Here is a 57,671-nt window from a genome sequence, read left to right as displayed (position 1 = left end):
CATGGCGTCCTTGTCCGTCGGATCGAACAACTTTCCGACCCGCGTTTATGAAAACCCACCTGATCTTGTCGAATGGCTGGCCAGCGAGATGGTGAAATACGATGTCAGGCCAGAGATCGAGGCGTTCGACCTGTCTCATATCTTTCAAGCGGCCAAAATGCATAAGGCAGGTCAAATCAGGGATGTGCCCTATGTCCAGTTTGTCATGGGCGTGAAAAACGCCATGCCCGTTGATCGTGAGGTTTTTGATTTCTACGTGCACACAGTGCGCCGCCTTTGGGGGGATGTGCCATGGTGTGCGGCGGGCGTCGGGGCAAATCAGATCGTGTTGAACGAGTGGTCCGTTGTTTCTGGCGGGCATGTTCGAACGGGGCTTGAAGACAATGTGCGCCTGGACAGAACCACGCTTGCCCCGTCGAATGCAGCCCTGGTTAGTCGAGCCGTCGAAATCTGCGAAACGCACGAACGCCCCGTCGCGACTGTCGCGCAGGCGCGCGCGATCCTTGGGTTGCGAGAGGTCGCCGCCTGATGCCGAGCTTCGCCAGACCCCGTGACGTAATCCTGCACTATGAAGTGGCAAACCACGGTGTCGGCAGAGTGCCTGTTGTCCTTCTGAACTCTTTGGGGACGGACTATCGCATCTGGCGGGAAGTCGCGGCAGGTCTGGGCAAAACAGAATGCCTTCTTTGGGACAAGCGCGGGCATGGCCTGTCGGATTGCGCCGCAACTTCAATTGATACGCTGGCCGAAGATGTTGCCGATCTGATGGACATGTTGGGTTGGCGTCATGCAATTCTGTGCGGTGTTTCGGTCGGTGGACTGATCGCTCAGCGCATTGCCCACCGACGCCCCGATCTTGTGGCCGGGCTTATCCTGAGCAATACCGGCACGAAAATTGGGGATGACGAGGTTTGGAATACGCGCATTCAGGCTGTGCGTGAATCCGGTATCGATGCCATCGCCGACACGGTAATGGAACGTTGGTTTTCCAACCGTTTCCGAGCCGAGCACCCCGATGCCGTGGCCGGTTACCGGAACATGCTGACACGCATACCTGCCGAAGGTTATATCGCGACCTGCGAGGCCATTCGGGATGCGGACCTTGCCGAAACAACCAGCCAGATCAGAGTACCCACCATCTGTATCGGTGGGCGTGAAGATCAGGCAACGCCGCCCGAACTTGTAGAGGCTTTGGCCGATCTCATAAAAGGCGCAGAGCGGCATATTTTGCCGGATGTCGGGCATTTGCCATGCGTCGAAGCGCCGGGATTTGTCGCGGGTCAGATCCGGGCACTATTGGGTCGTGTGGCATGAGTGACGTGTTCGATCACCCTTGGTTGTCGGGCCTCTTTGGCGATCAGGAAGCCGAGGTGATCTGGTCAGCTGAACGCACGCTGGCCCATATGCTTGCCTTCGAAGCCGCCTATTCCCGCGGGCTTGGCGCCATTGGCGTCGTGCCGGAGGACCAGGCCCGGGCCGCCGCCGAGTTGATTGAGCGCGCCAATCCGGACCTTCGGGATTTGCAGGCCGGAACCTTAAAAGACGGGATGCCAATTCCCGCATTTGTGCGTGGTCTGAAGGCCGAGGCCGGGCAATTGGACGGTGCGATCCATACCGGCACAACCTCACAGGATGTGATGGATACAGCGCTGGCAATGACAATGCGCGAAAACTCAGATCTGATCGCGGATCGCCTGTCGACCCTGACCGAGCGATTGGGTAATCTGGGCCGCCGGTTCGGCAGCAACAAGATGATGGGCCGCACACGGATGCAGGCGGCATTGCCGATTTCGGTCGGGCACCGGATCGAGAACTGGAAAGCGCCGTTGATCGAGCACGGCGATAGCATCGAACAGATGCGCAAGAGTGTCGAGCGCCTGCAATGGGGCGGGGCAGTCGGAGATGGACAGGCCATTGGCGAAAAGCATCCCGACCTGGCAGCCTTTGTTGCCGAAGCGTTGTCGCTGCGCCCACCCAGCCGCAACTGGCATTCAGATCGCGCAACCGTCACCGATTATGCAAATCTGTTGTCGCTGATTTCCGGTTCGATTGGGAAAATGGGCCAAGACATCTGCTTGATGGCGCAGCAAGGTGTCGACGAAATCAAGCTTTCGGGCGGCGGTGGGTCATCAGCCATGCCGCATAAACAGAACCCAATTCTTGCCGAATTGCTGGTGACGCTGGCGCGCTTCAATGCCACGCAAGTATCGGGGATGCATCAGGCGCTTGTGCATGAACAGGAACGTTCAGGAAGCGCCTGGTCGCTGGAATGGATGTTGTTGCCAAACATGGCCAGGTGCACGGCCAGATCGCTTTCGGCAGCAAATGCCCTTTGCGCGCAAATTGTTTCAATGGGGGTGCGGGAATAGGCGCGAGGCAGACATCGCGCCAACCGTCAGATACCGAACTGCGCCATCACGACACAACGGAGGAGGAGAAATCATGACCATAAGGAAATCCTTGCTGAGTTCACTGGCCGCCCTGGCCGTTTCAGCAACAGCCAGCCTGGCCCAGGAAGTGACGCTGACGATGCATCACTTCCTGCCGCCAGTCGCAGCGGCGCACAAAGGCATGCTGCAGCCATGGGCCGATAAGATCACTGCCGACAGCGATGGCAGGATTGCGATTGAAATCTTCCCGTCAATGTCGATGGGTGGCAAACCACCTGAACTGTACAGCCAAGTCCGTGATGGGTCTGCCGATATTGTCTGGACAGTCCTGGGATACACACCGGGTGTCTTTCCGCGCACCGAAGTATTCGAACTGCCGCTTGTGCATGCAGGCTCTGCGACGGATACAACGGTCGCCATGAACGCCTCGATGGAGATGCTGGCGGAGGACTTCGATGACGTCCACGTCATCTTTCTGCACACCCATGATGGGAATGTCATACATTCAGCGTCCGACCCGGTGCGCACCCTGGAAGACGCAAAGGGGATGAAGCTGCGGACCCCCAGCCGTACGGGCGCGTGGGTGATCGAAGGCATTGGTGCGGAACCCGTCGGCATGCCCGTGCCGGCCTTGCCCGAAGCCATGTCGAAAGGCGTTGTGGACGGCGCACTGATCCCGCTGGAAATCGTGCGGCCCCTGAAATTACAGGAACTGGACAAGTCCATAACGGAACTGCCGAACGGAGACCGCTTTGGCACCGCGACCTTCATGGTGGCGATGAACAAAGACGCCTACGAAGCGCTGCCGGATGACCTTAAGGCCGTTATCGACGCCAATTCAGGTGCCAATGTCGCGCGCGAGGTCGGGTCTAATTGGGAAGGTTTCGAAGAAAGCGGCACCGAGGCACTTGAAGCCGCAGGTGTAGAACGGGTCGTGTTGTCCGACGAAGAAGCGGCCAAGTTCAACGCCGTGAGCGAACAGATCGTCCAGCGTTGGATTGACGAGGTGAGCGAGAAGGGCATTGATGGTGCAGCCCTCGTCGACAAGGCCCGCGCGGCAATTGCCGCAGCCCAGTCTGGCAACTGATTGGAAACCGGCCGAGCGGTCCGATGGTCGCTCGGTCGTTTGTGAAGCCTCGGGAATATGAGAATGCGCGTGGTTCTGAAACGGCTGGCGGATGCTTTTGCATTGCTCGGCGGCGTCATCCTGCTTGCGATTGTCGCCGTCACCACTACGAATGCTTTTGCCTTCATACTCGACCGGTTTGCCGGGGCGTTTGGCGCGGATGTGTCGGGCCTGCCGGGCTATGAGGATTTTGTTCAGCTGGCAATCAGCTGCGCAGCCTTGATGTTCTTTCCCTACTGCCAGGCAAATCGAGGCCATGTGTCAGTGGATCTGCTGATGGACCATCTGCCGAAGGCCGTGCAGCGCGGCTTCGATCTTCTTTGGTTGGGGGTCACCATCATTGTCGCTGTGTTTTTAGGCTACTGGATGGTTTTCGGTATGCTCGAAGTACGCTCGGACGAGGTGGTGACCAGCGTTCTGGGGTGGCCGACCTGGCCATTCTATTTCCCCGGCCTGCTGTCGATGATCCTGTGGGCTTTGATCGCGGTGTCTCAGGCATTCGAGGGCGCCGCAGATGCTTGATCCCATTTCCATCGGCATTCTTGGCCTGATCGTTCTTTTCGTCCTGCTGCTGCTTCGGATGCCCGTCGGGATCGCGATGATCGTTGTGGGGATTGGCGGCACGTGGGTGTTGAGCCAATCTGTCAGTTACATCCGGTTCGTGCCCTACCTGAAGCAATTCAAAAGCCTGTTGTGGGAAAACGTGGCCAACTATGACCTTTCCGTCGTCCCGCTGTTTGTCCTGATGGGCTATGTTGCGGCCGAAGCGCGACTATCCACTGATCTCTTCAAAGGCCTCGAAGCGCTCATGTCGCGTTTGCGCGGTGGCGTTGCGATGGCTGCGGTCGCGGCTTGCGGTGGTTTCGGTGCAGTTTGCGGGTCTTCTCTGGCGACCGCAGCCACGATGGGGCGCGTTTCGTTGCCCGAACTGAAACGGCTGGGATATGCGCCCAGTCTTGCCTCAGGATCACTGGCCGCCGGAGGGACCTTGGGAATTCTGATCCCGCCATCGGTAGCCCTGGTGATCTATGCGATCATCGTGGAAGGCTCGATCCTGCGGATGTTTCAGGCCGCTATCGTGCCAGGGATATTGGCCGTTCTGGGTTTTATCGCCGTGATTGCCATTCAGGTGAGGATGAAACCATCGCTGGCGCCAGAGCCGACGCAGATGGATCCGGTTGAACGAAAACTGGCTATACGTCGCCTCTGGCCCGTTATTCTGATTTTCGGTGCCATCATACTGGGTCTGGGCTTTGGTCTGTTCACGCCAACACCCGCCGCCAGCATTGGGGTTTTTGTGATAACGGCCTACGGTTTTGCGCTGCGGGTTTTTACGGGCGAAGGATTGGCGTTTTCCGGGTTGTTGAAGGCCATTCGCGCCACGGCAATCACCAGTGGAATGATCTACCTGATCCTTTTTGGCGCCGAAGTTCTGAAGGGCTTTTTTGCCCGCACTCAGCTGCCGCAGGCCTTGTCCGACTGGGCCGCAACCAGTGGTATGGATCCGATGCTGATCCTTGTGATCATGCTGTGCCTCTTTGTCATTCTTGGCTGCTTCATGGAAAGCTTGGCAATGATCCTTGTGGTGGTCCCGTTTTTCTGGCCGACCCTGATTGCGTTGAATGGGGGCGAGTACGCCACGGCCGAGACGGCGGCGTTCGGAATGGACGCCGATAACCTCAAGATCTGGTTTGGAATACTGGCGCTGATCGTTGTGGAACTGGGGTTGATAACGCCCCCCGTCGGGTTGAACGTGTTCATCATTTCGTCGCTTGCAAGGGATACGTCCATGGGCACGGTGTTCCGGGGCGTCTTTCCCTTTCTTGGTGCCGAGGTCGTACGGGTTGCATTGATCCTGTCGATACCGGCCCTGACGCTAGCGGTGCCGGCACTCATCGGGGGCTAAGCGAGTTTTGATACCTGTTTTGGACGCTTGCGCAGTATCTCCGACCTAGATGCGCTGTGATTTTGAGGAAAACGGCACGGCACCAACTTCCTTTTCGCCGTTTACAAATTAAAATATTCATTTTAGTGATTGTGTATGAGTGAGAATGCATGGTCCCGACGCACTTTCTTGTTTAACGCCGCATGCCTGACGGCATTGGGTGCTCAATCCAGGATTGCACTCGCCGAGGTGCAGCTTGGTACTTCGGCACGGATATCAACGGTGTCAGACGGGCACCTGTCGTTGCCGTCGGAGATGGTGTTCGGATCCATGCCGAATGAAGAGCTGAAGCAGCTTCTGAACCGCAATAAGGTGAACACGACCAAGTACGAGCCGGAGTGCAACGTTGCACTTTACCGCGACAATGAAAACACGGTGTTGTTCGATGTTGGGGCGGGGTCTGATTTCATGCCGACGTCCGGCAAGCTTCTGGAAACTCTTGAAACAATCGGCCTGGCGCCTGAAGACATCACTCAGGTGATCTTTACCCATGCGCACCCGGATCACCTTTGGGGCGTTTTGGACGACTTCGACGATCTGCTTTTTCCCAACGCCACGCACCACTTTGGCCGCAAGGAATGGGACTATTGGTGGAACCCTTCAACGGTAGGGTCGATAGGGGAAGATCGCGCCGCGTTTGCCGTGGGCGCAAAGCGACGCATGGAGGCGATTGAGGATCAGGTCGCGTTCTTTGACGACGGTCAGGAGATCCTTCCCGGTATCGCCGCTCGGGCAAGTTATGGGCACACGCCCGGCCATATGGCATTTGAAATTCGCAATGGAACCGAGGCCGTCATGATCGTCGGCGATGCGCTCGGGAATCCGCATGTCGCGTTCGAACGTCCGGACTGGCACAGTGGTACTGATCAGGACCCTGAAGCTGCAGCAACTGCGCGCACATCACTGCTGGATCAGATTTCTCAGGAGCAAATGAAAATCATTGGCTTCCACCTGCCGAACGGTGGGATTGGCCGAGTCGAAAAGACCGGCTCCGCATATCGATTCATTGGAGAGCCTTCATGATGCGATCGTTCGTGATTGCCGTTGCCTTGGCCACACCAGCCTGGGCCAGCGAAGATATTGCGGATCAATACCCGCAAAGCGTGCTGTATTCCAAACCGGTCGAATACATTCCCGGCGTCTATTCTGCCATTGGCGCAACTGCTCCGCCCACCTATGAAAACTCCGGTCACAACAACAACCTCAGCTTCATCGTAACCGGTGAGGGCGTGGTCGTTGTAAACGGTGGTGCGGCCTATGTGCTTGCCGAAGCGCTTCACAAGGAAATCCAGGCGATCACGGATCAGCCGGTCAAACTGGTCTTTAACGAGAACGGTCAGGGGCACGCGATGCTTGGCAATGCCTACTGGTCAGAACTTGGCGTTCCAATCATCGCACACTCGGATGCAGCGGCAGAGTTTGAGGAATACGGCGCCCAGATCCTGCAAGGGATGCAAAACTACAATAAAGACAAATCCGAAGGGACGTTTCTGGCTGGCCCGACCGAAACATTCGACGACGAATATGTGGTCGAGCTGGGCGACTATCGCATTGAGGCGAAATACCTTGGGCCCGCACACAGTCCCGGCGATATCTCGATCTGGTTGCCCAACCAAAGCCTTATCATCGCAGGTGACATGGCCTTCCACGAGCGTATGCTGCCGATCTTTCAGGAGACCTATACGGCCGATTGGCTTGAGACCTGGGACAATGAGTTCGAAGCCTTGAATGCCACATATGTCATTCCCGGGCACGGCCACCCGACAAACATGGATCAGGTACGCCGCTATACGCGCGACTACCTGATTTACCTGCGCGGCAAGGTTCAGGAGCACATGGATGCCGGTGGCGATCTGGCCGAGGCCTACTACGTCGATCAGTCGCCTTATGCCCAACTGGATACGTTTGAAGAACTGGCAACAAAAAACGCCGGACGTGTTTTTGAGCAGATGGAATTCGAATAGTTCAGGACTGCTGTGGAACGGGCAACCGCATCAGCAATCTGTGCGTGCTGATCGCCCCAACCCACATGAAGAAGACGGCGAGCCATGCGGTCAACGACAAGGCTGATCCACCCGACAAACCGGCCCCAACGGCACAGCCGCCTGCCAGCATCGCTCCGAAACCCATAAGAACGGCCCCGACCAGGTAGCGTTCCATCGGTGTATCCGGGCCAAACCGTTCAATCTTCCACTCTCCGGCAAGTATGGCAGATCCCGCTGCACCGATGGCCACACCCGGAACAAGGCCGATACCAAAGGACAGCACGACATTACGCTCTGCAACCAATGCCATCAGTGTATCTGTGGAGGGGCCCGTGAAGGTGACCGAGGACACGGGCACAACTTCAAAAGACGCTTGCGCGATTGCAAATGTCATCAACCAGCCAAATGCAACCGCCACCCCAACTCCTGCTGCGGATACGATCTTGGTGATCGTGACATTCCGGCGGATTGCAAATGCAATTGCCAAGGCCAACCCGAAGGCCGCAAGGCTTGCGTAAATCACCGGAGAAAACCCAATTATCTTGGACAGATCACGCGGCGCGCCTCCATCGATGGTCCAGATGCCGGAAAGCGCCTCGCGCGCCGGGCTGAGAACACCGGTGTAGGCCGCCTGAGCCACCAAAGTCAGAATCAACCCCGCTACAAGGGCTCGCAGGTTCCCGCTGGACGCCAGAACCAACAGGCGTGAGGCGCACCCGCGCGACAGAACCATTCCAACCCCGAACATTGCACCGCCAATTACCGCACCGCTGAGACTTCCCGTCGATGCAATCGCACGCGCCCCGGACAGGTCCAGCCATCCGAACGAGACAAACCCCTGCACCAGAGTCAGCGCTGCGGAGAAGGCAATCAGCCAAACCGCAAGTCGTGGCCCGAACTCACCTTCAGCGACCTCGACGGTCGAGGCGCGCAAACAGAAGTGGGATTTCTGGGCGGTCACACCGAATAGGAGGCCGACAAGCGCTCCGGCAAATGCCAGCGCGCCCGGGTCTCCCAGCAGATCGATGAGCCTCTCCATGGACAGAAACTCTCACCTCGTTGATTGTTCGTCTTTGTCTTTCGTCAAGTTACTATTGTGCGGCCATCGGCCGGCGAGCCAGTTGGCATTGCGTCCAAAGCTCGCCCAAAGCGGCTACCAACCTGTCGATGTCTTCCGGTGAATGCACGGGCGACGGAGTGATCCGTAAACGTTCAGTTCCCTTCGGGACGGTTGGGTAGTTGATGGGCTGGATATAGATCCCGAAATCACGCATCAGAACGTCTGATATGAAGCGGCATTTGACCGGGTCGCCAACCATGACCGGGATGATGTGGCTTGGGTTGGGTGTGTGTGGAATGCCCAGATCGTCCAGCCTGTTTCTGACTTCCTGCACGCGTTGCCGATGCAAATGCCGCTCCGCCTTGCTCTGCTTCAGATGACGAACAGAGGCCGCCGCACCAGCTGCCACGGCAGGGGGCAGCGCGGTGGTGAATATGAACCCGCTGGCAAAAGACCGAACAAAGTCGACAAGGTCATGGGAGGCCGCGATGTATCCGCCGACTACGCCGAACGCTTTGCCCAATGTTCCTTCGATGACGGTCAGACGGTTCATCAGACCTTCGCGTTCGGCAATGCCACCTCCGCGTGGGCCGTAAAGTCCGACGGCGTGAACCTCATCCAGATAGGTCATCGCGCCATAGCGATCCGCCAGATCGCAAATCTCGGCAATCGGTGCAATATCGCCGTCCATCGAATAAACACTCTCGAACGCGATGAGCTTCGGGGTATTGGCCGGCAGGTCCGCAAGGTGCCTTTCAAGGTCCGCGAGGTCGTTGTGCTTCCAGATCCGCTTGTTGCAGCGACTATGGCGTATGCCCTCGATCATCGAAGCGTGGTTCAACTCGTCGGACAGAACAGTGATACCGGGGATCTTGGATGCCAAAGTGCCCAAAGCAGCCCAGTTCGACACGTAGCCGGACGTGAACAACAACGCCGAGTCCTTGCCGTGCAGGTCTGCAAGTTCTTGTTCCAGCAACACATGCTCGTGCGTGGTTCCCGAGATATTCCGTGTTCCGCCAGCCCCGGCACCACAGCTGTCAATGGCCTGATGCATGGCGGCGAGGACTTTGGGATGCTGACCCATCCCGAGATAATCGTTCGAACACCAGACGGTTACATTCTCAGGACTGTTCTTCGTGTGGCTTCGGGCAGTTGGGAACTTGCCGCACTGACGTTCCAGATCAGCGAAGACCCGGTAGTTCCCTTCTTCCTTCAGCTTATCAAGCTGGTCGCGAATGCACTGCTGGTAGTCCATTTCAGTTTCCAACGGCCTCTTCGACGATCTCGGACAACAGGGCCTGAACCTTTTGCATCGGACCGTCAGGATAGCTTCGGTATCCCACCATCACGCCGCTATTGTTCTCGGCCACAAAAATTCCGTAGGGGCAGTAGCCGATATTCATTGGGTCGGCTTCCATCACCTCACGCGAGATCTTTGCTGAACAGAAGATGAAGATATCTGCGGCCGAAAAAATCTGTTTGTCGCTGCCGACGTCAGAGCCTGTTCGGTTCAGCATTTCACCGACATGGCTGACATAGTCGATGACCAGTCCCTGTCCCACGATCGCGGACTCCACGGCGAAGGTGGCATCGTCAAAACTTCCGTCGAAGGGAGTGGTTATGATCGCTTCCGCAAGCGCCTGGCTTGCCAAGACAGCGGAAAGCGCGGCCGTAGCGATAAAGTGTTTCATGATCGTGATCCTCCTCGTGAACCGCATTCTCTCAGGTTGCGCTGCGGGGGCTTTGACACCGGTCAACCCCCCCCCAGTCCTTTAGCCAAACATGTCCGAGGTGATACCCGCGTACCAACCAAGCGACTCTTCGTAGGTTGCTTTCCGAAGGTCTGTGTTTTCGCCTGTCTGACTGATGAAACCATCCACCTTGGCGATCTTCTCGGGCGTCGCTTCGTACGTGGCACCGACTTTGACCCCGTCATCTGCATCGATGAGCGACCAGCACGTATTCGAAAACTTGGCCGGAAACACTTTCGACCCGGTCAGCGCGCCTCGTACGGCATTTGCACAAACCTTCGCCTGACTGTTGGCCGAGAAACCGGATTTCGGCATGTCGCCCTGCTGGCTGGCATCACCAAGAACATAAATGTCCGGATCGGCTTTCGAGGACATGTCCGCCGCATTGACAGGCGCCCAGTTTCCGTCGGTCACACCCGCCATTTCCGCGATGCGCCCCGCTTTCATCGCTGGGATCACATTGCAGACATCGACCTTGGTCACTTCACCGTCGATGGTCACAGTCATCGCGTCCGGATTCACCGACACGTTGCCGCCGCCGAAGTCTTCACCGATCCAGTCTACCGTCCCTTCGTAGTGGTTTGCCCAGCCTTCCTGAAACAGTGACATCTTGGAAAACTTCGGTTTCGGATCAGCTACGATAATTTTTGCTGTCGGATTGTTCGCCTTCAAAACATGCGCGACCATTGAAACGCGCTCGTACGGCCCGGGAGGGCAACGGTAGGGATTCGGCGGGGCGACCATTGCAAAGATCCCGCCTTCGGGCATTGCCATTACCTGCGCTTTCAGGAGTTCGGTCTGGGAACCGGCCTTATATGCGTGCGGCATCTTGTTTTGTGCGGAGATATCCCAACCCTCGACCGCGCCATCGACGAAATCGATGCCCGGGCTCAGGATCAGCTTGTCATACGGGACGGATCCACCCCCCGCCAGGGACACGGTCTTTGCGTCGCGATCCACGCCAACCGCCCAATCATGAACCACGTTGATGCCATAGTCCGCGGCCAGCGTGCCGTAGCTGTGTGCAATATCCGAAAGCTCCTGAAACCCTCCCAAATAAAGGTTCGAGAAGAAACAGGTGTAGTACGTTCTGGACGGCTCGATCAGAGTAACGTCGACTTCGCCTTTGCTATCCTTGGCAATGTAGCGTGCAGCGGTTGCCCCGCCGGCGCCGCCGCCAACAACCACGACCCGTGGCTTGCCTTGCGCCAGTACCATCGGAGCGGACAGCCCGGCGGCAATTGCCCCGGCGGTTCCAAGAAATGCTCGTCTATTGATTGTCATCGCGTTTCCTCCCCTTAGTCACTTTCACTCTGGATTGTTGAAATAGGCGGCCAAGGCCGCGATCTCGTCGTTGCTTAGCCGTCCGGCGATCATTTGCATGACCGGATGGGGCCGCTGCTTTTGCTTGTATGCGTGCATGGCGACCACGAAGTCCTCATCAGGCCAATACACGATCGAGGGAATGCCATCGTCGGCCCCTTCGATCTGATGGCACGTCGTACATTCGCTGCTGAGATATGCGCCGTATTCAGGATCACCCTGGATCGCCAGAATTGCCGGGTCGACCGAGCGATCGGTACTTTTAGCCGTTGGATCCGCTTCGGGAATATCCCGGGGGTTGTCCGAAAACGCCCGAAGATATGCGATGACGTTGGCCCGGTCTTCCGCGGTCTTCAAACCGCGAAAACTCATCCGTGTTCCTGACGCAAAGGCACGTGGGTTTTCGATGTAAGCCGACAGGGTGTCCGCGTGCCATTCCAGGCCCGAATTTCCTGCACGTTTCAAGCTTTTCGAATAGTTGAAGCCATCCAGCCCGGCGGCCTTGCGACCGAAGATTCCGTTCAGATGTGGACCGATCTTGTTTTCAGCCCCGTCACCGACCTCGTGGCAGCCTTTACATTGCGCGAACACAGCTTTCCCGGCGTCCGCATCGCCCAGGTCCTCGGTTGCGTTTGCCATAGGTGCAAGACCACCCAAGACCGCAGCACAACTCAGTACCTTCGGCCACCCCATGGTCAGTCTCCGAACGACTTGAGATAGACAATGAGCGCCTGTATATCGTCCTCTTTCTTAAGGCCCGCGAAGGACATTCGCGTCCCCTTCATGTAGGCTTTGGGCTTTGCCAGAAACGCCGCCATTTCTTCGTCAGTCCAGACGAGGCCGTCTTCGGCGGCCGCCTTCATTGCCTTGGAGTATTTGAACCCTTCGACGGCACCGGCATTTGCTCCGATAATCCCATTCAAGGCTGGGCCCGTCCGGTGCTTGGCACTTTCACCGACCTGATGACAGGATTGGCACTTCTTGAAAACTTTCTTTCCGCTTTCGATCATCTCGGGATCAAGTGCGGCGGTTTGTTCTATTGCTGTAGCTTCCGCCGGTTTATCTTCGACTTCCACCGATGCTTCCTGAACCGAAGGATGCGCTTCGGTCGCTTTTGCTGCGGTTTCTTCAGGCGTAACATCCAAAACGGCCGCGCGCATGGTGATCTCCACGCTTTCCTTGCAGTCCGTCATGCAAGGTTCGCTGGTCCAGAAATGAGACTCAGCGGTTTCACGATCATCCACGATGAAACCGCCTGCATTCGGCATTTCGACTTCGAGGAAGTTCTCGTGCGACAGAGTAAACTCGTCATCGACGATGTCATTGGAATAAAGGATATAGGCCACCATCGCATAGACATCATCCGTTTCCAGCGACTGTGCGTTTCCGAAGGGCATGGACCGGTTTACATAGTCCCAGACCGTCGAAAGATAGGGCCAATAGGACCCGACTGTTTTCAGGGGGTCCTTGTCGGACAGTGTACCTTCGCCGCCCGCCAGTTTGGGCCAGTTGTCCACGCCTTCCGCGAAATCGCCGTGGCAGATCGCGCATTGCTCGGCAAAGACCTCTTCTCCGGTGAACACGTCACCAGAACCCTCCGGCAACCCGGTTCCGTCCGGAGCGACGTCCAGATCCCACGCCGCAATCTCTTCTGACAGTGCTGGCCGTCCAAGTCCGAATTTTTCGGCATGAGCCGGTACGGCCAAACATAAAGCAAGGGCAGAGGCGGCCAACAGCTCAGGATACTTCGACATTTTCCGCCTCTCCGGTCTCTTTGATCCACCAGGTCTGGATGCAATTGTTGTGGTAAATTGAATTCTCGCCGCGCACTTCACGCAGTTGGGCCTTGCTTGGCTGGACATAGCCTGTGGAATCCTTCGCGCGGGCCTGCAGAAGCATTTCGGACCCGTCCCAGTTGTAGTCCAGATAAAAGCGGGTCAGCGCCTTGTCCGTACCGGGCGCTGCCAGTCGGGCCGGAATCCAGTTCTTGCCCCCGTCCACGGAAACGTCGACACCCGTGATCGAGCCTCTTCCAGACCAGGCCAACCCTGTGATCACCAAGGGTCCCGGTCCGTGCTTTATCGGAGCCTGTGGACTGGGCGACGTTACAACGGACTTGGCGTCCATGACCCAAGTCCATTTACGGGATGTGCCGTCTTCCAGCGTGTCGGTGTATTTCGAAGTCTCCTCGCGGCTCTCAATCGCCATTTCCGTGACCTCGACACGGCGCAGCCATTTGACCCACATGTTGCCTTCCCAACCGGGGACGACCAGGCGAACCGGATAGCCATGTTCCTTGCGCAACGCCTCGCCATTGGCCTTGAAGGCCACGAGCACGTCGTCCATGGCCTTTTCCAGCGGGATCGAGCGCCCGTTCGAGGATGCATCCGCCCCTTCAACGTAAACCCACTTGCCTTCGGGCTTCACGCCGGCCTCTTCCAGCAGGGTGCGAAGCGATACGCCGGAATATTCCATATTGTGGATCATTCCATGGGTGAACTGCGCACCATTCAGTTGCGCACCGGCCCACTCCATACCTGTATTTGCAGCGCACTCGCAGAAATAAACGCGGTTCTCTCGCGGGAAGCGTTCAAGGTCTTCGTAGGTGAACACAAGGGGTGTATCGACCAACCCGTTGATCATCAGGCGGTAGTCCGCCTTGCTCAGTTCGATGGCGCCTGAATGATGCCTTTCGAACGCGCAACCCTGCGGCGTGATTGTACCGTCCAACGCGTGGATCGGTGTGAAGTTTATCGAACTGATCGTGTCGGCGGTCAGCCACTCGACATTGCGGCGCACGACGTCGTCTTCAAACTGGATCGGCAACCCGTAGGGGGTCGCATCCACGCCCTCACCAGTGGCCTGTGCCCATTCCTGAACCTGGGTAATCAGCGGATCGGGGCCAGCAGCGCGCGCTGCTCCGGCGCCGACTGCTCCTACTCCAACGGCGGCCGCGCCACTTAGAAATTGGCGGCGGGAGGGTGCCTTTTCTCTGGAGTTTTCACTCATCGTGTTTGCCTCCGTTACTCGATCAGCAAATTTTGTTTATGTGTTGCAAGTTCCGGCCGCGGCCTCAGGCGCCGATGACATCGACCGATGTATTCGGCTCGACGGTCACGGTGCCCTGGCCGCGAATGTGGTTTTCGACGACATCCCAAATGGGTGGGCCTTCGGTGCCCTCGTTGACGCTGGCCCAACCCGCCACGACGTAGGTTTTCGACGGATCAATCGCCTCGCCAGTCTTGAGCAGGGTCATTTCACTGATCCGCTGGCCTTGCGGTTTGGTTACGTCGATGCGGTAGCCAAGCCCGCCGACACGCACCATGTCGCCGCCCTGCTGGTAGTAGGGATCTGGGTTGAACAGGTTGTCACCGACATCTTCGAGGATGACGTGGATGAATTCGCCCGTCATTTCCGTGCGATACGCGTTCGGATAGGACATCGAGGTGACGTTCCAGATGTCTTCGCGGGTAATGTCCTGCCCCGGCAGGATCGACGGCCCCCAACGGACGCCGGGCGACATCGCGATGTCCGCCTCGCGCTGGTTGATCAGGGCATCGCAGATCAGATCATCCCAGGTGCCGTTAAAGTTGCCCCGGCGGTAAAGCAGCGAGTCGGTCTTACCGATGACCTCGCTCAATGCCGTTTCGAAAGGTGCCCGTTGATCGTTGATCAAGGCGGAAATGGCAGGATCTGGGGCGATAACGTCCGAGAAGATCGGGATCAGCTTGTGCTTCAACCCCATCATCTGGCCATCCCGCACATCCAGGTCCACGCGGCTGACGAATTTACCATTCGAACCCGACGCGATGATGTGGGTCTTGCCAACCAGAACTGGCTCGGGCAGCGCATCATGGGTGTGACCGCTGAGGATCACGTCGATCCCCTGCACTCGGGCGGCCATCTTTTTGTCAACGTCGAACCCATTGTGGCTGAGGACAACGACAACATCGGCACCGGCATCGCGCACTTCGTCGACCATGGCCTGCATGTTTTCGTCCCGAATGCCGAAAGAGTATTCCGGGAACATCCAGCCCGGGTTGGCGATTGGCATGTAGGGGAATGCCTGCCCGATCACGGCGACCTTTGCGCCGCCCCGGTCAAAGAACTTGTAGGGTTGGAACAGCTCGGCGGGCTCGTCCCACTCGGCGTCAAAGATGTTCTGGCCCAGGGCGGCAAAGGGCAAACCTTCGACGATTTCGTTGACTCTGTCGCTGCCCAGGGTGAATTCCCAATGGAATGTCATCGCGTTAGGTTTCAGCGCGTTCATGACATTGACCATGTCCTGCCCAGCCGTCTGGTAGCAGGTGTAAGAACCGTGCCATGTATCGCCGCCGTCCAGAAGCAGGGCATCAGGGCGGTCAGCGCGGATAGCGTTTATGACTGTCGAGACCCGGTCCAGACCACCGACCCGGCCATAGGTCTTCGCCAGCGCCGCGAAATCATTGTAGGTCAGTGCATAGGCAGACGGGCTTCCATCCTCGATCCCGTAGGCTTTGCGAAACGCGGCACCCGTCACATGCGGCATGTGCCCACGCGCGTCGCCGATACCCAGATTGACTTCGGGTTCGCGGAAATAGATCGGCTTGAGTTGCGCGTGTATGTCGGTGACATGGATCAGGCTGATATTGCCAAAAGTCTCAAACTCCAGCAGCTGATCCTGCGTCAGGCTTTGCTGCGCGGCAAGTCTGGCCCAGTTTCCAAACCCGGACGCCCCATAGAGCGCGGAAGCGGCCATCGAAACCTGCAGGAAGTCACGTCGCGAAATCATCTATCGGCTTTCCTATTTCACATATAAATGTGTGAATGTTTAATCAGTCGAAAACCCGCGCAAGACATCTCTTGCGCGGGTTCAGTGTTATTGACGCACGGCCGGAGTTTCGACCGACAGCCCGTTGCCGCGCGAAGCAACGTAAAGCTCCAGCGCGCGGAACTCATCCGATCCTTCGGCAAAGGTTTCCGCCCGTGTGTCGCGAATACAGCCGCGGAAACGATTGTGGCGCGAAATCAGCTTGGCCTGTTTCAGGCGGTAGGTCGGAAATCCGTTGATCATACCCTGGCTCAGGTGATCCGCCCGGATCATGTTGCCCCAGTTGTCCTCATGACAATTGGCGCAGCTCAGTTCCAACTGGCCATAGCGGGTATAGTACATTTCCTTACCCTGCTCCCAATAGGGGGCGGCATCGCCATCAATAGCGACGTTCATCGGCATCCCGCGTGACTGCAGACCAATCAGCGCGACCATTCCCTGCATGTCGCCGCCGGACCATTTCCAGGCATCGGCTTCCATGCGATCCGTACGACACTTGTTGATCAGATCTTCCATAACCATCAGCTTGCCGCTTTCGGCATCGACCTTGGGCATGGACGCCTGCAACCCTTTGAAGCTCTCAACGCCATCATGGCACGAGGCACAGCTTTCACCAGCGGCACCGTCAGCCGCCTGGAACAGGTCCGCCGCCTGGTCGACAAAGATCATCGCCGGATTGTCAAAATCGTCGATTTGAAGCGCCTGGGTTTCATCGGTTCGGAAATGCCACCCAGAATAGATCTTGTCGAAGTTTTCGACATGCGCCGGTGCTGCGGTTACCGAGATCATATCCAGCTCGTCGTTGATCACGAGATTGTCGCCGTCTGGTTCGGCCACTGCCGCCACTGGGAAAGCCAGAATTGCAACAATCGCCGTAAGTGCCTTATTTTTCATTACGTTCCTCCCTTGGTGGACCAGCGCCAGAACTCATATCCGGCGCTGACCTGCCTTAGCGGCCGAGCCGTCAGGCGATCTCGATCGATTTCTTTTCGTCGTAGACAGAACCGTCATCGTCGTACCATGTGAAGACAAACTCACCGGCCTCGGGCACGGTTGCTTCGAACTGGAAGTACGGGTTTGTCGAAATCGCCGGCTCCATCGTCACATCAACGACCAGCTCACCGTTAAACTCGCAGGTGAAACGGTTTATGATCGAACGCGGGATGACATTTCCTTCTTTGTCTTTGCGCTGACCGCTTTCCATTTTGTGGCTGATCAGCGTTTTGATCGTGATCGTTTCGCCAGCAGCGGCTGTCTTGGGAACCTTGACGCGGGGTTTTACACCGGATGCCATTGGTTGAACTCCTGTTCTTCAGGGCGCGTGGCGATCAGCCGCCGCAGCCGCCAATTGTCACTTTTACGGTCGCGGATGCCTTGGCAAAGCTACCATCCGCCATCTTGGCCACAGCAATGACGTCCTGCGTTCCGGCCAGGCGGATGCGCGTGGAAGCGGCCTGTTCGGCCGCCAGCGGGCCGAAATTAAACGTGGCAACGCCCGGCTCGGGGTTGCCTGCCGCCACGATCAGAATTGCGGAAGCACCCGGCGCACTGACTTCAATCGGTACAGTATTGCCGTTCTCGGCAATTTCCGGCGCCGTAAGGGTGACACCACCGTCCGCCATGTCCGCCCCGCCGGTAAACGCCGCGATGGCATCTTCGGCGGCCGCATTGGCGCGGAGCGGCATCAGTGTCAGGAACGCGGCGCTCAGGCCAAGGGCCAGAGTCTCGCGACGAGAAAGTTCCATTTTCAATCTCCTTCGGATTCTCGCAATTTCACGCCTTAACGCGTGATCATTCCTCTTTCAGGGTCGCCAGAAATGCGACCACATCCTCGATCTCCTGCGCGGTGAGGATCGTCGTCAAAGGCGCTGACGGAGCTTTGCCGGTATAGGCGTCGCCGGGGCGGATATAACCGTCATCCTTGTAGAAGGCGGGCATGACCGTTCCTTCAAACGTCATCTTGGCATTTGCGACCAAGCCGCGAAGTTCTGCTTCGCTCCAGCGATCGCCGGCTCCGTCCAGCATCGGTCCAACTTCGCCATGAAACGGAATTTCCGCCAAGGCTGTAACCGCATGGCAGGCCACGCAGTTGCCCTTTGACTTGTCTCCGACGATGATCGCGCCGTTTTCGACATCACCTGCAACTCCGGTCAGAGAGACCTCGATTGCACCATAATCATCATAGGCTACGTCTTTCGGGCCTGTACCTGCCGCATAAGCGGCGACACCTGTCATTGCGCAGACCAAAGTTAAGAGTCTCAGCTTCATGATCCCTCCCATTTGCTACCGCGCCGATGGCGCTTTGCGGCCCAAAGCTTTGGTGTACCGTAGTCGACGGGCAGGGTTCGTCGCAACATTAAATTCATCAAAATGAATTTTTTTATTTGTAACGCTATCGCTCAGTCCTGCGAAATATTGTTTCGCTCCTGAATGCGCCGCGCATGATACCGTTGAAAATCCTCACCATTATCAAGTTCGTATCGTTTCTCATTGACCCACGTGAAAAGATCGAAGGTTGTTCCTTTGGAGAACGCGCCTGGCATGACGGCAACCGCCGCATTGATGGCCGTGGCGTCCTGTGGAACTTCTTCCGGCAGAAAAACAAGCGTCGGGGTGAACAGAATCCCCCACTTGCGCATCAGCGCTCTTTGCTCATTTTCTTCCCCGTCAAAGTCGGTGGCGGTGGTGCTTCCATGCAGATCCAATTGGACCACAAAGAAGTTGTCTTCGATATACGTCGCCAGATCAGGCTGGGGGAAAACCTCATCATGCATCTTTTTGCAATAGATGCAGCCTTGTTGTTCAATGAATAAAACCAAGCGTTTACCTTCGCTTGAAGCCTCTTCAAGGTCCTCGCGGAGGTCCTTGAACGTATCGCGCATCCACGGCGTTTTGTGCAAGCCGTCGTCGCCCAGTTCCGCCGCGGAAACTGCCCCGCCCAACAGGCATGCTGCCAGGAATAGTAATACTCGGTTCATGTCTTTCTCCTGTCTTAGCCAATCGCCGCAAGCCAGGGCATATGGTCCAGCATCCACTGGGCGATGAGGTTGATAGAGTTGGTTGCAATCAGCACGCCGAAGAGAATCAGCATCCCGCCCATTGCCTTTTCGATCAAAGGCAAATGCTTCCTGAACCGCGCCATCCATTGCATGAACGGACGAACCAAAAAGGCCGCCAGAACAAACGGCGCGGTCATTCCTGCACCGTAGACGAACAAAAGCATTGCACCACGCCAGGCCGTCTCGGTACCTGCCGCCGTAAACAGGATTGCCGCAAGCACCGGTCCGACGCAGGGTGTCCAGCCAAAAGCAAAGGCCAGTCCAAGAACGTAGGCTCCGATCAGGCTTATATTCGACGTCTCGCCTATGTCCGCGCGAAACTGGCGATACAGAAACCCGATGCGGACAAGCCCAAGGAAATGCAGTCCCATTGCAATGATGATGGCCGCCGCGATCCAGCGTAGAATGTCGAAATACTCTCGGACCAACTGCCCAAAAATCGAAGCCGTCGCTCCGAGAGCCATGAATACGGTGATGATCCCGGCTGCAAATGCGATTGCAGATAACGTGGCCCTGCGACGGACGCCGGGCGAAATGTCGGAACCTGCTGAAATCTGCTCCATCCCGACACCCGCCAGATAGCTGAGGTAGAAGGGCACAATCGGCAGGATGCAGGGAGAGAGAAAGGATAAAAGCCCCGCGACCAAAGCTCCTGCAAATGTAATGTCGAGCATGGTCAAACCCGTCCCAAAGCGCTATTATTCACACATTCAAAATAGTAAAGATATATCGTTGCGGTCAATCGGAGCTTGAGATGCGTCACTTACTCTTGCTTGTTCTGGCAATCACATTGCTTGCTTTCCCTGTGTCTTCACGGGCCGAAATGACACTTCTGATGGCAGAGGAAGATGGGTGTATGTGGTGCGCCCGTTGGGATTCCGAAATCTCTCAGATCTACCCGAAAACGCCCGAAGGACATACCGCACCATTGCAGCGCGTCGATATCCACGCGGCACTGCCAGACGGTATTTCTCTGACTAAACCCCTCTACTACACGCCGACCTTTGTTTTGTTGGACAATGGTAACGAGGTCGGCCGGATTGAAGGCTACCCGGGCGAGGACTTTTTCTGGGGCATGTTGGGTGTTTTGCTTCGTGACGCAGGAATACCGATTGAGACCTCTGGCTAATTGGCGGCAAATTATATAAACTGTTTTGAATACGTGAAGCCAAGACAGCGAGGCATTCTTGTTGGACAAACCATCGAAACTGCCTGTGTTCTCGAAGGACATGTGTGCAGAAGATCTGGACCGAATGATGGAAAATGCCCAGACGGCATCAAACTTCCTGAAGGCTATCAGTCACGAAGGGCGTCTGATGATCCTGTGCTATCTGTCCTCGGGGGAAAAATCCGTCACCCAGATGGAGGAGATGCTATCGGCTCGGCAGGCTGCGGTCTCTCAACAACTGTCTCGCCTGCGCTTCGAAGGTCTGGTCAAAACCCGGCGCGAAGGAAAAACGATCTACTACAGACTGGCTGACGACCGATCGACACAGATTCTCGAAGTTGTTTACGATCTTTTCTGCAGGGAAAACTAGAGACCCTGTCTGAAAGGCCGCCAGCTTTGGGAGGGGACTGGCCATGTTCGAATTGCTGGGAGACGCCAATTCCGTTGCCCTGATCGGTTTGATCGGCGGGATAGTGTTGGGATTGGCGGCACGTATCGGCCGATTCTGCACGTTGGGCGCGATTGAGGACTACCTCTACGCGGATGATGATGGGCGGCTGCGAATGTGGGCCGTTGCAATCGGTGTGGCCATTGTCGGTAGCCACGCGGCTATGGCGTTGGGTTGGCTCGATCCCGTCGAAACGACATATCTTGCGCAATCGTGGAACCCGATCGGCTCGATCGTGGGGGGTTTGCTGTTCGGCTACGGCATGGCCATCAGTGGAAACTGTGGCTACGGCGCATTGGCAAGGCTGGGGGGCGGTGACCTCCGATCATTCGTAATCGTATCTGTCCTTGGTCTGTCAGCATACATCGCAATGTCGGGCCCCCTGGCATATCTCAGGGTTTCGGTATTTCCTGTGGAAATGGATATTGGCCAGCCGCAGAGCATCAGCTTTCTGGCCGAGCGCTTGACCTCTGTTCCGGCCTGGTTGATTGGTACGCTTGTCGGCGCCGCCATGGTGGGTTTCGCTCTGGCAAACGAACGGTTTCGCCGCACCCCGTCGCGGGTATTTTGGGGCGCAGCCGTAGGACTGGCGGTCGCCTCAGGTTGGCTTGGAACGTATTGGGTTGCTGCTCACGGCTTTGACGGAGAGACGGTGCAGACCCATACATTCGCAAGGCCGCTGGGTGACACGATACTCTATCTGATGACGGCATCCGGCACCACGCTTTCCTTTGCTGTTGGTTCGGTCTCAGGTGTTCTCATCGGAGCGTTCCTTGGATCCTGGTCCAAGGGCCATTTCCGGTGGGAAGCGTGCGAGGATCCACGTGAACTCAAGCGGCAAATGCTGGGTGCCGCCATCATGGGCCCGGGCGCGGTCATCGCGGTTGGATGCAGCGTTGGACAAGGCATCTCTGCCTTCTCACTTCTTGCCTACAGCGCGCCCGTCACATTCGCTGCGATCTTCGCTGGGGCAGCCCTTGGTTTGAAGCAACTCGTCTCGGGGCTGTCCTTTATGACTGAACGTTGAGTTCCTAATTCGACGCCAAACGGAAACAACTTCCCGCCGTTTCCCTGACGTCGGTGAGTTTCTTTCGCCAATAATCAGTTCGTGTTGATAGCGTTTTCTTGATTAGCGCCTCATACCTCATCATGATCCAGATATGTCGGTCGAAATTGAAAAGTGGCTAAATGATCTCGGATTGAGTCAGTACGCAGATGCTTTTGCGGAAAACGATATCGATGCGCGCGTTCTGCCATTGTTGACATGCGACGACCTCAAGGAGCTTGGGGTAAGCCTGGGTCATCGAAAAATCATTCTCGCTGCGGTTCGGGAACTGGGTGGCCAACAGAAATTGCCCACTTCACCCCAGTCAGCGGACGGGCAAGTCCATGAGAAGGATGAGGAATTTGTTTCTGATGAGGCTGAAAGTGGAAGTCCATCGAAAAGAAGATCTACAACACAAACAGCCGCTGAGAGGCGACATTTAACAGTCGTGTTTGCTGATCTGGTTGGCTCGACAGAACTGACCAATCGCCTGGATCCCGAAGACATGCGGGGTCTGTTGCAGAATTACCAGGATGCCGTCGCAGGGGCGGTAAGCCGATATGGCGGCTACGTCGCGAAATATCTGGGCGATGGCCTTCTGGTGTTCTTCGGCTGGCCAACGGCCTATGAAGATCACGCTGTTCGCGCGGTAAAGGCCGGTCTTGAGGCTGTTCGACGGGTCAAAGAACTTAAAACGCCGGACGGCGAGCGTTTGTCGGTCAGGCTGGGCGTTGCGAGTGGTGATGTGGTGGTCGGCGACACGGTCGGAGAAAACACTTACGAAGAAGGCGCAATGACCGGCCCGATCGTCAATCTTGCGGCTCGGTTGCAGGAATATGCAGAACCAAACTCAGTCGTCTTGTCTGTTGAAGAAACCGAAGCAGCCTTGCATCAGATATTTGAGTTCAAATCTCTTGGGCAAACCGAACTCAAGGGGTTCAGAGAACCACGCACTCTGTTGAAAGTAGTTTCGGAGCGCAGCGCGGAGAGCCGTTTTCGCGCTTCACACAGAAATGACGCCGGCAGCGCCATGATTGGCAGGGATTACGAAAAAGGGATCCTTTTGCAGTCGTGGCAACGCGCCAAAAGCGGTCATGGGGAGGTTGTCCTTCTGGCGGGCGAGGCCGGAATTGGAAAATCGCGCCTGACAGAGGAATTCCTTGCAGAAGTCGCCGCAACTGACGAAGCCGATGTGATAAGACTGAACTGTTCCCCTTATCTGACCAGCAGTCCTTTCCACCCGGTTACGCAGCGAATTTCCCAGGACGCGGATGTTGAACCTGACTTTGATGACAATCTGATCCTCGACCATGTCAGGAAGATGCTGGAGGGCAGAAAAGGCTTGGACTGGGAAAAGGTCTTGCCTGTTTTCGCCGCCTTGGTCGCGCCTCGTAGCGCGCTCGCTCGAGAAGTACTCGACTTGACGCCGCAGGAGCAGCGCGACCTAACAATTCAAACCTTGATCCACGCGGTTCAGGTTCGGTCAAACGTGCGTCCGGTTATTTTGTGCGTTGAGGATGCTCATTGGATCGATCCTTCGACGCAGGCCCTGTTGGAGCGTTTCAAAGCGATTTGCACCGATCTTCCCCTGATGATGTTGATAACGCACAGACCGGGTTGGGAAATGGCCCGTGACGATGGAGCCTCGCACGTTCAGACCCTCTTGCTGAGGCGGTTTGATTCAGCTCATGTCTTCAATCTGGTTCGCAATATTACCGGTCAGGATCCGGACGATGCGCTGATCGCCGCAATTGTTGAGAAGACGGATGGCGTGCCTTTGTTCGTCGAGGAACTGACCCGCGCAATCGTCGAAGCCGGAGAGCAGGGACAAATCCACATACCGTCGTCTTTGAAAGGTGCGTTGATGGCGCGGCTCGATGCGGTTTCACCAGAGGCCAAACAAGTCGCGCTTACGGGATCCGTCATTGGTCGAGAGTTTGAGCCGAGCATATTGAGTGCCGCAATGAGCCTGGATGAAGCCGACATCATCAAGCGTCTCGAAGAGCTTTCTCGTACCGGCCTGATCTTTGAAAGCGGGCATAATCGTGGGCATTTCGTTTTCCGACATGCCCTTATTCGTGACACTGCCTATCAGTCTATGTTGAGCTCTACCCGAAGACAGCAGCACTCAGGTGTGGCGCGCGCTTTGCTGCAGATGCGATCCGCTGAGATTGAACGCAGACCCGAATTGGTCGCCCGCCATCTTTCAGAGGCCGAAGAATGGCCCGCTGCGTTCGAAAAATGGCGCACTGCGACTGAAATGGCCCTCGGGCGATCCGCTAGTCAAGAGGCGATGGTCAACGCCCGGGAAACACTCAAAGCAGCAGAAAATCTCGGACCTGAGAACAGTGCTGAAACGATCAAGAGCAAAATACTGATCGGTCGCAGCCATGACAGCCTGGGTCAGTTGCCAGAGGGTATAGCGGTCTTGAAAGCTGCTTCGGACGCAGCCCGTGTCATACGTGACGTAGAGCTCGCTGCAGATGCGGCCAACCACTTTGCGGATTCGTGTATGATGTCGAGCGAGAAATACAGCGAGGCAATTGAACTTTGTGACGACGCGCTGAAGGACCTGCCCGACCATGACGAAGTTCGCCGGTGCAGGCTGATGAGCCAACTTGCGCGCGCGCACATGTTTGCTGGCCAGCTTTCCGAGGGCGTGCGTTTTGGCCAGCAATCCATGGAACTGGCCGCGAGACTGGGTGATTACAAATCCCAGTTCTCTGTGATGATGATGCATTTTGGCGCGCCGTTTGTCGCGCGCAAAGGAAGAGAGGCACGCCATTGGCGTGAAAACCTCGATGCCATGCATCGGGTGGCCGAGAACCTGGGAAGTATTGATCAGGGTCGAAATTGGACACTCAGCCTGTTTGTCGGAGCCGAAATGGCCGACCGAGACCTGATGGACAAATCGCTCGAATTGCTGGCGGAGAACTCGGAAAAGGAAAACCATCTGCAGCTCTACTGGGTTCAGAAACACGCACGCGCCATGATTGCAATTATGGACGGCGATTTTGACCAGGCCGAAAAGCATGCAACCGAGGCGGTGCAGATAGGTCGGAAGACCCACGGCGAACACGTTGAGGGCGTCTTCGGTGTTCAGATGTTCACCATCCGCCGCGAACAGAACCGTCTGCACGAGGTCGCGCCGGTGATCAAAAAACTGATGACGGACAGCCCCGATGATATTTCCTGGAAACCGGGCTTTGGCCTGATCGCGGCAGAGTTGGGATATACAGAACCAGCCGAACGCATTTTGAACGAAATGGCAGAAAATGGCTTCGATCTTCCACCGGATGCCATGTATTCGACCACATTGTCCTATCTTGCCGACATTTGCGTCGCCGTTGAGAACCTTAAGCATGCCAAGACCCTCTTTGACATGCTTGCCCCATACGAAGAGCTGACGATCACCGCTGGGGCAACCACAGTTTGCACCGGGGCTGCTGCGAGACGCCTTGGCAGTCTGGCCGCGCTGCTGAAGGACTGGGATACTGCCGAAAGGATGTTCGAAAAGGCTATCGAAATAGACACGCACATGAAATGCCCGCCCTGGATTGCGCATAGCAAGGCAGCCTACGCATCCGCGCTACGGCGCCGGGGTAGCGCGAGTGATTTGAAGCTGGCGTTTCAACTGGAAGGGGAAGCGTTGGCAATTTCACAGAAATTGAGTATGGTTTCCTTGAGGTCAAAGCTCGAAGGAACAGCCAGTTAAGGCCATACCATGCTTGGGGGAGCATCATGCCAAGGTACATCATAGAAAGACAATTCGCCGAGCAACTGAACGTCACCGACGATGACAAAATCCACATCAAGCAGATCAATGACGAGGTTGGCGTCGAGTGGATTTTCTCGTTCCTGAGCGCAGACAAGCGCAAAACATACTGCCTGTATGAAGCCCCTGATGAGGAGAGCCTCAGAAAGGCGGCCGAGCGCCTGAACATTCCTGCCGATGTCATAACACCTGTGGATCAGATCGATCCGGGCATATTCGCCTGACCGTCAGCCGGTCTTTTACCTGAAAGAACGTAGCTCCTTCGTGAAGGGCTTCATAAGTACATGAGGCAGCCGTGCAAGAAGCCTGACCTGACAATGGGGAGGCCTAAGCATGTATGACCTGAAAACACTCGACGGAAGCACAGCAACTGTGGATCAGGAAGCGCTGGACGCGCTGGATGCCTCACTTCGTGGCGGTGTCTACCTGCAGGGAACTTCGGAATATGAAAGCGCAAGGACGACCTGGAACAGTATGTTCGAGCGTTATCCCGGGTTCGTAATCCGCGCCATGGGGGCGAGCGATGTCCAGAAGGCAGTGAACTTTGTCAGAGACGCAGGCCTCATGATCTCGGTCCGGTCCGGCGGGCATCAGATTGCAGGTCATGCTGTTGCGGACGAGACCGTAATGCTCGATCTGTCCCAGATGCGGTCTGTACACGTGGATCCCGTCAACAAGACAGCGCGGATTGCGCCGGGTGCACTGCTTGGCGACGTGGATCGCGAAACTCAGGCTCATGGGCTTGCCGTTCCCGTTGGCATCAACTCGACCACGGGTATCGCAGGCTTGACCTTGGGCGGCGGCTTTGGATGGACCACCCGGAAATTCGGCATGACTATCGACAACCTGCTTTCGGCAGAAGTCGTGACAGCAGACGGCGCGATTGTAACGGCCTCTTCCACGAGCCACCCTGAACTTTTCTGGGCCATCCGCGGTGGGGGTGGAAATTTCGGGGTCGTGACTTCCTTCGAGTTCCAGTTGCACGACCTCGGACCCGATGTTCTGTCAGGCCTGATCGTACATCCGATCGAAAAAGCGCCGGAGCTTCTTGCCCAATTTGCGGCCATTGCAGACAATTCCCCTGATGAACTGACCGTCTGGAGCGTAATGCGCAAAGCACCGCCTCTGCCTTTCCTGCCGGAGGAATGGCATGGGCGGGAAGTGCTGATCTTTGCGGCTTGCTATAGTGGACCGATGGGCGAGGGTGAAAAGGCGATGTCACCTTTACGTGCGCTCGGCGAACCGATTGCCGATGTCATATCACCGCACAAGTTCGTGGACTGGCAAGCCGCCTTTGACCCCTTGTTGACGCCCGGGGCTCGGAACTATTGGAAAAGCCATGATTTCGATGCGCTATCCACGGATGCAATTACCGGTCTATTAGAGGCAATTTCATGCCTTCCCGACCCGGCGTGCGAAGTCTTCATTGCCCATGTGGGTGGCGCAATGGCCCGCGTTGAAACCAGCGCGACAGCGTATCCGGAAAGATCGGCGCATTTCATCATGAACGTTCACACGCGTTGGGAAGACCCCAGCAAGGACGGAGAATGCATTGAATGGGCGCGCAGGCTCTATGAGCAGATGCGACCACACTCGACTGGCAGCGCGTATGTGAACTTCATGCCAGAGGACGAAGCGGATCATATGACTTGCGCGTACGGCGCGCATGGGGAGAAGCTAACAAAGATCAAAGGCAACTATGATCCAAATAATCTGTTCAGGATCAATCACAACATCTTGCCCGGGTGAAGCCATGCAGTGCTTGCAAAGTCGGGCTGAGTAGAGACCCGTAACCTGATTTGGTGCCACATAAATGCTCTCTTGGGTGTACCAAAAGCCCGCAGGGACCTCTTGATTGCCGTCTTGAGGGTCCATACGAATCCGGTTTCGAAATCAACCGAATGAGGCGGCGAAGAGCGGACCGTGCATTGCATATCTGCCGGTCTTGCTGATGGAAGCGTTCCGCCAGCTTCACCATAACCGGCCCTCGTTTCCCGACCTGAGCGGCTCGCATGTGATCAATAAGGTAGTGCGCCCGCCGCTCTCATTCTCGGGGGCCTAAACTACACACTGGGTCTAAATAGCCATTGCAGGCTGTCCAGACCTTTGGATGACACTTATCCGCTTTTCTCTGAACGAGCATATCCGACGACGCCAATTCGGTTTTGGAAAGATGCGTACAGATTTCTTTTTGATACCTGCCCAACAAATTCCGATTTTTGACTTTGTTTCATAAGCGCGTACAATTCCAACAGCTTTTAGCGTTGGATTTTCAAGTTGGCCCACCTTCACGAAGACGACGGTAGGAAAAGCGGCCAGCACGGGAGGGGGAAATGAAGAGATTTTCTGTTTGGTTGTTTGCCCTCCTGTCGCTTACGGGGTGCTGGGAGAAGGAAGAGGAAACAGCCGAAACGGTCGTCCGTCCCGTCAGGGCAACCGAGATATCCGATCTGTCCAGTTTGCATGACCGGTACTTTGTTGGAACAGCCAGAGCCGCGCGCGAGGTGTCCCTGGCATTTCGCGTCCCGGGCAACGTGGTCGGAGTGGACGTTCAGGTTGGCGACCTGGTGGCCAAGGGCGACGTTGTCGCAGCCTTGGACCCGGCCCCATACCAGGCCGAGGTCGATCGGCTTTCAGCAGAACTTGAGAGCGCGCAGGCGACGTTCGAGAACGCCAAGCTTCAAACGGACCGGCAGCGTTCATTGGTTGAAAAAGACGTTGCTGCGCAAGCGACACTTGATCGGTTTGTCGCGGGTGAAACATCAGCTCAGGCAGCAATCAATTCTGTCCAGGGCGCGCTGGACAGGGCCACCTTGGATTTGACCTATACAAGCCTGACTGCGCCATTCGATGGGCGTGTGGTCGCAAAATACATTGAGGATTTTGAAGAGGTCGCGGCACAAAGCCCGGTTCTGCGCATTCTGGATGCGGAGCACATCGAAGTGGTGATCGATATCCCCGAACGATACATCGCCCTGATCCCGCATATCGAGGACATAACCGTTACTTTTGACGCTTTAGGGGACGTGATCCTGCCTGCCGAGATCAGTGAGATTGGTTCTGAAGCTTCTGCAACCACCCGAACCTTCCCCGTCACGCTGATTATGGAGCAACCAGAAGACTCGCTTGTTCTTCCGGGCATGGCAGGGCGTGTCAGCGGTCAGCCAAAGGAAGGGCACGAGCCATTTGACGCGATCACGGTTCCTGCCAGCGCGGTTTTTGTGCCCGAAGGGGAAACCGACCCTCATGTCTGGGTGTTTGACGCAACCTCGGAAACCGTGACCGCACGGAAGGTTGCACTTGGCACACCCCGGTCGCAAGGGGTCGCCGTCAGCGAAGGACTGGAGTTCGGCGACGTGGTCGTTACGGCCGGCGCGAACTCTTTGCGAGAGGGCCAGAAGGTGTCGCTGCTTTCTGAGGATTCGGAATAATGGGCCTTGCCGCATTCGCTGTCCGCAACGCCAAGTTTGTTTGGTTTACGGTCGTCATGCTCACGTTGGGCGGCATTTCGGCGTTCTTCAGTCTTGGCCAGTTGGAAGACCCCGAATTCACCATCAAGACCGCAGTTGTAACCACCCCCTATCCCGGTGCCAGCCCTGAAGAAGTTGAGCAGGAAGTCACCGAACGGATTGAACTCAAGCTCCAAGAGATCAAGGAAATCGACTACATCTCGAGCGAAAGCCGGGCCGGCATTTCGACGATCAAAGTCGAGATCCGTCCGAATTACTGGTCCGATGAACTGCCCCAGATCTGGGACACGCTGCGCCGCAAAGTCAGGGACGTGGAAACAGACCTGCCCCCTGGCGCAGGCCGTCCTGCTATCAACGACGATTTCGGTGATGTCTTCGGGCTTCTGCTGGCCATGACATCTGATGGGTTTACCGCCCAGGAACTCGACCGGTTCGCCGAAGACTTCAAGCGAGAACTCTCATTGATCGACGGAGTCGGACGTGTCGATCTGTGGGGAGAGCGCGACAGGGTCATCTATCTGGAAACACGGGAAGAAGCTTTGGCTGCGCTGGGCGTATCGGCTCAGACCATTCTCAGCACCTTGCAGACGCAGAACGCGATTGTGGATGCGGGGCGGGTGAACATTGGCGACTACCGAATGCGGATTGCGCCAAGCGGTACATTCACCAGCCCGACGGACATTGCAGATCTGGTAGTACGGCCAAGCGGTCTGGATCAGGTTCAAAGCGGCCAACGTCGGGGCCCGGAACTGCTCCGGCTGGGTGAAGTTGTCGAGGTCAGGGAAGGCTACGCTGATCCACCGACCACAATGATGCGCTATAACGGTCTTCCGTCCATTGGATTGGCGATATCCTTCCAGTCAGGTGTCAACGTCGTCAGCGTGGGAGAAGCTGTAGATGCAAGAGTGTCTGAACTGATCGCGGCCTTGCCTGTGGGCATCGAGGTTGAGCGGGTTCATTGGCAGTCCGACGACGTGAATCTGGCAGTCAGCAGCTTCCTGATCAGCCTCGGACAGGCTGTTGCGATTGTCTTGGTCGTTTTGACTCTGGCGATGGGTGTTCGGATGGGCATCATCATCGGCAGCGGGTTGATCTTGACGATACTCGCCACCTTCATTCCGCTGGCGATGCTGGGCATAGATCTTCAACGCATGTCCTTGGGCGCGCTGATCATTGCGCTGGGCATGATGGTCGACAACTCAATCGTCGTGGCGGATGGCGCAATGGTTCGGATGTCGCAAGGCATGGATCGCGCGAAAGCCGCAATCGACGCCGCAACGCGCCCCGCCATGTCCCTGCTTGGGGCCACGTTCGTCGCCGTGATGGCCTTCTACCCGATCTTTGCATCTGTCGAGAGCGCGGGAGAGTACTGCCGAACACTTTTCTCGGTTGTCGGGATTGCGCTGCTGGTCAGTTGGCTGTTGTCCATGACGGTCACGCCACTGCAGTGTGTTGCCATGCTGCCCGAGCCAAAGGGCGGAGCCAGCGAGACTTTTGACACCGGTCTCTACGCCGTTTACCGTCGCTTTCTGGCCGCCGCGATCCGGGTCCGCTACCTGACGATCGGTGTAGCCCTGGGTGCTTTGGTTATCGCAGGCGTGGGCTTTGGTTCGGTTACACAACTGTTTTTCCCGACCTCTTCGATGACCAAGTACATGATCGATTATTACGCGCCCGAGGGAACGCGGATTGAAGCCGTGTCCGAAGCCATAAAACGCATCGAAGAGCAGGTGGAAATGGATGACCGCGTGACTGGTATCGCAAGTTTTATCGGGGCAGGCCCGCCGCGTTTCTACTTGCCCGTCGATCCCGAAGGGACCAATCCGTCCTACGCGCAAGTCATCGTGAACGTCGAGGATTACCGGGACATTCCCGAGATGACCAAAGCCATCTCGCTGTGGATGTCCGAGAATATGCCCGAGGCAACCTCGTTCACGCGCCAGTTTGGTGTGGGCCCCAGCAATACCTGGGCGTTTGAAAACCGTATCATCGGCCCGGCAGATGCCGATCCCGAAAACCTGCGCGAAATCGGTGACCGGGCCGTTGCGATACTGGATCGGCATCAATGGACGAAGGTGGCGCGCACCGATTGGCGCAACAGGGTCCTGAAGACCGTGCCTGACTATGACCAGGACCGGGCACGATGGACGGGCATCACGTATGAAGACCTTGGCAACACGACGAAACGCGCGTTTGACGGGCGTTCGGTTGGCCTCTACCGCGAGGGCGATGAGTTGCTGCCGATCATCGTCCGGCCCGGCGCGGAAGATGTGGCCGCCGTGGACAACTTTGAACTTCTGCAACTGCAGTCTCCGTTTTCAGTGGAACCGGTCCCGTTGGCCCAGGTCGTGCGTGGCGTGAATATCCAGCCGGAAGACCCAACGATAAATCGCCGCGACCGGCGCCGTGTTCTCACCGTTCAGGCCAATCCCATCGACAGCGTTACCCTGCCAAGCTATCGCGCCGCAGTTCTCGCCGATTTTGACGCTTTGGAGGCCGACTTGCCGCAAGGCTACAGCATGGAGTGGGGCGGAGAGTACGAGGACACGGTATCTGCTCAGGCGTCCCTGATCCCGGGAATGATACCCGCGTTTTCGATCATGGCTCTTATCGTTGTTGGCCTGTTCAACTCGTATCGCAGGCCGCTGGTCATCTTCCTGACGGTTCCTTTTGTGCTGATAGGCATCGTCCCCAGCTTGCTTCTCACGAACACGCCGTTCGGATTTGTGGCATTGCTCGGCGGCATGAGCCTGGCTGGCATGATGATCAAGAATGCGATCGTTCTGATCGATCAGATCAACGACAATTTGGCTGAAGGCCAGCCGGGATACGACGCCGTTTTGAATGCCGGCGCCTCAAGACTGCGCCCCGTCGTATTGGCCGCGGCAACCACGGTTCTGGGTGTGATACCGCTGCTGCCGGACGTGTTTTGGGTGGGTCTTGCTGTCACGATCATGGGCGGATTGACGGTGGGCACGATGCTCACAATGATACTCGTCCCGGTTTTGTTCGCCACGCTGAATGGTATCCGACAATCACCGCAGGCCGTATGACATGGCCTTTCGCACCACAGTCGGATCAGTTTCTTCCGAGCGAGATAGATTTTTGCGCAATTGATTTAGCGTTTGGGGGGATAAGGTGGACAATACAATACTGTACTTCTTGGTTGGAATATTCGTAGTTGGCCTGCTTTCGATGGGATATTTTGCCAAGGGCAGCGGAGCACTTTGGGTCATCGCAATACTGGTCGGCGTATTGCTTGCAATGGTCGCATTCTTTGGAGGCTACTTTGATGAAGCACCAAAGTGAATCTTGAAGGCCTGAGTTTTGCCAAAACCATCATGCTTACTGTCGTTTGGCCAACATCAGCACGAATGAGACAGTTTGGGGTGTTTTGATTAAGGCAGGTTTACGGCTCATCGTAACCGCCAAGGAGTGAAGATAAAAAAGAAACCCCGAAACCACTGGGCCAGAAACGGGAGCATTTCCTTGAGGGTTCCGCCCCAAGAGCCTGCTGCCGTTCGATGTTCCGATGACCTGGCTGGAGTGGCAGGATATTTTCAACATATTAAAATAAATGGAAAAAGCTCAATGGGCGATTTTGGGGGATCGGTTTGAATTCAGTCATGTGTCTCACTTTTTGCTCTTGATTGTTTTGGCGTTTGGGGACTCGTCGGCCATACGAATTTTACGCTTTGGGCAGGAGCCGGATGTTCGCTGCATTGGCAAAAGACCGACGGGCCGGGGAACAAGCGAACTTTGACCAACAGGCCTGTCTGGAACCTGCCAGCTCCGCTCTCGCAAAGAGGTGCCGGGTGATGTTGTCGACCGGCTGTTGGTTCCGGATGGGAAGATCTGGAAGCCCAAAAAAAAGAAACTGGCCGCACTCAATAAATCTGACATGGCATCGGGGGAACATTTTTGGTCAAATGGCTGCCGAAGGTTCCGTTCCCTGGGAAGAATAAATAACTTGCCGATATGAAAAACTTAATTTCCCGTGGCATATCGAAGGCCCTTGGCCGTGGCAGAACACAGCTGCTTGAAAAGCCAGAGGCTATTCCGCCGGGAACTAAAAGTATTCAAATGCCGCGGGAACAATCCAAAATCTTGTCGCGCTGTCTGTCGATTGATCTGGAGGTTGATCCCAAGGAAGCCAAGTTGTTCGCCTTTGCAGCCGTGCCGGAAGGCGATGGAGAGGGGATCGTTCATCGGAAAGGTGACCTGAAAGCCGCGCTTGAAAAGCTCGACCTGTTTTGCGCCGGTTTCGCACATGTTGTTGGACACAATATTCTGCGCCATGACCTGCCGCATCTCATGGCGGCCTCGCCGCGCTTCGCAAAGCTCGCGGACGGACCGATTGATACGCTGTGGCTCAACCCATTAGCGTTCCCGCGTAATCCCTATCATCATCTGGTCAAACACTACCGCGATGGGCGGCTTCAAAGTGGTCATGTCAACGATCCCGAGTTCGACGCGCGTCTCGTGTTCGAGGTTCTCCGCAACCAGATCGACGCCTTCGTATCGCTGAACACGTTGTCGCCAGAAACGATGATAGCCTATCACTGGCTGTGCTGCCGAGGTCCTGGTAGCGTCGGATTTGATCGGTTGTTCAGCGACGTGCGCGGGGCGCCCATCCCGACCGAAGCGGAAGCGCACGATGCCATTCAGACGCTGCTAAAAGACGTGGCCTGCGGCGCGCAGGTGGACGCCTTGCTCGAGCGGCTCTCGGACACTGGGCTGGGTTGGCCGATGGCATATGCCATTGCCTGGATTTCGGTCGCTGGTGGGGATTCTGTCATGCCGCCTTGGGTGCGGGCGCAATTCCGTGACGCTGCACGGCTCGTCAAAGACCTGAGAGATACGAATTGTCGTGATCCGCACTGTGCCTATTGCGCAGAGCACAATGATCCCACCCGAGCACTCGAACGTTGGTTCGGCTTCCCAAGTTTCCGCCCAGAACCAGTCGACGAGGACGGACGCCCGCTTCAAGAAAAGATCGTGGCGACGGCCATGGAAGGCGACAACCTCTTGGGTATCCTTCCAACGGGCACGGGTAAGTCTATCTGCTATCAGATTCCCGCGCTGTCTCGGTTCGACAAGACCGGGGCATTGACCGTCGTTATATCACCGCTTGTGGCGCTGATGGCGGACCAGGTTCAAGGCTTGGTACGGGCCGGAATTTCCTCGGCGGTTACGATAAACGGGCTATTGTCTTTGCCCGAGCGTCAGGATGCGCTTGACAAGGTGCGGCTTGGGGATGCTGCGATCCTTTTGATTTCGCCCGAACAACTGCGCAGCACAACAGTTCGGTCCGTTCTGTCACAGCGCGAGGTAGGGCTGTGGGTGCTGGACGAGGCGCACTGCGTGTCTAAATGGGGGCACGATTTCCGGCCGGACTATCGCTACGTTTCGCGGTTTATCAAGGAAAGCTCAGGCGACGATCCGGCTCCGGTGCTTTGCTTGACCGCAACAGCAAAGCCGGACGTCGTACTGGACATCCGCAGTCATTTCAAAGAGCGGTTGGGGTCCGAACTGGCGTTGATCGATGGTGGCGCGTCGCGCTCAAACCTAAGCTTCCAGGTGCTGCCAACGCAGCGGGCGACCAAGATGACCGATATCCTCGACACGATCGAGGCCCAGCTTCCGCGCGAGGGCGTGTCTGGGGCGGTCGTCTATTGTGCGACCCGAAACGCTACAGAGCGCGTGGCGGAGTTCTTAAAACAACAAGGCATCGCCGCTGAACGGTATCACGCAGGCCTTAGCGCCGATGACAAGCGTGAGATTCAAGAGGACTTCCGCGTCGGCAATCTGCGCGTGATCGCGGCCACCAACGCCTTTGGGATGGGGGTCGACAAGCCGGACATTCGTCTGGTGGTACACGGAGACGTGCCGGGGTCACTGGAAAACTACTTGCAGGAGGCGGGTCGCGCCGGACGGGACCGCGAGCCTGCAAACTGCGTCCTTTTGTTCAATACCGAAGACGTCGATCGCCAGTTCAGCCTCAGCGCGCGCTCTCGACTCGCGCGGCACGAAATCGGCGCGATCCTTAAGGCGCTTCGGCGTCTTGATGCTCGGACCGGAAAAGGCGGCGAAATTGTCGCGACACCCGGTGAGATCGTTCATGAGGAGAAAGAGCGAGACTTCCAGCGGGACAGCAATACCGACGATACGCGGGTGAAGACCGCCGTCGCCTGGCTGGAAGAAGCACACCTTCTGAACCGCGAAGAAAACCGGGTGCAGGTGTTCCCCGCCTCGCTCCGGATAAGAAGCATGAAGGAGGTCCGCGAAATCCTTGCATCCGCCGAGATCACCGAGCGGCGACGCGAGGACCTGGCCACCATCGTGCAGCATATCATCAACGCGCCGCAGGAAGAGGGCATCACCACGGACGAGCTCTGCGGGATCAGCGGGCTTACGATGTCGAGCCTGCGTAAAGCCTTGGCGGATCTCGAGGCCCTGGGGATTGCAAAGGATGATACAAACATCACCATCTTCGTGCATGTGCGTGTCGAAAATGCCTCGCCGAAGCGGTTCGAAGCGGCATCCCGGTTGGAAGCTGACCTGATTGCGATCCTTGGAGAGCAAGCGCCAGACGCGGACATCGATGAGGCTTTGCCCTGCCATCTGGCCTCAGTGGCGCAGGCCTTGCGGGAGCGGGGACACGCCTCCGTGCGGCCCGATATTGTCGAGGGGTTGCTCCGTGGGATGGCGCAGGATGGCCGCGACATGGATGGCGGAAAAGGCAATATCGGCCTACGCAAGGTGTCCAAAGGCAGTGTCATGGTGCGAATGCAAAGGTCATGGGCGGTAACCGAACAGACCGCTCAGCTTCGCAGGCAAGCCGCAGAGCGTTTGGTTTCATACTTGATCAACAAGGTTCAGGCCGGCCTGCGTGGGAAAGATGTTCCTGTCGAAACCACGCTTGGCGACCTACTTGCAGCAATCAACAGCGATGCGCTGTTGCGGGCATCTGTCAATGATCCGGCAAAGCTGATGGATCGGGCGCTTCTGTGGCTGCACGAACAGCAGGTGGTGACTCTGGGCAAGGGATTGTCCGTGTTCCGCTCCGCCATGACGTTGCACATAAATCGGAAAGGCGGCGCTTTTACCACCCAACATTTCGCGCCGCTCGAAGACCATTACACCGAACAGACCGTCCAGACCCACGTGATGGCGGCATATGCGAGCAAAGGCATCGACGATATCGATCAGGCCCAGCGGCTCGCGCATGACTATTTCGCAATGGAGCAGTCCGACTTCATGAAAGCTTGGATGCCGGGGAAAATTTCGGAGTTCAGACGACAGGCAACGCCCCAGTCTTATGCCGAGATCGTCGACAATCTGGGGAACTCGACGCAAGAGCAGATCGTGCGTGACGACCGCGAACAGACCAATGTGCTTGTGCTTGCGGGACCGGGATCGGGCAAGACACGCGTGCTGGTCCATCGCGTCGCCTATCTGGTCAGGATCAAACGCGAAGATCCAAACGGTATATTGGTGCTCGCCTACAATCGCCACGCGGCCGCCGAGATCCGGGAACGCTTGCGTCTGCTGATCGGCGAAGATGCTCGTTTCGTGACGGTCTTGACCATCCATGCCTTAGCCATGAGGTTGATTGGCGCGAGTTTCGCCGGACGGGTGGCGGCCGATGAACCTGATTTCGAGACGCTTCTGATCGATGCGGCACGTCTCTTGCGTGGCGACGGGCTGGACAAAGTCGAGGCCGAAGCCTTGCGAGAGACCTTGATCCAAGGGTTCCGCTGGATACTCGTGGACGAATATCAGGACGTGGGCCCTGAGGAATACGCCTTGATCGCGGCGGTGGCCGGACGCAGTATCGACGACCCCGATCAACGGATCAGCCTGTTCGCAGTCGGCGATGACGACCAAAATATCTATGCGTTTGCCGGCGCATCGGTGCGCCACATTCGACAATTCGAACAGGATTATTCCGCCAAGCCGGTTTTTCTAACCGACAATTACCGCTCGTCGAAAAACATCGTCAGCGCAGCGAACGCCGTGATCGAAGGATCTCGGGAACGTATGAAAACAGGCCATGGGATTACCGTCGACCAATCGCGGCAAAAGGACCCGGCCGGGGGTATCATGGAAAGCCTCGACCCGGTTGCGCAGGGGCGGGTTCAAATCCTTGGCTGCCAGGCCGGGAATGACGTTCAGGCCCTTGCGGCGGTCAACGAGATGATCCGCCTGTCAAAACTGATCCCGGATTGGAGCTGGAAGGGCGCGGCAATCATTTCTCGTGATTGGCGCAAGCTTCTGCCAGTCCGCGACTTTGCCGAGGCCCATGGAATTCCAGTCGAAATGGCGAACGAAAACTTGCCGAGTGTTTGGCGTACCCGTGAGATGCGGAGCTTCATCGACGGTCTGCGCGAGAGGCAAGCAGCTTTGGTCAGCTTGAGCGATCTTACCGAAACCCTGAACACGATACCCTCAAGCCGTTGGACTGACCGGATCGGCGAGGGACTTGGCCAACTTGCGCGTGAAGTTGATGGCAAAGCGCTGCCGAGCCCCGACGTGATCGAATGGTTTGCTGAATGGTCGAAGGACTCATGGGGCGAGCAGCGCGGCCTCAAATTGTTAACGGCGCACCGCGCGAAAGGCCTCGAATTCGACGATGTCGTGATCCTGGATGGCGGTTGGGAACGGCCCTCGCGAAACGAAGATCAGGACGCGCCGAGGCGTTTGTTCTATGTCGCCATGACACGTGCAAGGCGAAATTTGATCGTCATGAGTAACGACAATCACGAATACCTTCCCACCGAGTCGCCTTCCGTCGTCACGCGGCACGTGGTGCCCGACTTGGCGACAGTCCCCGGCCCGCGCCGGTTCTTTCAATCGCCGGAAATGAAGATGGTCGACCTGTCGTTCGCAGGACGCCAAGGTGATCGGCACGTTGTTCATGACGCGATCGCCGAAGCGCAGGTTGGCGCGCCAGTCAGGCTCTCCAGTGTCGGAGATCGCTGGCAGATCGAGGATCTTCAAGGTCGGATCCTCGGGCGGATGGCAAAAGCATTCGCGCCCCCGATGGGCACGAAATTTGTTACCGGCGAGATCGCGGCCATCATTAATTGGCGTAAGGAGGATGCCGATGAGCGTTTTCATCACCTGATGAAACGCGCCAATTGGGAAGTTGTTGTGCCTGAACTGGTATTCGAAGAGGTCAAGGGGGCTGAAAGGGTTTTCGGAAAGGATCAGAAGGTCAAGTAGGGCGGTCAGGCGGTCGTTCGCTGCACTTGCAATAAAGGATCGCTTAGGGCCGGTCGGAACTTCCGAATGAATTCAAGGTTGGAAGATTTACAGGTAGTATCTTGTATTTATTCAATACATGTTCGGTGTGCACGGTTAAGCGACAGGACAATACCATGACCAACTTTGCCGACAACGATCTACTCACGCTACAGCACGAAGTACAGCGGTTGTTGGGGCGATGCCTGTTACGGCTCCAACAATATGAGCGGCTGATCAAAGCTATGGTGGCGCATCATAGGCTCTCAGGGCCGATTCATGACTTGGAGCGTTCAAGGGCCGCGCAGGTTGACGCCACGGCGCGTAAGACGCTCGGCACCTTGGTGCGCGATCTCCTCGGATCGTATGTCGTTGCTGGTGAGATCGAACCTGCCGAAGGGGCGACGATCAATTCTCCTGAAGGAGCCAATTGGTTCGCCATGCGGATGTCACTTGACCTATCGAGTGAGGATTTCGCTCGGGTAGAGAATGAACTCAGAGACATGGTTCTTCTACGGAACAATCTGGTTCACCATTTCATCGAGCAGCACGATCTCCGGAGCTTGAATGGATGCCGCGGCGCGAAAGATACATCGGTCAGCGCATATAACCGCATCGACCAAAACCTCGAGCAACTTCGGGAATGGGCTAGTACCATGGAAGAAATGCGCTAGGCTCTCCCACAAGTCTTGCAGTCGGAGAAGTTCAAAGACGTGTTTGTCAACGGAAAGTAAACTGGGACGCGCCGCGCATAGTGAGTGCCTTGCGAGAAGCATACTGTGCATCGGCTTTCGATGGATAGGCGCCGTTGGCTTAGGCAGGCATATAGAAATGGTCCGCGAAATACCCGGCTGTGGCATCAGGCTGAAGACGTCGAGTGGTGCCAATGCAGAAATTCACTTCCTGCTCGCGAACAATTCATCCAAGCAATGATACGGTGCGGTGTCCCGAAACTGTGCGACGAGCGCGAGGTCGTTTGAACGATAACGCCCGTAGGTTTTCAGAAGATACTGTACATAAAGAAGCAGAGCGATTGTCGTTCCCGCTGCTGCAATGTTGAATGTGACTTCCCACCCTGTCATTTGGGTGCTCCCTTAATTGATAAGTTTCGCTTCTCTCCCGGCGCAGTAACGATTTAGGACCGAGCGGGTTTTAATCGGTCCGATACTCCGTCGGGTTTTCGCGAGCCGATACGGTGACCGATCGGTTTGCAGCTTGACCAGAGCGTAGGGGCGAGAGTTTGTGTTCCATTCGACCCGCAAGTGGTTCATCGCCCAGTGCGAGCGAACGGGTTTTCCTGAGCACTTCACAGCCTCTCTGGTCGGTCACCAATCGGCTCGATCGGAGAACGGGATCACCTACGGGATTTACTCGGCTGGGATCAGTGATGAGCAGCGTCGGTCGATCGTCGATCAGATACGGCTCCCGATATGAGTTTCCCGGACATCGACGCGTTCGAGGAGCGAGCAGCGATTGCCGAATACGACGGCGGGTGCACCCGTAAGGCAGCGGAAGATCTGGCAGCTCGGGCTCAGGGGTTCCGGGATGCTGAAGCCTACTGGCAGTGGTTAGCCCACAATGTCGTTAACCGCAGACCACCCTGAAATCCAAACCTCGGCGGCCCTTAGCGGTTTGCCGGGGGATCTCTGCTTTTCATTCTTTTTCCAAAGATGACGTTGGTCGTAGGTGGCGGAATGAAGGCTGTGCGGACAAAACTGCCGGTCATTACGTCGCCTGAATTGCTTCCCACAATACGAGTAGATGCTAACGCCCGTGTCGAAAATGTAATTTTGCTCAGCCAGATGTGCTCAAGTACACAGTCTGGAATGCGAAAGCCTGCGCGGCTAAGATTGAATTAAGTACATCGCAACCAAAGGCGCGACAGTGATTAATTCGCCTCAGAACACAAATCGCCATGGGTCGCAAAAACAGCTTGCGCGTGCACGTGAGCGTGAGCGTGCGATGCGGGCAATCCTTCAGGTCATTTCACGGTCCCGTGACGACGAAAAACCTGTTTTTGATGTGATTCTTGAAAGCGCGGCACGATTGTGTAATGCGCCATTTGCATGTCTGTTTCTGGCCAATGATGAGCGCACCTGTTTGACAATCCCCGCCTATCACGGCGCCCGGTCACAATTCGTTGAGCTGATCAATGCCAATCCGTTGCCAATGGACCCGGAACAATCACTGACGGTACAGGCGATGATTGCTCGCGAACCGCTGCAGATCGCCGATGCAAGAGACCAAATTTACGATGCCGGTCAACCGCACCGGGTTCACGCGGTGGAAGTTGAGGGCATACGCACACTTCTTACCGTTCCGCTGTTAACACCGGATTCTTCGCTAGGGGTTTTGTTTCTCTACCGTCGGGAAGTGTTGCCCTTCACAGAAGATGAAATCGCCTTGGTGCAAACCTTCGCTGCACAAGCCGTTATCGCCATTCAGAACGTGCGGCAGTTCCGCGAGCTGCAGGCTAGGCTAGAGCGTGAAGTGGCGATGCGGGATATTCTGGAAGTCATCAGCCAGAATCGGGACGATGATGGCCCAGTGTTCGATCTGATCACGCGGAACGCGGCGATACTATGTGGTGCACCGGTGTGCACTTTGTGGCGCGTCGAGAATGGCATTATCCACTACTGCGCCAGCTATGGCGTCCGCGGCGAAGCCCTCGCCGAGACGGAACTGACGCCAGCAGAACCGCTTGCCGACAATACTTTGACTGGCCGGGTTTTCCGCTCTCGAGCGGTCGCCCGGATCGACGATGCTACTGACGAAAGTTATCTTGATTACGAATGGGTCCGGGCGCGGGGCCTGAAGTATCTGGTGGGTGTACCTATCTTTGTCCGCGGCGAAGTGTGGGGCAGCATAAACCTCATGTGGCCGCCCGACCGCCTCCCGCGTGACTCGGATACCCAACTGGTCGAAGGCTTCGCCTCCCAGGCCGCCATTGCCATCGAGAACGTGCGCCAGTTCAGGGCGCTGGAGGCGCTCAATGCCGAATTGGGCGATCGGGTGCAAGCCCAGGTGGGCGAGATCGAGCGCATGGGGCGCCTAAAGCGGTTCCTGCCGGCGGCGGTTGCAGATACCGTCATTTCGTCGGGATCTGAGAAGTTGCTGTCGAGCCATCGGGCGCTTCTGGGCGCGCTGTTCTGCGACATCAGGGGCTTCACCGCCTTTTGCGAGACGGCGGAGCCGGAGGAGACCATCGAGGTTCTCCAAACCTATCACGAAGAGATGGGAAAGCTGATCAACGCCCACGAGGCGGGAGTTGATCTGCGGATGGGGGATGGCATAATGGTGCTGTTCAACGATCCGCTGCCCTGTGACGACCCCGCAGGCGAGGCGGCGCGGCTGGCGATTGCCATGCGCGCGCGGATGGTGGATCTTTGCATGCGATGGAAGCGATTGGGCCACCGGCTGGGTTTCGGTGTGGCTGTCTCCCTTGGTTATGCGAACATTGGGATCGTGGGGTTTGAGGGGCGGTTCGACTACACGGCTTCTGGCACACCGATCAACCTAGCGTCGCGTCTTTGCGACGAGGCAGAGGATGGAGAGATCCTTCTGAGTCCGCGGGCGGCCATCGCGCTCGAGGATCGGTTCCTCGTGGAATCGCGTGGGGAGTTAACGCTGAAAGGCATCCGGGAGCCAATGGAAGTGTTTCGGCTGACCGGCATAGCTGAGGCTTAGTCAATGAGTGCTTAGGGCTCAGGCCAGTCGTTCGCGGTATCTGGTATTGATGGCCGCTTTAGTGGACAAAACCGCCATTAGCTGCATAGCGGCATCGGATTGCCAATTGGTCGAAACCGCTACGGGCTTGTTGTGGCGCTTCTTAACGCTTTTGCCCAATCCTCTAGATGGCTATCGTGATATGGGCCTTGCTCGGATTTGAAGGTCACGACACCCTTAGCGTCGAGAATATACAAGCGCTCTGGTGCGCCAGCGTAATCGTCATTTATCCGATTGTCTGGCCAATCTAGGACAACTTGGCTGTGAAAGCTGAAGGCCCTTCGCCAATCATGGGCCACCTTGGCACGCTCATTCATATTTGTTGGTTGAGCGTACATAATTTTGTCGGCACGGTTGGAGTTTGTGTTCCATCCGTCTGTCGGATGCGCTTCCAGCGTGTAAACGAAAACGAACTGAACCGAGTTTTCAAATTCGCCAATTAACTGCTTCATGCGCTCGGATTGACGACGAAATATGGGACACGTGTAGCTCCCGAAAATCAACGAGACAGGCGCATCGCGAAGATCGGATAGCTTCAGTAAGTCGGATGAAACGTCTCCATCCTCACATAATACGTGCGCCAAGAAGTCTGGAGCCGGTTCACCTAAGTTGGCCTTGCATCTCGTTTCTGACGCTGCCGCTTTGTCGAGATAGTCAAGAAAATCCGCCTTACTAAGACTCATCGCATCTTCGAATTCATCATCGGACATACCGTCCATCTGATCACGCATACTGAATGCAATTTTGCTCACTGTTCTTCCTCCGCCACACCAAATTTACCACGAGTGGCCAAGAAGTCTGAAGCGATTATTCGCAGCGTGTCGCTCGAACGACAGCTACGCGGACAAAGCGGCTGCTGTGTATTGGAAGCGGTCACTCTTGACGGTCCACCTAGCAAAGTCATTGTCTAACACTTACTGACTGAATGCGTGAGACGGGACAGTGAAGATGCCACTTGATACGAATTTAATCCTATGCCCGATAAATCTTCGTCACGTGAGGCTGGATTACAGCGCCTACGAAGAAGCAATCGCAATGGCTAAACGCCGAGAAGCGCGGCTTCTCGTGGTGACAGTTGCGCCAGAAATGGAGCGAAACTTGAACATTCGCGACTCTGTTGGATATTGGAGCGAGCAACTGAAGAAGTTTGTTGAAGATCACCCAGCAGAAGGCGTCGAACTTGAAACCACTGTCCGGACCGGAGCGGTGCATCGCCAGATCGTGAAACTCGCGGATGAACGCAACGTCGACATGATCGTAATGGAGGCGGCCAATCCAAAAATCCAAGACTATCTGTTGGGTACAACCGCCAGTCATGTCGTTACGCACGCTAGGTGCTCTGTTTTTGTTGTACGTAACTAGCCGTTCCAAAATGGCCAAGTACCGCAGTTTGATGTAGTGGCTCCCCTATCTCAATGGGAAGCCACAACTGCTTTCGACTGTTTCTCAGAGCTTCTTGTATTCAGATCGCAAGGCCAACCACAGGCAGTAGCACATGATGAGTATCACCAGTGTAAACGGAATCCCCATGGACACGGCGGCTCCCTGAAGGGCGTTCAACCCACCGCCGAGGAGCAGTGCAATAGCGACAAGGCCTTCAAGAGTACACCACCATACACGCTGAACGACGGGCGCATCCAACTTGCCACCTGCGGTGATTGTATCGATCACCAGTGAACCGGAGTCGGACGAGGTGACAAAGAAGATCACAATCAATACCAGCGAGATCGGCGCAATGATGTTGTACAGCGGCAGTTCCTTGAGGAAACCGAACAAGGCGCCCTCCGGAGCATAACTGTCGATTACAGTGGCTTTGACTCCTTCAGCACCACCGGAATTCAGCATGTCGATGGCCGCACCTCCGAAAGTGGACATCCACAACGCACAAACAGCTGTTGGTGCAATCAGAGCACAGAGTACAAACTCACGCACGGTGCGACCCCGGGAAATCCGTGCAATGAACATGCCGACGAAAGGCGACCAAGCAATCCACCACGCCCAATAAAATGTTGTCCAGCCGTGGAAAAAGCTCGTATCTTCCCGCCCGAACGGATTGGAAAGCGCAGGCAGCAATGTGACATAGTCCACCATGACTGAAACGTAGCGCGCGATTGCAGCAGAAATTCCGGTCATAGCGATCACAAAAATAAAGAGCCCGACGGCCATTATCATATTTATCTCAGACAGTCTTTTTACGCCCGCGTCCATGCCCAAGAGGACGGAGCCAAGAGCGATAAGCGTGATGGCAACGATAATGATAACGGTCAGCGTCGGGGACGGTGAGATGCCAAACACCTCGTTCAGACCTGCAGCAACCTGTTGAGCACCCAGGCCCAAGGACGTCGTGAGGCCGAAAAGTGTCGCAAAGACTGCCAGCGTGTCGATGAGATGTCCCCAAAAGCCCCAGACTCGTTCTCCAAGCAGCGGAAAAAAAGCCGACCGGAGCGTGAGTGGCAGGTTCAGGTTGTAAGCGAATATCGCAAGCGCCAATCCCACTGCAGCATATACAGCCCAGCCTTCGAGACCCCAGTGATGTATTGTCCCGACGACACCAATATACTCATTGCCCGGTTGACTAATGTCGATGTTCAGGGGCCGTGCATTCCCGTCTTCCGAAAAGTTGTAATACACTGGCTCCAAAACACCAAAGAACAGGAGGCCGATCCCGATCCCTGCCGCAAACATCATTGCGATCCAACCCGCATATGAGTAATCGGGTTTCGCATCCTTTCCGCCAATTCTGACTTTTCCGACTGGCAGGACAATAAGCGCCAGGCAGAACAATGTGATGGCATTTACCGACAACACCAGAAACCAGTCAAAGGTACTGGTCAGCCATGGCCGGAGCCAGCCGAAGAATGCAGCAGCAGCTTCCTGATTGGCCAAAGCCACGATCACGAAACCCAGGATCAGCAAACCAGAGACAATGAAGACGGGGTTGTGGATATCCAACCCGAGCGGCCTGATGTTGTCTTGTCCGAGTTCATACTCAGTCTCGAAGTCCCAGACACGTGGGTCCGGGTCGAGCATCTTTTTGGGACTTGAATCTGACATTTTGCCTCCCATAGCGCTGTTTCATAAGGTTTATCGTTGCACGGCATGCGACGATCTGTCCAACACTGAGTTGGAGGGAGCTGCAACAGGAAACGGCGCATCAAGTCCCAGGACAGCAAAGTCACGAAACAAAAAACAGTCAAATCAGCTTCGATAGCTAAACAATTTCAACAGGGTAACTTTGTCGCGTAGCGGCAAAATTAGTCGGCCGAGAGCGCCAAAACCCACTCGACTAAGTGACTCTGTGTTCTGAAGTCTGTCGTAGCCATCTCGGCTAAACTGCAGAACCGTTAGGTCAAGCTCATCCCTGTCTAACAGCATCGGGGAACTCGCAGCTGGCTCAGTTTCCTCGGGTAGCGCAACCGTCAAGTGGGCAGAATTGACGCGTTTTAATTGCTTACGCTTTGGCACCGGTACCACAATTCAATCTGCTGTCCTGTGATATCCGCATTGGGCTGATATTGTTAAAAAACTCCAGTTTTGGCCAAAACCGGTAAATAATTACCCATTGTCAGGCGGTTGATTTTTTTAGCCAGGGGGTCGGCCGAAGCAATGGTTCCGCGATGTGAGAGGCTGTCATGGCCTGCTTTGGGCAAGTGGTGTCAGCATTGCTGACGCGATGGAAATCGGCGAAAAAGCGAGTGGGCCGAATTCTCGAGTTTTTCAACAATATTGGCTCAATTCGGTCATTCGCAGTATCTTCGTGAGCGTCTACTTCGCGGACGCACCCTACGCCAACGGGCAGTTCTACGTGAAAAGATCAGTAGAAAGGTACTTCAATCCGGAGTCGCAAATGATCACGGAAACGGTCTGGCCCTTGTGAGGGCCTTTTAGCAGCTCGACAGCACCCGCCACGTTGGCGCCGGCAGAAAACCCAGCAAAAATGCCTTCTAAACGCGCCAGATTGCGACAAGTCTGACGTGCAGTGTTGCCATCAATTTGAAGAAACCCATCCCACACGAACCCTCGAAGGAAATCGAGATCATCCATAACATACCCACCTCCCTGAATGGGATGTTCGGGGCTTGTCACTTCCTGACCGGCGATAACTGCAGCGCCTTCGGGCTCAATGGGATAGCATTTGATCTCTGAATTTCGCGATCGCAGGTACTTGGAAGTCCCAGACAAAGTGCCACCCGATCCGACAAAATCACAGAATGCATCGATGTTGCCGCCGGACTGTTCCCAAAGTTCTGGGCCAGTCGTATGTTCATGGGCACTCGGATTACCTTCTCGTTGGAATTGGTCAGCTCGAAATGCGTTGCGTTCAATCGTCAGTTTTGTAGCCACGCGATCAACCTCTGCGAGGTCAGCGCCGGATACTTCCCCGGGGCGACTTCCCGGCATTTGATCTACCAACACGACTTCGGCGCCAAGAGCCTGCATCATTTGTGCGCGCTCAGGCGAGTTGCCTTTGGACATGACAGCAATGAATGGGTAGCCTTTGATACTGCAGATGATGGCAAGGCCGGTGCCCATATTGCCACTTGTCAGCTCAACGATTGTCTGCCCTTGCTCTAACGTGCCATTGGCCTCAGCTGCTTCAATGACCCCAAGCGCCGCGCGGTCTTTTTTGGAGAATCCGGGGTTCAAGTAATCGAGCTTGGCTAAAATTTTTCCCTCGCAACCATAATGCTTTACCAGCCGATCAAGAGACACCAAAGGTGTGTTTCCAATCGCTCCGAGAATGGAACAAAATGTACCAGTCATAATAAGAGTCCCAACTCTGTTTCGAAGCGAACTTTGGTAGACACTGCAGAGTTTTGCAACTTGGGCGCCTGGGGCTCAGCCACCAAAAAGTAACGTAAGGCTGCTCTGTAGGCGACACAACCTATCGCGGCAATCAGGTTTGGCGTTAGAGACTGGCCAAAACTGATATCCAGTCTCGGTTATTTAAGTGGCAAAAATTTTCTTGTGGATACCTGCTGAAGTGCGAGCTCACAAATATACCAGCTGGTTTTCTACTGCTTCCAATAGTGCCGTCTTAACTGCGTCGATCATTTTAGTGCGAGGTGAGGCTCTCATATTCGCCAGGCCAACAATGCGCTTAGGTCCGTTCTGTTCAAGGGGAATACTTTTGAGCCGCAAGTGGTCATATGCAGCTAAGCGGCTGTCTGGTATGATTGATACGCCAAGTTCAGCCGCCACCATACTTGAGATTGCTTCAAGGCTCTCTAGTTCCATGGCGTCTTTGACTTCAATGCCCTTTCTTTGCAGCCAAGTCTCGATTTGCCTTCCTACAACCGCATCACGCGTAAAACGAATAAACGGTGACGCACCAAGCAGTTCTTTCGGAGGTAAATCTGGGGTGTTTTCCGAGACAAGCAGGACCAATTCTTCGGATACAATTTCAGAGAATTCCAACGTGTTTGGCAGAACATCTGGTCGGGAAATGATCGCCGCTTGAATCTGCCCGCGATCTAACTGTAGCAAAAGCTGATTGGTCAAACCTGGAACAATTCTTACACGGATATCCGGATGCACGGACTTTAGCCTCGCTAGCGCAATTGGCACCAATCCAGTCAGAGTTGTTGGAACGGCCCCCAAAGTTATTTCACCAAAGAGTTCGTTGTTCGACCTCACCCTTTCCGCCAAACCGTCATATGCGGCCACCACCGCTGCAGCCTCTTCGGCGAACGTTAGCCCGGCATGAGTCAGTTTGGTTGATTTGGCCGATCGGTCAAATAAAACGAGCCCCAACGTGACCTCCAGATTCCGCATCTGGTGACTGACCGCCGACGGAGTTAGATGCTCCGCCTCTGACGCGGCACGGAAGCTACCATGTCGATGAACTGCGATTAGAGTTCGTAGTGACCGAATGCTCATATCGATAACCTCACTACCGCCTAAACCGTGATCGATATGTGAAAGTTTTTCACTGATTAGTCAAAGAATTTTCGTTTTTGTTCATTTTTGTTGATGTGTACCTTGCGCATGGCATGCCCAACGAAACCAAACCCAGAGGTGCTTATGGTTGCTCCCAAATCCAACGCTTATACTTCCATCGTTGCCAAACCCTTCGCTCCAAACCTTGGGGCTGAGATTTATGGAGTCGATCTAAGCCGGCCTGTTCCTGACAACCAGTTCGCAGAGATCTGCAGCGCTTTTCACACCTATCAAGTTCTGTTTTTCAAAGAGCAGAAAGAAATTCCGCCTGCGCAGCACATTGAATTTGGGAAACGCTTTGGACCGCTTCATGCGCACCCCGCAGCCCCAACAATGGAAGGATATCCAGAGATTTTCGAAATCCATGCAACCAAGAATTCCAAGGTAGCAAACGGTGAGTTCTGGCACTCTGACGTCTCTTGCGACGAGACGCCTCCTCTTGGAACTATGCTTCAAATCCATATCGCCCCTCCCTGCGGCGGGGACACTATGTTCAGTGATATGTATGCGGCCTACGACGATCTTTCTGAACCGATAAAAGATATGATCAACGGCCTGTCTGCGCTTCATAGTTCAGAGCATATCTATAAAGGCCGCTATAGCGACCGGGGACAAAAAGACAGCGATATTGATTGTCCCGAAGCAGTTCATCCAATTGTTAGAACTCATCCGGAAACGGGCCGGAAATCGCTATTTGTGAACCGAACATTTACGACAAAGATTGTGGGCTTGTCGGATAAGGAAAGCGATGCGATCCTCGACATGCTTTTCGAGCATGCGGAACAAATCAACTATCAAATCCGGTTCAGGTGGTCGCTTTACGACATGGCCTTTTGGGACAACCGGTGCTGCATGCATCGTGCTATCTGGGACTATTGGCCCGCAGAGCGTAAAGGGCGACGTGTGACCGTGAAAGGCGATAGACCTGTTTAGTCTCGACTGAACCGAATTGCTCGATCAATGAAACCAAATCTTTAGGAGCGCTAAGTGCGAGCTGCAGTCGTAAGAGAGTTTTGTGAAGACCTTTCGATTGAGACGGTCCCGGATCCAACCTGCCCAGACAATGGAGTGGTCCTGGAGGTCGCTGCCTGTGGCGTATGCCGCTCGGATTTCCATGGATGGTCTGGTGCACACCCCAAAGTTCAAAATGGCTCCATCTTAGGGCACGAATACTGTGGGACCGTGGTAGAGGCAGGGCCTCAAGCGAAGCACAAAGTTGGTGATCGCCTCATAGCGCCATTCATCTTAGGCTGCGGCAGCTGCAACGCTTGTCAAACAGGCGTATCAAACACTTGTGCTAACCAAATCGTTCCTGGATTTGGAACGCAAGGTGCATACGCAGAATACGTTGCAGTGCCTTTTGACCACAACTTGGTTCACTTGCCAGAAACGCTGTCCCCTGCCTTGGCGGCAGGGCTCGGGTGTCGTGTCACCACTGCTTGGCATGCTTTGACTGACCGTGCAGATGTCGCAGCTGGTGAATGGGTGGCTGTCCACGGAACCGGAGGGATTGGCTTGTCCGTTCTTCTATTGGCAAAAATGCTTGGATGCCGAGTTGTCGTAGTGGATGTGGTTGAAGAAAAGCTTGAGTATGCAAAGCTCAACGGCGCGGACGCAACAGTAAATGCAAGCAAAGAAGACGCCGCAGCAGCGATCCGAGATATCACGGATGGAGGAGCACAGGTTTCCATAGAAGCGTTGGGTATCGAAACAACGACGAACGCATCCGTAGAGTGTCTCGCTATCCTTGGCCGACACGTGCAAATTGGTATGCCGTCGGGCGACGGCCAGATGCAGGTGAACATGCGTGCAATCTATTCCAAACAACTCTCGTTTTTTGGCACTCGTGGTATGCCTTCATGGAAATACCCCCGCCTTCTAGGAATGATCGAACGTGGCGAAGTGGATATCCAGCCAATGGTCGCCAGAGAAATCCGATTGGAAGAGGCTAGCAATGAACTTCGCGCAATGAATGGACCGACTTCCCCAGGAACCGCTGTTATCACAAGGTTTCAGCCGTGATCGGCCCAAACGCCTTATGGGTTTTTTAAACAGTCATTCCCTCTATCATTGTGCGTCCCTATGCAAATTCAGTTATTCGCGCAATCTGGCTGTTCCGGGTAACGCAATGAACGTCTGCTTTTGGCTCTAGGCTGTCATTCGTGTATTAGGCTTGAGCGACCGCTTTGAAGCCATCGACTCCATAGGCCCCGCCACCCGCCAGCACCGGCGACCAACCGTCAGCCCCAGGAACGACTCGTCAACGGTCGTCTCAGCATCAGTGGATGGTTGATCTCGTAAGCACCTGTCGGCACTCGTAGACGGGTAGGCCAGCCCCGTTTATGCCCCAGTGGTTTCGGGTGTTCTGACTCCCCCAGACTACCCCTGTTACCCAACCTCTAGCAGGAGTTCTATGGGGGTGGGGAATAGGTATAAGTAATGAATAGAAACCGGAGGATAGAGAGGCCCTAGTACCCTCCTTCCTGATCCATAATACACAGAGGGAGGAGGAGGTTATGGGGGAGACAGAGAACCCATGGCACTCGCGCCCGATCGACGTTCACCGCTGGTCGGACCATCCGGAGGTGGCAGAGTTGATCGACCGCATCTTGGACGGCCAGCGCTGAATGGGGTTGGAGAGACATCTAGGCATGTCAGGTTCGAGCCCAAATGTGTAAGATGCTGCGTTCGGCTCGGGTGGCAGCGACCCGCAGTTTTCTGACTTTACGAGGCAAAGGCCGCTGGGCATTGCGGATCGGCACGACCGGCCCGATAGCGGCCATTCGACGGTCTGCAGCGGGTGGGGATTTGCGCTAAAGGTCCGCCCCGAACCAGTCAGTACCTGCCGGGATACATACTCATCATACTTTGGACATCGGCATCGCTGGAGAAGGCGTCCGGGTTGCGGGAAAGAACCTCCCTGATGAATTCCCGCCGGGACCGGGCGTCATCGGGCTGCGTTTCCTCAGTGCGGGGGCGCAGGGCGAAGTTGAATACACGCTGGATGAAGCCAAGAGCCTTTTGAAGCGGCGGGACTGTGCGGGTGCTGGTCATGAATGCATTCATCTCTCGGGCCTTTTCTGCTGCTGCGAAGGCTCTCCCACTGTAGTGGCTGCGGGATTTTCGGGTATCGGCCGCGGCGATGTGCTATTCTACAAAAATGAAGAGCGCATTCCGGAGCTGGTCAGAAATCAGGGTCTTTCTTGCCGTCGTGCGCGCGGGGTCCACCTTGGCTGCCTCGCCCCAGCTCGGCATGGCCCAGCCAACTGTTGCACGCCGCATTGAGGCGCTTGAGCATGAGCTTGGCATAACCTTGTTCGAGCGGGACACGCGCGGCTTCCGACCGACCGAAACAGCACGAGCAATCCTGCAGAAGGCGGAAGAAATCGAAGCGGCGGCGATTTGCCTGGCCGAGACAGTCGAAACGTTGCGCAGCACCAGACCGATCCGGATCACGGCCTATTCCGGCAACTTCTCGCCCCGGGTCGCAACGATCTTCAACGAGTTCTCTTTGCTCCGCCCCGATGTCAGCTTCGAATTCCTGCCCAGCGTCGAAGTCCTGGATTTATCGGCTGGCGAAGCGGACATAGCACTGCGCGTGACAAGAAGCCCTCCCCATCCGGACCTCATCTGCCGCAAGATAAGCACCGCGCGTTACGCGCTTTTCGGATCCCATTCATACGCCGAAAAACACGGGTTGCCGACCTCGGTAGAAGACTTGTTCAACCATACGTTTGTCAGCTTCCTACGTGAAGGTGTGCCGTCAGCCTTTCACGATTGGCTGATCCGCTATGCGGAACCTGATCAGATCAGGCAAACCTATTCCGAGCTGGACCTGATGCATGCCGCCATCCGGTCGGGTCATGGCCTTGGCATCATAAACGTGAAACTTGCCGAAAGCGATGACACGCTCATTCAATGCTTTGCGCCGCTCGAGGAGATGAACTCGGAGCATTTGATGCTGATTGCGCCAGAGGCTTATCGTCGCCCCGAAGTAAAGGCCTTCGCGAAATTCTTCGCGCCCCGCTATGCTGCCATTTTCAGGTAGAATCTTCCCGTGAAACCGGAATAATGAATTGCGGCGGTCAACCACACTGATTGGGTTTTCATCCGCACACCGACTGTCTATGAATTGCGCCCCGAGCGACCGCTCTCCGGCTAGCCAGTCTACGCTTCCTCAGACGGAAATTCCCGTTGGTCACGTCCGATTCCGGCTAACTGCGGTTATAATCTCAACCGAGGCAGACGACCGCTCCGCCCGCATTTCGGTCGTTCGCCTAACCTCCTCCTCCCTCTGTGTATTTTGGATCAGGAAGGAGGGTACTGGGGTCTCTCTATCCTCCGGTTTCTATTCATTATTTTTACCTATTCCCCACCCCCATAGAACCCCTGCTAGAGGTCAGGAAAGAGGAGTAGACAGGGGGAGTCAGAACACCCGAAACCACTGGGGCATAAACGGGGGCATTTTCCGTAGCAAACGGGTGCCACGGGTATCGAAGTAACGATGTTCCGATCAACTGGCTGGGGTGGTAGGAATCCTTGCCCACCGATGAAACCTAAGAGCTTTTCCAACCGGTGGCCGGAACTGGGGCGGTTTCGGGGGCATTTAGCGGAGCGAAGCGATAGGCGGCACGAGGACGAAGGACGAGTGAGCGCGGGGAGTTTAGAGGGTGAACATCGGGCATTCTATTAAGCGAAGTAGACGGGCGGAATGGAGCATCAACGGGTCAGCATGGGCAATTAGAGCCGCTGGCAGCCCCATTTTACAGTGGCGACAGGCGCTGGCGGGGCCAATGACGGTTGAATGCGATAAACAGGCCTAAAGTCGAATTTCATTTCATTTTCTGCTATCCTCAAACTCGGAGGATTAGCATGGAGCGTAGGATTGCTGCCATTCTCGCCGCCGACATGGTTGCGTACTCGCGCCTGATGGAGGCCGACGAGACAGGTACCATTGAGCGACAAAAACGACACCGGATCGAACTCATCGACCCCAAGATAGACACCCATAAAGGTCATATAATAAAACTAACGGGGGACGGAATGATTGCCGAGTTCCCCAGTGTCGTAGAGGCAGTTCACTGTGCGGTTTCGATTCAAGAAGCCATGAAAACCCGAGAAGAGCATGTCCCTGAAGATCGCAAGATCCGCTATCGAGTTGCGGTCAACCTTGGCGATGTAGTCTTCGACGAGGGGGATATCTACGGAGACGGTGTCAACATCGCGGCTCGGCTGGAAGAATTGGCCGCACCGGGAGGAGTGGTCGTATCCGGCACAGCCTACGATCACCTCAAAGCGAACGTGGAAGTTGGTTATGAAGATCTAGGAGAAAAGAGAGTAAAAAACATATCCACTCCTGTCAGGGTGTATCGGGTGGTGCCGGGCGGGAAGCCGCTTGTTTCAAGCTCTGGAAATTTTCCAATCAAGGTAGGCATTTCAATGTCTGCGATCATCCTCTTGCTTGCACTAATGATTTGGCGACCATGGAAACCGGAATTCGATCCTGCCTCAGTTGATCAGATGGCCCTTCCTCTGCCGGACAAGCCTTCACTCGTGGTACTTCCGTTCGACGATTTTAGTGACAATCCAGAACACGCATTTTTTGCAGACGGGATCACCGAAGACCTGATCACGGACTTGAGCAAGCTGTCTGGCATTTTCGTAATTTCACGAAATTCAAGTTGGACATACAAAGACAAGGCCGTGAAATCCCAGCAGGTCGCTGAAGAATTGGGGGTACAATACATCCTTGAAGGGAGCCTGCGCAGAGCAGGAGATCAAGTCCGTGTAAATGCACAGTTGATCGATGCCTTGAGCGGTCATCATATTTGGGCCGACCGATATGACAGTGATGTTCAGCAGGTTTTTGAACTTCAGGACAAGGTCCTAGAAGAAATAACATCTGCATTGGCGGTTCAATTGACAGCCAAAGAAAAACAGGAGTTTGGAACAACAGAAACTGAACATCCTGAAGCGTATGACTCGCTGCTGTACGGCCTTGAACTTCTGCGCAGTGGCAATTCTGATGACACCTTGAGCGCGATTTCCAGATTTGAAGACGCGATCGCAATCGATCCCGATTACCACAGGGCTTATGCTGCCTTAGCTGCGGCCCATTGGCGAATTGTTCAGAGTGTCTGGTTTCTGGCCATGAGTGGCGGGTTTGAACGGTCTTGGAAAGAAGTGGAAAGAAGCCTTGAAAAAGCGATGGAGGAACCATCGGCTTTAGCATATTCGGTTCAGGCAGAGATTCTTGTGGAGCAGGGCCGCCACGATGAGGCATATAAGGAATTAGATAAAGCGTTGGCTCTGGCGCCAAATGACCCTGACATACATCTCGTAAAAGCCAAGGTCCTTAACGCGACAGGGCGTGCGTCGGAAGCGGAAGCGGCGGTTCAGTATGCTTTGCGTTTTGACCCGCTTGAACCAACCCGCTATTTGCGCGAACTGGGTGTTTCCCAGCTTCACCAAAAAAAATATGAGGATGTCGTGGCAACGATGCGACGCGTGCTCAACCGCAATTCTGACATAGTGGCCGATATTACAACGTTAGTATCCGCGCTTGGTCACTTGGAGCGGCTAGAGGAAGTCCCTGATCTGGTAAAGCAGTACGACGCTCTTGCCCTGCCGTCGTTTTATGATCCCTTCACGGCTGAAGAAAGCCTTATCTGGTGGTACGGTGACATGTACGGTTACGACCCGGATTATCGCCGACATTTGTATGAGGGCGTTTTGAAAGCCGGGGTACCACCCAGCACTGGCAATGACATTGATTACGATGATGTCGCAGACCAAATGACACGTGATGAAGGTTTATATTACCCTGAATCAATCTCTCGTATTAATACTGAAGAAGCACATACTCTTTGGGAACAAGGCGCAGCGAAATTCGTCGATGTGCGCGCGAAGTTGGATTTTAATGCCGGGCATATACCCAATTCCTTCAACTTCTCGCTGTTAGTTGGTCTGTCACGAGACGCGCTTTTGGAAATAGCGGAACTTGATGACACTATGGTATTCAGCTGCCATGGGCCACATTGCCCATATTCTGCGTATGCCGCAATAAAGGCCCACCTCTGGGGCTTTGAGGATTCTCGGTACTATGCCGGTGGGTATCCAGATTGGGTCGAGCAAGGCCTTCCAACGGCAATCGTTGAAAACGATTAGCTCGTCGCTCGCCAACTACCCTTGGTTTCACTCTGAAAAAAGACAGAAACGTCGGCTGCGAGCTTCTGTTGGGCGTAGAGCAGACGTTCAGTTGGTACCGGTCGATAAACGCAGAGAGCCAAAACGATCGTCTCAGTATGCTATTATTGTTAAGACCAAAAATCCGGAGGAACTCGAATGCTGCTCCGCCAGTTCCGATTGACCGTACACGAAGGCAAGGCCGTAGAATTTGAGACGATTTTTCGCGATCAAATACTGCCTCTTGTGAAAAGCCAGGATGGCTTGATCTGGGTGGCAGCCGGAAAGCCTTGGAGGGGCGACCCGAACGCATTCTGCATGACAATGCTCTGGCGCGACTTGGATTCGATAAAAAATTTCGCGGGCGACAATTGGCTCGAAGCGCGGATTGAGCCCGAGGAGCGAGATTTGATTGCCTCGGCCAGCATCGAGCACTTTGAGCTGCTAGGATCTGTGGGTCCCTGAAAGCTTTAGTAACGCTTTGTCCGCCTAACAGAAGCTCGTCCAGACTGATTGAACGTCCGCTCCCCCGAAAACCGAGCAACTTCCTGCATCTAAATAAAGAAGCAACTGCAGGAGTTTGATCCATGAAGTACCTGTCTGCCCTCGGCGTTCTCGTCGGGGGTTTTCTTTTGCACCCACCGCCCAAGGCTGTCCTGACGACGATGCTCTGGGTGGTGTCTCGGTCCCATCCCGCTGTCTCGGCGCTGGTTCTGCTGGCGGTCCTCTGGACGTGGAGGTCCGACGATGACTGAGCTGAAGCTGAACCCCGGTGACGTCGTGGTCATCCGCGCCTTTGATGACGTCCCTGAACATCTGTTCCGCGTGGAAGAGGTGTTCGAAGACTGCGTGACCGGCTTTGCTGTGACCGGCCCACTGGCTGGTACCTACGGCGAACCGGCCCTCGAGATGATCGTCCGGCGCGTCCCTGACGCCTAACGGCAATCCCTAGCAATCAACACTGAAAGGAGGAGACCCATGTCTGCTCACATTCGCTATGCCTATCTGAAGGGCCATACGTGGTTGTTCAGACGCAACTATCCCGTTGACGTGGCTCTCGCGCTGGGCGCTCAGGCGCTGAAGCAGAGCCTGAAGACCGGGGATCGTAACACCGCCCGTGTTCGAGCCGCTGAAGTCAATGCCCGCTTCGAGACACTGGTGGAGCAAGTCCGTGGCCAGGCAGAGGACGCCCTGTCTGCCACAGAGAGCACCGCTGACGTTCCTGATTGGCTCAACCAGCCAGAGTCGTCTCTCTTGCGTCTCCGGGCCACTCTGGAGGGCTCTGGATGCAATCTGGAGCGGTCTGCCTTCACCACACCATCTGCGCCGGTTAAGGTGCCGGTTCGTGACCTGAGCCGCGCCTATCTCTCCCGGCGCAGTAACGAACTACGACCCAGCGGGTTCAAATCGGTCCGATACTCTGTGGGGTTGTTCACGAGCCGATATGGTGACCGATCGATATGCAGTCTGACGCGGGCGGAGGGGCGAGAGTTCCTGTCAGCGATAGCCCAGCTATCACCGATGATCGGTAAGTTGGAACGGACACGCGGGCTGACCCTGGACCAACTCGTTACCTACTCGTCTCGGGGATCAGTAACTATTAAGGCCAGAACCCAGCGGCGGATCTGGTCGCAGGTCAATCACTTCCTCGACTGGGTGGTCTATGAGGGGCATCTGGAGGTCAACTCGTTCCGGACGGTGCCGTTCGATCGGAAAGTGCGTCCTCAACCCTATGCGGTGCCGACTGACGATGAGGTCTCCAGACTTCTGGCGTCTCGTGATCCTGAGCTTCATTCCGTTCTGCTGACTTGCCTGTTGACAGGACTGCGCGCAGGGGAAGCGGTCGGGCTGCTTCGGGAAGACCTCGTGACCAAAGGCAACCTCGGCGCGTTCGTTCATGTTCGACCTAACCAACTGCGACTTCTGAAGACCGACGCGGCGGAGCGACTGGTGCCGGTTCACCCGGTGCTGGATGAGACGTTCCGGCAGCTACCATCATCTGGTCCTCTGTTCCCCGACCTGACCGTGGCACATGTCACTAAGGGCTTCGCGAGACTGAGACGGCGGCTGGGTCTGGAGCGACCGGGACTGGTGTTCTGATCCTCCCCCTCTGAAGTGGTCCACCGTGATGGTTAAGAAAACGGAGGAACCACATGGCGAACAAGCGACCGAAGCCGGAAGAGATTGTCTCGAAGTTGCGGCAGGTTGAGATATTGATG

Annotated in this window: 50 protein-coding genes and 1 pseudogene (1 of these 51 running past the window's edge); 32 read left to right on the top strand and 19 right to left on the bottom strand. The window is 55.8% G+C overall.

Features of this window, described 5'->3' with window-relative positions; translation table 11 throughout:
• From ACR0J2_RS23375 to ACR0J2_RS23340, 8 genes are all read left to right on the top strand, one after another.
• Positions 1-529: the 3' portion of a 3-oxoadipate:acetyl-CoA acetyltransferase gene (locus ACR0J2_RS23375; RefSeq protein WP_480814040.1), read on the top strand. The gene continues 323 nt to the left of window position 1, outside the view; the window shows 529 of its 852 coding nt (coding positions 324-852); its start codon lies off the left edge, out of view; its stop codon occupies positions 527-529.
• Entirely contained in the window at positions 529-1,314 is a 786-nt protein-coding gene (gene pcaD / locus ACR0J2_RS23370) for a 3-oxoadipate enol-lactonase (protein ID WP_480814039.1), read from the top strand. Before ACR0J2_RS23375 ends, pcaD begins: the two co-directional genes overlap by 1 nt.
• The gene (locus ACR0J2_RS23365; protein ID WP_480814038.1) at positions 1,311-2,369 is read left to right on the top strand and encodes a 3-carboxy-cis,cis-muconate cycloisomerase; all 1,059 of its coding nucleotides are present in this window, start codon (positions 1,311-1,313) and stop codon (positions 2,367-2,369) included. Before pcaD ends, ACR0J2_RS23365 begins: the two co-directional genes overlap by 4 nt.
• A 73-nt stretch (positions 2,370-2,442) precedes the next feature.
• On the top strand, positions 2,443-3,477 hold the full coding sequence (locus ACR0J2_RS23360) for a TRAP transporter substrate-binding protein (protein ID WP_170807482.1): 1,035 nt from the start codon (positions 2,443-2,445) through the stop codon (positions 3,475-3,477).
• A 57-nt stretch (positions 3,478-3,534) separates the two neighbouring features.
• The gene (locus tag ACR0J2_RS23355; RefSeq protein ID WP_480814037.1) at positions 3,535-4,038 is read left to right on the top strand and encodes a TRAP transporter small permease; all 504 of its coding nucleotides are present in this window, start codon (positions 3,535-3,537) and stop codon (positions 4,036-4,038) included.
• Positions 4,031-5,422: a TRAP transporter large permease gene (locus ACR0J2_RS23350; protein WP_480442253.1), complete on the top strand. Its 1,392-nt coding sequence runs from the start codon at positions 4,031-4,033 to the stop codon at positions 5,420-5,422. Before ACR0J2_RS23355 ends, ACR0J2_RS23350 begins: the two co-directional genes overlap by 8 nt.
• A 135-nt stretch (positions 5,423-5,557) precedes the next feature.
• Positions 5,558-6,484 carry an MBL fold metallo-hydrolase gene (locus ACR0J2_RS23345; RefSeq protein WP_480814036.1) on the top strand — a complete coding sequence of 309 codons (927 nt, stop codon included), beginning with the start codon at positions 5,558-5,560 and terminating at the stop codon, positions 6,482-6,484.
• Positions 6,484-7,425: an MBL fold metallo-hydrolase gene (locus ACR0J2_RS23340; protein ID WP_480814058.1), complete on the top strand. Its 942-nt coding sequence runs from the start codon at positions 6,484-6,486 to the stop codon at positions 7,423-7,425. Before ACR0J2_RS23345 ends, ACR0J2_RS23340 begins: the two co-directional genes overlap by 1 nt.
• 1 nt (position 7,426) lies before the next feature.
• Here ACR0J2_RS23340 and ACR0J2_RS23335 read toward each other — a convergent pair whose 3' ends face one another.
• The 14 genes from ACR0J2_RS23335 to ACR0J2_RS23270 all read right to left on the bottom strand — a co-directional run bounded on the left by ACR0J2_RS23335 (position 7,427) and on the right by ACR0J2_RS23270 (position 20,123).
• Positions 7,427-8,485: a YeeE/YedE family protein gene (locus ACR0J2_RS23335; RefSeq protein WP_480814035.1), complete on the bottom strand. Its 1,059-nt coding sequence runs from the start codon at positions 8,483-8,485 to the stop codon at positions 7,427-7,429.
• A 52-nt stretch (positions 8,486-8,537) separates the two neighbouring features.
• Positions 8,538-9,761 carry a 5-aminolevulinate synthase gene (gene hemA / locus ACR0J2_RS23330; RefSeq protein ID WP_480814034.1) on the bottom strand — a complete coding sequence of 408 codons (1,224 nt, stop codon included), beginning with the start codon at positions 9,759-9,761 and terminating at the stop codon, positions 8,538-8,540.
• Position 9,762: 1 nt separating this feature from the next.
• Positions 9,763-10,197: a DUF302 domain-containing protein gene (locus tag ACR0J2_RS23325; RefSeq protein ID WP_480814033.1), complete on the bottom strand. Its 435-nt coding sequence runs from the start codon at positions 10,195-10,197 to the stop codon at positions 9,763-9,765.
• A gap of 81 nt (positions 10,198-10,278) precedes the next feature.
• Positions 10,279-11,541 carry an FCSD flavin-binding domain-containing protein gene (locus ACR0J2_RS23320; protein ID WP_480814032.1) on the bottom strand — a complete coding sequence of 421 codons (1,263 nt, stop codon included), beginning with the start codon at positions 11,539-11,541 and terminating at the stop codon, positions 10,279-10,281.
• A 24-nt stretch (positions 11,542-11,565) separates the two neighbouring features.
• The gene (locus tag ACR0J2_RS23315; RefSeq protein WP_480814057.1) at positions 11,566-12,219 is read right to left on the bottom strand and encodes a c-type cytochrome; all 654 of its coding nucleotides are present in this window, start codon (positions 12,217-12,219) and stop codon (positions 11,566-11,568) included.
• A 56-nt stretch (positions 12,220-12,275) separates the two neighbouring features.
• Positions 12,276-13,334 carry a c-type cytochrome gene (locus ACR0J2_RS23310; RefSeq protein WP_480814031.1) on the bottom strand — a complete coding sequence of 353 codons (1,059 nt, stop codon included), beginning with the start codon at positions 13,332-13,334 and terminating at the stop codon, positions 12,276-12,278.
• On the bottom strand, positions 13,318-14,589 hold the full coding sequence (gene soxC / locus ACR0J2_RS23305) for a sulfite dehydrogenase (RefSeq protein ID WP_170682486.1): 1,272 nt from the start codon (positions 14,587-14,589) through the stop codon (positions 13,318-13,320). Before soxC ends, ACR0J2_RS23310 begins: the two co-directional genes overlap by 17 nt.
• Positions 14,590-14,653: 64 nt before the next feature.
• Positions 14,654-16,351 (bottom strand): thiosulfohydrolase SoxB, encoded by a 1,698-nt coding sequence (gene soxB, locus ACR0J2_RS23300; protein ID WP_480814030.1) that lies wholly within the window; start codon positions 16,349-16,351, stop codon positions 14,654-14,656.
• Between the two features lie 87 nt (positions 16,352-16,438).
• Positions 16,439-17,284 (bottom strand): sulfur oxidation c-type cytochrome SoxA, encoded by an 846-nt coding sequence (gene soxA / locus ACR0J2_RS23295; RefSeq protein WP_170807472.1) that lies wholly within the window; start codon positions 17,282-17,284, stop codon positions 16,439-16,441.
• A 70-nt stretch (positions 17,285-17,354) separates the two neighbouring features.
• Complete coding sequence (gene soxZ, locus ACR0J2_RS23290) at positions 17,355-17,684, bottom strand: thiosulfate oxidation carrier complex protein SoxZ (protein ID WP_170617232.1); 330 nt, start codon at positions 17,682-17,684, stop codon at positions 17,355-17,357.
• A gap of 34 nt (positions 17,685-17,718) precedes the next feature.
• A complete protein-coding gene (gene soxY, locus ACR0J2_RS23285; RefSeq protein WP_170617230.1) occupies positions 17,719-18,135 on the bottom strand; it encodes a thiosulfate oxidation carrier protein SoxY in 417 nt (138 codons plus the stop codon).
• A gap of 46 nt (positions 18,136-18,181) precedes the next feature.
• Positions 18,182-18,658: a sulfur oxidation c-type cytochrome SoxX gene (gene soxX, locus ACR0J2_RS23280; protein ID WP_170807471.1), complete on the bottom strand. Its 477-nt coding sequence runs from the start codon at positions 18,656-18,658 to the stop codon at positions 18,182-18,184.
• Between the two features lie 131 nt (positions 18,659-18,789).
• A complete protein-coding gene (locus tag ACR0J2_RS23275; RefSeq protein WP_480814029.1) occupies positions 18,790-19,368 on the bottom strand; it encodes a thioredoxin family protein in 579 nt (192 codons plus the stop codon).
• Between the two features lie 14 nt (positions 19,369-19,382).
• Complete coding sequence (locus tag ACR0J2_RS23270) at positions 19,383-20,123, bottom strand: cytochrome c biogenesis CcdA family protein (RefSeq protein ID WP_480814028.1); 741 nt, start codon at positions 20,121-20,123, stop codon at positions 19,383-19,385.
• A gap of 80 nt (positions 20,124-20,203) precedes the next feature.
• Here ACR0J2_RS23270 and ACR0J2_RS23265 point away from each other — a divergent pair, with 80 nt between their 5' ends.
• From ACR0J2_RS23265 to ACR0J2_RS23205, 13 genes are all read left to right on the top strand, one after another.
• On the top strand, positions 20,204-20,578 hold the full coding sequence (locus ACR0J2_RS23265) for a hypothetical protein (RefSeq protein ID WP_480814027.1): 375 nt from the start codon (positions 20,204-20,206) through the stop codon (positions 20,576-20,578).
• Between the two features lie 100 nt (positions 20,579-20,678).
• A complete protein-coding gene (locus ACR0J2_RS23260; RefSeq protein WP_170617300.1) occupies positions 20,679-20,987 on the top strand; it encodes a metalloregulator ArsR/SmtB family transcription factor in 309 nt (102 codons plus the stop codon).
• Between the two features lie 43 nt (positions 20,988-21,030).
• Entirely contained in the window at positions 21,031-22,092 is a 1,062-nt protein-coding gene (locus ACR0J2_RS23255) for a YeeE/YedE family protein (RefSeq protein ID WP_480814026.1), read from the top strand.
• 133 nt (positions 22,093-22,225) lie between these two features.
• On the top strand, positions 22,226-25,825 hold the full coding sequence (locus ACR0J2_RS23250) for an adenylate/guanylate cyclase domain-containing protein (protein ID WP_480814025.1): 3,600 nt from the start codon (positions 22,226-22,228) through the stop codon (positions 25,823-25,825).
• A 26-nt stretch (positions 25,826-25,851) separates the two neighbouring features.
• On the top strand, positions 25,852-26,109 hold the full coding sequence (locus ACR0J2_RS23245) for a DUF4242 domain-containing protein (protein ID WP_170617216.1): 258 nt from the start codon (positions 25,852-25,854) through the stop codon (positions 26,107-26,109).
• 109 nt (positions 26,110-26,218) lie between these two features.
• Positions 26,219-27,634 carry an FAD-binding oxidoreductase gene (locus ACR0J2_RS23240; RefSeq protein ID WP_480814024.1) on the top strand — a complete coding sequence of 472 codons (1,416 nt, stop codon included), beginning with the start codon at positions 26,219-26,221 and terminating at the stop codon, positions 27,632-27,634.
• Positions 27,635-28,218: 584 nt separating this feature from the next.
• Positions 28,219-29,316, top strand: a complete 1,098-nt coding sequence (locus ACR0J2_RS23235; protein ID WP_480814023.1) for an efflux RND transporter periplasmic adaptor subunit — start codon at positions 28,219-28,221, stop codon at positions 29,314-29,316.
• Positions 29,316-32,408 carry an efflux RND transporter permease subunit gene (locus ACR0J2_RS23230; RefSeq protein ID WP_480814022.1) on the top strand — a complete coding sequence of 1,031 codons (3,093 nt, stop codon included), beginning with the start codon at positions 29,316-29,318 and terminating at the stop codon, positions 32,406-32,408. The genes ACR0J2_RS23235 and ACR0J2_RS23230 overlap by 1 nt, the downstream gene beginning before the upstream one ends.
• Positions 32,409-32,493: 85 nt before the next feature.
• Complete coding sequence (locus tag ACR0J2_RS23225) at positions 32,494-32,664, top strand: hypothetical protein (protein WP_480814021.1); 171 nt, start codon at positions 32,494-32,496, stop codon at positions 32,662-32,664.
• A gap of 774 nt (positions 32,665-33,438) precedes the next feature.
• Positions 33,439-38,583, top strand: a complete 5,145-nt coding sequence (locus ACR0J2_RS23220; RefSeq protein WP_480814020.1) for a RecQ family ATP-dependent DNA helicase — start codon at positions 33,439-33,441, stop codon at positions 38,581-38,583.
• A gap of 155 nt (positions 38,584-38,738) precedes the next feature.
• Positions 38,739-39,275 carry a hypothetical protein gene (locus ACR0J2_RS23215; RefSeq protein WP_480814019.1) on the top strand — a complete coding sequence of 179 codons (537 nt, stop codon included), beginning with the start codon at positions 38,739-38,741 and terminating at the stop codon, positions 39,273-39,275.
• Positions 39,276-40,031: 756 nt separating this feature from the next.
• On the top strand, positions 40,032-40,205 hold the full coding sequence (locus tag ACR0J2_RS23210) for a hypothetical protein (RefSeq protein WP_170617520.1): 174 nt from the start codon (positions 40,032-40,034) through the stop codon (positions 40,203-40,205).
• Positions 40,206-40,563: 358 nt separating this feature from the next.
• A complete protein-coding gene (locus tag ACR0J2_RS23205; protein ID WP_480814056.1) occupies positions 40,564-42,288 on the top strand; it encodes a GAF domain-containing protein in 1,725 nt (574 codons plus the stop codon).
• A gap of 119 nt (positions 42,289-42,407) precedes the next feature.
• On the opposite strand, the gene ACR0J2_RS23200 is transcribed toward ACR0J2_RS23205, so the two are convergent.
• On the bottom strand, positions 42,408-43,079 hold the full coding sequence (locus tag ACR0J2_RS23200; protein ID WP_170617516.1) for a deiodinase-like protein: 672 nt from the start codon (positions 43,077-43,079) through the stop codon (positions 42,408-42,410).
• A 196-nt stretch (positions 43,080-43,275) separates the two neighbouring features.
• Here ACR0J2_RS23200 and ACR0J2_RS23195 point away from each other — a divergent pair, with 196 nt between their 5' ends.
• A complete protein-coding gene (locus ACR0J2_RS23195) occupies positions 43,276-43,689 on the top strand; it encodes a universal stress protein (protein WP_170825435.1) in 414 nt (137 codons plus the stop codon).
• Positions 43,690-43,773: 84 nt separating this feature from the next.
• Here ACR0J2_RS23195 and ACR0J2_RS23190 read toward each other — a convergent pair whose 3' ends face one another.
• From ACR0J2_RS23190 to ACR0J2_RS23180, 3 genes are all read right to left on the bottom strand, one after another.
• Positions 43,774-45,381, bottom strand: coding sequence for a BCCT family transporter (locus ACR0J2_RS23190; RefSeq protein WP_170617524.1), 1,608 nt, complete (start codon positions 45,379-45,381; stop codon positions 43,774-43,776).
• Positions 45,382-46,128: 747 nt separating this feature from the next.
• Positions 46,129-47,091: a PLP-dependent cysteine synthase family protein gene (locus tag ACR0J2_RS23185; protein ID WP_480814018.1), complete on the bottom strand. Its 963-nt coding sequence runs from the start codon at positions 47,089-47,091 to the stop codon at positions 46,129-46,131.
• Between the two features lie 228 nt (positions 47,092-47,319).
• Positions 47,320-48,207 (bottom strand): LysR family transcriptional regulator, encoded by an 888-nt coding sequence (locus ACR0J2_RS23180; RefSeq protein WP_480814017.1) that lies wholly within the window; start codon positions 48,205-48,207, stop codon positions 47,320-47,322.
• A 144-nt stretch (positions 48,208-48,351) separates the two neighbouring features.
• Between ACR0J2_RS23180 and ACR0J2_RS23175 the strand changes: the two genes are divergently transcribed.
• From ACR0J2_RS23175 to ACR0J2_RS23160, 4 genes and pseudogenes are all read left to right on the top strand, one after another.
• A complete protein-coding gene (locus tag ACR0J2_RS23175) occupies positions 48,352-49,200 on the top strand; it encodes a TauD/TfdA family dioxygenase (protein ID WP_170808432.1) in 849 nt (282 codons plus the stop codon).
• Between the two features lie 54 nt (positions 49,201-49,254).
• Positions 49,255-49,644, top strand: a pseudogene (locus ACR0J2_RS23170) (alcohol dehydrogenase catalytic domain-containing protein); the annotation flags it as partial.
• A 3-nt stretch (positions 49,645-49,647) separates the two neighbouring features.
• Complete coding sequence (locus ACR0J2_RS23165; protein WP_480814055.1) at positions 49,648-50,289, top strand: zinc-binding dehydrogenase; 642 nt, start codon at positions 49,648-49,650, stop codon at positions 50,287-50,289.
• 648 nt (positions 50,290-50,937) lie between these two features.
• Positions 50,938-51,084, top strand: a complete 147-nt coding sequence (locus tag ACR0J2_RS23160) for a hypothetical protein (RefSeq protein ID WP_480442435.1) — start codon at positions 50,938-50,940, stop codon at positions 51,082-51,084.
• 18 nt (positions 51,085-51,102) lie between these two features.
• Here the strand turns inward: ACR0J2_RS23160 and ACR0J2_RS23155 are convergent, their stop codons facing one another.
• Positions 51,103-51,321, bottom strand: coding sequence for a hypothetical protein (locus tag ACR0J2_RS23155; RefSeq protein ID WP_170808434.1), 219 nt, complete (start codon positions 51,319-51,321; stop codon positions 51,103-51,105).
• An 88-nt stretch (positions 51,322-51,409) separates the two neighbouring features.
• Between ACR0J2_RS23155 and ACR0J2_RS23150 the strand changes: the two genes are divergently transcribed.
• The 6 genes from ACR0J2_RS23150 (at position 51,410) to ACR0J2_RS23125 (ending at position 57,552) form a co-directional block, all read left to right on the top strand.
• Positions 51,410-52,315, top strand: coding sequence for a LysR family transcriptional regulator (locus ACR0J2_RS23150; protein ID WP_480594061.1), 906 nt, complete (start codon positions 51,410-51,412; stop codon positions 52,313-52,315).
• Positions 52,316-53,139: 824 nt separating this feature from the next.
• A complete protein-coding gene (locus ACR0J2_RS23145; RefSeq protein ID WP_480814016.1) occupies positions 53,140-55,434 on the top strand; it encodes a rhodanese-like domain-containing protein in 2,295 nt (764 codons plus the stop codon).
• Between the two features lie 177 nt (positions 55,435-55,611).
• Positions 55,612-55,917, top strand: coding sequence for an antibiotic biosynthesis monooxygenase (locus ACR0J2_RS23140; protein WP_480814015.1), 306 nt, complete (start codon positions 55,612-55,614; stop codon positions 55,915-55,917).
• A 122-nt stretch (positions 55,918-56,039) separates the two neighbouring features.
• The gene (locus ACR0J2_RS23135) at positions 56,040-56,207 is read left to right on the top strand and encodes a hypothetical protein (RefSeq protein ID WP_170484287.1); all 168 of its coding nucleotides are present in this window, start codon (positions 56,040-56,042) and stop codon (positions 56,205-56,207) included.
• A complete protein-coding gene (locus ACR0J2_RS23130; protein ID WP_480814014.1) occupies positions 56,200-56,391 on the top strand; it encodes a hypothetical protein in 192 nt (63 codons plus the stop codon). Before ACR0J2_RS23135 ends, ACR0J2_RS23130 begins: the two co-directional genes overlap by 8 nt.
• Positions 56,392-56,430: 39 nt before the next feature.
• Positions 56,431-57,552, top strand: a complete 1,122-nt coding sequence (locus ACR0J2_RS23125; RefSeq protein ID WP_480814013.1) for a DUF6538 domain-containing protein — start codon at positions 56,431-56,433, stop codon at positions 57,550-57,552.
• Positions 57,553-57,671: the final 119 nt, after the last annotated feature.

It is taken from the genome of Ruegeria sp. CG4, from assembly GCF_056537185.1.
This window is presented reverse-complemented; position numbering and strand designations above follow the sequence as displayed.

Bases quoted from the DNA above. Each gene is read 5' to 3' on its own strand.
- pcaD (WP_480814039.1), top strand. From the start codon at position 529: ATGCCGAGCTTCGCCAGACCCCGTGACGTAATCCTGCACTATGAAGTG.
- ACR0J2_RS23365 (WP_480814038.1), top strand. From the start codon at position 1,311: ATGAGTGACGTGTTCGATCACCCTTGGTTGTCGGGCCTCTTTGGCGAT.
- ACR0J2_RS23360 (WP_170807482.1), top strand. From the start codon at position 2,443: ATGACCATAAGGAAATCCTTGCTGAGTTCACTGGCCGCCCTGGCCGTT.
- ACR0J2_RS23355 (WP_480814037.1), top strand. From the start codon at position 3,535: ATGAGAATGCGCGTGGTTCTGAAACGGCTGGCGGATGCTTTTGCATTG.
- ACR0J2_RS23350 (WP_480442253.1), top strand. From the start codon at position 4,031: ATGCTTGATCCCATTTCCATCGGCATTCTTGGCCTGATCGTTCTTTTC.
- ACR0J2_RS23345 (WP_480814036.1), top strand. From the start codon at position 5,558: ATGAGTGAGAATGCATGGTCCCGACGCACTTTCTTGTTTAACGCCGCA.
- ACR0J2_RS23340 (WP_480814058.1), top strand. From the start codon at position 6,484: ATGCGATCGTTCGTGATTGCCGTTGCCTTGGCCACACCAGCCTGGGCC.
- ACR0J2_RS23335 (WP_480814035.1), bottom strand. From the start codon at position 8,485: ATGGAGAGGCTCATCGATCTGCTGGGAGACCCGGGCGCGCTGGCATTT.
- hemA (WP_480814034.1), bottom strand. From the start codon at position 9,761: ATGGACTACCAGCAGTGCATTCGCGACCAGCTTGATAAGCTGAAGGAA.
- ACR0J2_RS23325 (WP_480814033.1), bottom strand. From the start codon at position 10,197: ATGAAACACTTTATCGCTACGGCCGCGCTTTCCGCTGTCTTGGCAAGC.
- ACR0J2_RS23320 (WP_480814032.1), bottom strand. From the start codon at position 11,541: ATGACAATCAATAGACGAGCATTTCTTGGAACCGCCGGGGCAATTGCC.
- ACR0J2_RS23315 (WP_480814057.1), bottom strand. From the start codon at position 12,219: ATGGCAAACGCAACCGAGGACCTGGGCGATGCGGACGCCGGGAAAGCT.
- ACR0J2_RS23310 (WP_480814031.1), bottom strand. From the start codon at position 13,334: ATGTCGAAGTATCCTGAGCTGTTGGCCGCCTCTGCCCTTGCTTTATGT.
- soxC (WP_170682486.1), bottom strand. From the start codon at position 14,589: ATGAGTGAAAACTCCAGAGAAAAGGCACCCTCCCGCCGCCAATTTCTA.
- soxB (WP_480814030.1), bottom strand. From the start codon at position 16,351: ATGATTTCGCGACGTGACTTCCTGCAGGTTTCGATGGCCGCTTCCGCG.
- soxA (WP_170807472.1), bottom strand. From the start codon at position 17,284: ATGAAAAATAAGGCACTTACGGCGATTGTTGCAATTCTGGCTTTCCCA.
- soxZ (WP_170617232.1), bottom strand. From the start codon at position 17,684: ATGGCATCCGGTGTAAAACCCCGCGTCAAGGTTCCCAAGACAGCCGCT.
- soxY (WP_170617230.1), bottom strand. From the start codon at position 18,135: ATGGAACTTTCTCGTCGCGAGACTCTGGCCCTTGGCCTGAGCGCCGCG.
- soxX (WP_170807471.1), bottom strand. From the start codon at position 18,658: ATGAAGCTGAGACTCTTAACTTTGGTCTGCGCAATGACAGGTGTCGCC.
- ACR0J2_RS23275 (WP_480814029.1), bottom strand. From the start codon at position 19,368: ATGAACCGAGTATTACTATTCCTGGCAGCATGCCTGTTGGGCGGGGCA.
- ACR0J2_RS23270 (WP_480814028.1), bottom strand. From the start codon at position 20,123: ATGCTCGACATTACATTTGCAGGAGCTTTGGTCGCGGGGCTTTTATCC.
- ACR0J2_RS23265 (WP_480814027.1), top strand. From the start codon at position 20,204: ATGCGTCACTTACTCTTGCTTGTTCTGGCAATCACATTGCTTGCTTTC.
- ACR0J2_RS23260 (WP_170617300.1), top strand. From the start codon at position 20,679: ATGTGTGCAGAAGATCTGGACCGAATGATGGAAAATGCCCAGACGGCA.
- ACR0J2_RS23255 (WP_480814026.1), top strand. From the start codon at position 21,031: ATGTTCGAATTGCTGGGAGACGCCAATTCCGTTGCCCTGATCGGTTTG.
- ACR0J2_RS23250 (WP_480814025.1), top strand. From the start codon at position 22,226: ATGTCGGTCGAAATTGAAAAGTGGCTAAATGATCTCGGATTGAGTCAG.
- ACR0J2_RS23245 (WP_170617216.1), top strand. From the start codon at position 25,852: ATGCCAAGGTACATCATAGAAAGACAATTCGCCGAGCAACTGAACGTC.
- ACR0J2_RS23240 (WP_480814024.1), top strand. From the start codon at position 26,219: ATGTATGACCTGAAAACACTCGACGGAAGCACAGCAACTGTGGATCAG.
- ACR0J2_RS23235 (WP_480814023.1), top strand. From the start codon at position 28,219: ATGAAGAGATTTTCTGTTTGGTTGTTTGCCCTCCTGTCGCTTACGGGG.
- ACR0J2_RS23230 (WP_480814022.1), top strand. From the start codon at position 29,316: ATGGGCCTTGCCGCATTCGCTGTCCGCAACGCCAAGTTTGTTTGGTTT.
- ACR0J2_RS23220 (WP_480814020.1), top strand. From the start codon at position 33,439: ATGCCGCGGGAACAATCCAAAATCTTGTCGCGCTGTCTGTCGATTGAT.
- ACR0J2_RS23215 (WP_480814019.1), top strand. From the start codon at position 38,739: ATGACCAACTTTGCCGACAACGATCTACTCACGCTACAGCACGAAGTA.
- ACR0J2_RS23210 (WP_170617520.1), top strand. From the start codon at position 40,032: ATGAGTTTCCCGGACATCGACGCGTTCGAGGAGCGAGCAGCGATTGCC.
- ACR0J2_RS23205 (WP_480814056.1), top strand. From the start codon at position 40,564: ATGCGGGCAATCCTTCAGGTCATTTCACGGTCCCGTGACGACGAAAAA.
- ACR0J2_RS23195 (WP_170825435.1), top strand. From the start codon at position 43,276: ATGCCACTTGATACGAATTTAATCCTATGCCCGATAAATCTTCGTCAC.
- ACR0J2_RS23190 (WP_170617524.1), bottom strand. From the start codon at position 45,381: ATGTCAGATTCAAGTCCCAAAAAGATGCTCGACCCGGACCCACGTGTC.
- ACR0J2_RS23185 (WP_480814018.1), bottom strand. From the start codon at position 47,091: ATGACTGGTACATTTTGTTCCATTCTCGGAGCGATTGGAAACACACCT.
- ACR0J2_RS23180 (WP_480814017.1), bottom strand. From the start codon at position 48,207: ATGAGCATTCGGTCACTACGAACTCTAATCGCAGTTCATCGACATGGT.
- ACR0J2_RS23175 (WP_170808432.1), top strand. From the start codon at position 48,352: ATGGTTGCTCCCAAATCCAACGCTTATACTTCCATCGTTGCCAAACCC.
- ACR0J2_RS23160 (WP_480442435.1), top strand. From the start codon at position 50,938: ATGTGTAAGATGCTGCGTTCGGCTCGGGTGGCAGCGACCCGCAGTTTT.
- ACR0J2_RS23155 (WP_170808434.1), bottom strand. From the start codon at position 51,321: ATGACCAGCACCCGCACAGTCCCGCCGCTTCAAAAGGCTCTTGGCTTC.
- ACR0J2_RS23150 (WP_480594061.1), top strand. From the start codon at position 51,410: ATGTGCTATTCTACAAAAATGAAGAGCGCATTCCGGAGCTGGTCAGAA.
- ACR0J2_RS23145 (WP_480814016.1), top strand. From the start codon at position 53,140: ATGGAGCGTAGGATTGCTGCCATTCTCGCCGCCGACATGGTTGCGTAC.
- ACR0J2_RS23140 (WP_480814015.1), top strand. From the start codon at position 55,612: ATGCTGCTCCGCCAGTTCCGATTGACCGTACACGAAGGCAAGGCCGTA.
- ACR0J2_RS23135 (WP_170484287.1), top strand. From the start codon at position 56,040: ATGAAGTACCTGTCTGCCCTCGGCGTTCTCGTCGGGGGTTTTCTTTTG.
- ACR0J2_RS23130 (WP_480814014.1), top strand. From the start codon at position 56,200: ATGACTGAGCTGAAGCTGAACCCCGGTGACGTCGTGGTCATCCGCGCC.
- ACR0J2_RS23125 (WP_480814013.1), top strand. From the start codon at position 56,431: ATGTCTGCTCACATTCGCTATGCCTATCTGAAGGGCCATACGTGGTTG.